At 59.9% G+C, this 57671-nt stretch carries 48 protein-coding genes and 3 pseudogenes (2 of these 51 running past the window's edge); 19 read left to right on the forward strand and 32 right to left on the reverse strand.

Translation table 11 applies throughout. From position 1 onward, the window contains the following. The 3 genes in view from ACNYC6_RS29780 to ACNYC6_RS29790 are tightly spaced (at most 4 nt apart) and all read right to left on the reverse strand, a layout consistent with a single transcriptional unit that may run on beyond the window. Window positions 1-415 carry the beginning of an efflux transporter outer membrane subunit gene (locus ACNYC6_RS29780; RefSeq protein ID WP_419710439.1) on the reverse strand. It extends 1010 nt beyond the left edge of the window, so the window shows 415 of its 1425 coding nt (coding positions 1-415); the start codon lies at window positions 413-415; its stop codon lies off the left edge, out of view. A gap of 4 nt (window positions 416-419) precedes the next feature. Further along, a complete protein-coding gene (locus ACNYC6_RS29785; protein WP_419710440.1) occupies window positions 420-1988 on the reverse strand; it encodes an MDR family MFS transporter in 1569 nt (522 codons plus the stop codon). Next, a complete protein-coding gene (locus tag ACNYC6_RS29790; RefSeq protein ID WP_419710441.1) occupies window positions 1981-3060 on the reverse strand; it encodes an HlyD family secretion protein in 1080 nt (359 codons plus the stop codon). The genes ACNYC6_RS29785 and ACNYC6_RS29790 overlap by 8 nt, the downstream gene beginning before the upstream one ends. Before the next feature lie 107 nt (window positions 3061-3167). On the opposite strand from ACNYC6_RS29790, the gene ACNYC6_RS29795 reads away from it, so the two are divergent. Next, on the forward strand, window positions 3168-3866 hold the full coding sequence (locus ACNYC6_RS29795; protein WP_419710442.1) for a CerR family C-terminal domain-containing protein: 699 nt from the start codon (window positions 3168-3170) through the stop codon (window positions 3864-3866). Between the two features lie 9 nt (window positions 3867-3875). On the opposite strand, the gene ACNYC6_RS29800 is transcribed toward ACNYC6_RS29795, so the two are convergent. From ACNYC6_RS29800 to tauA, 3 genes are read right to left on the reverse strand one after another with little or no spacing between them, the layout of a single operon-like run. Beyond that, window positions 3876-4745 carry an ABC transporter permease subunit gene (locus ACNYC6_RS29800; protein WP_419710443.1) on the reverse strand — a complete coding sequence of 290 codons (870 nt, stop codon included), beginning with the start codon at window positions 4743-4745 and terminating at the stop codon, window positions 3876-3878. Continuing rightward, entirely contained in the window at window positions 4742-5581 is an 840-nt protein-coding gene (locus tag ACNYC6_RS29805) for a taurine ABC transporter ATP-binding protein (RefSeq protein ID WP_419710444.1), read from the reverse strand. The genes ACNYC6_RS29800 and ACNYC6_RS29805 overlap by 4 nt, the downstream gene beginning before the upstream one ends. Before the next feature lie 46 nt (window positions 5582-5627). After that, window positions 5628-6644: a taurine ABC transporter substrate-binding protein gene (gene tauA, locus ACNYC6_RS29810; RefSeq protein ID WP_419710445.1), complete on the reverse strand. Its 1017-nt coding sequence runs from the start codon at window positions 6642-6644 to the stop codon at window positions 5628-5630. Window positions 6645-6827: 183 nt separating this feature from the next. Here tauA and ACNYC6_RS29815 point away from each other — a divergent pair, with 183 nt between their 5' ends. Next, window positions 6828-8321: a PLP-dependent aminotransferase family protein gene (locus tag ACNYC6_RS29815; protein WP_419710446.1), complete on the forward strand. Its 1494-nt coding sequence runs from the start codon at window positions 6828-6830 to the stop codon at window positions 8319-8321. Here the strand turns inward: ACNYC6_RS29815 and ACNYC6_RS29820 are convergent. Further along, window positions 8318-9628 (reverse strand): aminotransferase class III-fold pyridoxal phosphate-dependent enzyme, encoded by a 1311-nt coding sequence (locus tag ACNYC6_RS29820; protein WP_419710447.1) that lies wholly within the window; start codon window positions 9626-9628, stop codon window positions 8318-8320. The genes ACNYC6_RS29815 and ACNYC6_RS29820 overlap by 4 nt on opposite strands. Before the next feature lie 196 nt (window positions 9629-9824). Between ACNYC6_RS29820 and ACNYC6_RS29825 the strand changes: the two genes are divergently transcribed. Together ACNYC6_RS29825 and ACNYC6_RS29830 are read left to right on the forward strand one after the other, a co-directional pair. Beyond that, the gene (locus ACNYC6_RS29825) at window positions 9825-10562 is read left to right on the forward strand and encodes a sulfite exporter TauE/SafE family protein (protein WP_419710448.1); all 738 of its coding nucleotides are present in this window, start codon (window positions 9825-9827) and stop codon (window positions 10560-10562) included. A 16-nt stretch (window positions 10563-10578) separates the two neighbouring features. Then, on the forward strand, window positions 10579-11346 hold the full coding sequence (locus ACNYC6_RS29830) for an SDR family oxidoreductase (protein ID WP_419710449.1): 768 nt from the start codon (window positions 10579-10581) through the stop codon (window positions 11344-11346). Between the two features lie 38 nt (window positions 11347-11384). Here ACNYC6_RS29830 and ACNYC6_RS29835 read toward each other — a convergent pair. Beyond that, window positions 11385-11887, reverse strand: a pseudogene (locus tag ACNYC6_RS29835) (polysaccharide deacetylase family protein); the annotation flags it as partial. Then, window positions 11887-12759, reverse strand: a complete 873-nt coding sequence (locus ACNYC6_RS29840; protein WP_419710450.1) for a GNAT family N-acetyltransferase — start codon at window positions 12757-12759, stop codon at window positions 11887-11889. The gene ACNYC6_RS29840 and the pseudogene ACNYC6_RS29835, both read right to left, overlap by 1 nt. Window positions 12760-14114: 1355 nt before the next feature. On the opposite strand from ACNYC6_RS29840, the gene ACNYC6_RS29845 reads away from it, so the two are divergent. The 5 genes from ACNYC6_RS29845 to ACNYC6_RS29865 all read left to right on the forward strand — a co-directional run bounded on the left by ACNYC6_RS29845 (window position 14115) and on the right by ACNYC6_RS29865 (window position 20727). Beyond that, window positions 14115-15260 (forward strand): tyrosine-type recombinase/integrase, encoded by a 1146-nt coding sequence (locus ACNYC6_RS29845; RefSeq protein WP_419710451.1) that lies wholly within the window; start codon window positions 14115-14117, stop codon window positions 15258-15260. A gap of 392 nt (window positions 15261-15652) precedes the next feature. Continuing rightward, window positions 15653-16306 (forward strand): hypothetical protein, encoded by a 654-nt coding sequence (locus ACNYC6_RS29850; protein ID WP_419710452.1) that lies wholly within the window; start codon window positions 15653-15655, stop codon window positions 16304-16306. Then, a complete protein-coding gene (locus ACNYC6_RS29855) occupies window positions 16296-18299 on the forward strand; it encodes a hypothetical protein (RefSeq protein ID WP_419710453.1) in 2004 nt (667 codons plus the stop codon). Before ACNYC6_RS29850 ends, ACNYC6_RS29855 begins: the two co-directional genes overlap by 11 nt. A gap of 3 nt (window positions 18300-18302) precedes the next feature. Then, window positions 18303-19259: an AAA family ATPase gene (locus tag ACNYC6_RS29860; RefSeq protein ID WP_419710454.1), complete on the forward strand. Its 957-nt coding sequence runs from the start codon at window positions 18303-18305 to the stop codon at window positions 19257-19259. Between the two features lies 1 nt (window position 19260). Continuing rightward, the gene (locus ACNYC6_RS29865; RefSeq protein ID WP_419710455.1) at window positions 19261-20727 is read left to right on the forward strand and encodes a hypothetical protein; all 1467 of its coding nucleotides are present in this window, start codon (window positions 19261-19263) and stop codon (window positions 20725-20727) included. A 7-nt stretch (window positions 20728-20734) separates the two neighbouring features. Here the strand turns inward: ACNYC6_RS29865 and ACNYC6_RS29870 are convergent, their stop codons facing one another. After that, a complete protein-coding gene (locus ACNYC6_RS29870; RefSeq protein ID WP_419710456.1) occupies window positions 20735-21157 on the reverse strand; it encodes a hypothetical protein in 423 nt (140 codons plus the stop codon). Between the two features lie 86 nt (window positions 21158-21243). Here ACNYC6_RS29870 and ACNYC6_RS29875 point away from each other — a divergent pair, with 86 nt between their 5' ends. After that, window positions 21244-21519: a helix-turn-helix domain-containing protein gene (locus tag ACNYC6_RS29875; protein ID WP_419710457.1), complete on the forward strand. Its 276-nt coding sequence runs from the start codon at window positions 21244-21246 to the stop codon at window positions 21517-21519. Between the two features lie 126 nt (window positions 21520-21645). Here the strand turns inward: ACNYC6_RS29875 and ACNYC6_RS29880 are convergent, their stop codons facing one another. Continuing rightward, on the reverse strand, window positions 21646-22788 hold the full coding sequence (locus ACNYC6_RS29880) for a site-specific integrase (RefSeq protein WP_419710458.1): 1143 nt from the start codon (window positions 22786-22788) through the stop codon (window positions 21646-21648). A gap of 78 nt (window positions 22789-22866) precedes the next feature. Here ACNYC6_RS29880 and ACNYC6_RS29885 point away from each other — a divergent pair, with 78 nt between their 5' ends. Then, window positions 22867-23733 (forward strand): DNA-binding protein, encoded by an 867-nt coding sequence (locus tag ACNYC6_RS29885; RefSeq protein ID WP_419710459.1) that lies wholly within the window; start codon window positions 22867-22869, stop codon window positions 23731-23733. A 738-nt stretch (window positions 23734-24471) separates the two neighbouring features. On the opposite strand, the gene ACNYC6_RS29890 is transcribed toward ACNYC6_RS29885, so the two are convergent. The 21 genes and pseudogenes from ACNYC6_RS29890 to ACNYC6_RS29990 form a co-directional block, all read right to left on the reverse strand. Next, window positions 24472-24657, reverse strand: a complete 186-nt coding sequence (locus tag ACNYC6_RS29890) for a hypothetical protein (RefSeq protein ID WP_419713039.1) — start codon at window positions 24655-24657, stop codon at window positions 24472-24474. 341 nt (window positions 24658-24998) lie between these two features. After that, complete coding sequence (locus tag ACNYC6_RS29895) at window positions 24999-27233, reverse strand: hypothetical protein (protein ID WP_419710460.1); 2235 nt, start codon at window positions 27231-27233, stop codon at window positions 24999-25001. A gap of 99 nt (window positions 27234-27332) precedes the next feature. Continuing rightward, window positions 27333-28361 (reverse strand): HAD family hydrolase, encoded by a 1029-nt coding sequence (locus tag ACNYC6_RS29900; protein ID WP_419710461.1) that lies wholly within the window; start codon window positions 28359-28361, stop codon window positions 27333-27335. Continuing rightward, window positions 28358-29800: a hypothetical protein gene (locus tag ACNYC6_RS29905; RefSeq protein ID WP_419710462.1), complete on the reverse strand. Its 1443-nt coding sequence runs from the start codon at window positions 29798-29800 to the stop codon at window positions 28358-28360. The genes ACNYC6_RS29900 and ACNYC6_RS29905 overlap by 4 nt, the downstream gene beginning before the upstream one ends. Next, window positions 29797-31376: pseudogene (locus ACNYC6_RS29910) on the reverse strand (VWA domain-containing protein). The gene ACNYC6_RS29905 and the pseudogene ACNYC6_RS29910 overlap by 4 nt, the downstream one beginning before the upstream one ends. A 1-nt stretch (window position 31377) precedes the next feature. Further along, the gene (locus tag ACNYC6_RS29915; RefSeq protein ID WP_419710463.1) at window positions 31378-32370 is read right to left on the reverse strand and encodes a vWA domain-containing protein; all 993 of its coding nucleotides are present in this window, start codon (window positions 32368-32370) and stop codon (window positions 31378-31380) included. Next, window positions 32357-32938, reverse strand: a pseudogene (locus ACNYC6_RS29920) (DUF4381 domain-containing protein). The gene ACNYC6_RS29915 and the pseudogene ACNYC6_RS29920 overlap by 14 nt, the downstream one beginning before the upstream one ends. Beyond that, window positions 32935-33870: a DUF58 domain-containing protein gene (locus ACNYC6_RS29925; RefSeq protein ID WP_419710464.1), complete on the reverse strand. Its 936-nt coding sequence runs from the start codon at window positions 33868-33870 to the stop codon at window positions 32935-32937. Before ACNYC6_RS29925 ends, ACNYC6_RS29920 begins: the two are co-directional and overlap by 4 nt. Then, window positions 33867-34847 (reverse strand): AAA family ATPase, encoded by a 981-nt coding sequence (locus ACNYC6_RS29930; protein WP_419710465.1) that lies wholly within the window; start codon window positions 34845-34847, stop codon window positions 33867-33869. Before ACNYC6_RS29930 ends, ACNYC6_RS29925 begins: the two co-directional genes overlap by 4 nt. Before the next feature lie 88 nt (window positions 34848-34935). Then, window positions 34936-35883, reverse strand: a complete 948-nt coding sequence (locus ACNYC6_RS29935; RefSeq protein ID WP_419710466.1) for a SphA family protein — start codon at window positions 35881-35883, stop codon at window positions 34936-34938. A 12-nt stretch (window positions 35884-35895) separates the two neighbouring features. After that, window positions 35896-37299, reverse strand: coding sequence for a DUF1254 domain-containing protein (locus ACNYC6_RS29940; RefSeq protein WP_419710467.1), 1404 nt, complete (start codon window positions 37297-37299; stop codon window positions 35896-35898). A 213-nt stretch (window positions 37300-37512) separates the two neighbouring features. Next, window positions 37513-37857 carry a hypothetical protein gene (locus tag ACNYC6_RS29945; protein ID WP_419710468.1) on the reverse strand — a complete coding sequence of 115 codons (345 nt, stop codon included), beginning with the start codon at window positions 37855-37857 and terminating at the stop codon, window positions 37513-37515. Between the two features lie 321 nt (window positions 37858-38178). Continuing rightward, entirely contained in the window at window positions 38179-39765 is a 1587-nt protein-coding gene (locus tag ACNYC6_RS29950; protein ID WP_419710469.1) for an arylsulfatase, read from the reverse strand. Between the two features lie 260 nt (window positions 39766-40025). Further along, complete coding sequence (locus ACNYC6_RS29955) at window positions 40026-40658, reverse strand: SDR family NAD(P)-dependent oxidoreductase (RefSeq protein ID WP_419710470.1); 633 nt, start codon at window positions 40656-40658, stop codon at window positions 40026-40028. Next, window positions 40655-41302, reverse strand: coding sequence for a TetR/AcrR family transcriptional regulator (locus ACNYC6_RS29960; RefSeq protein WP_419710471.1), 648 nt, complete (start codon window positions 41300-41302; stop codon window positions 40655-40657). The genes ACNYC6_RS29955 and ACNYC6_RS29960 overlap by 4 nt, the downstream gene beginning before the upstream one ends. 118 nt (window positions 41303-41420) lie before the next feature. Next, window positions 41421-42245: an SDR family NAD(P)-dependent oxidoreductase gene (locus ACNYC6_RS29965; RefSeq protein WP_419710472.1), complete on the reverse strand. Its 825-nt coding sequence runs from the start codon at window positions 42243-42245 to the stop codon at window positions 41421-41423. A 30-nt stretch (window positions 42246-42275) separates the two neighbouring features. Continuing rightward, window positions 42276-42692 carry a MaoC family dehydratase gene (locus tag ACNYC6_RS29970; RefSeq protein ID WP_419710473.1) on the reverse strand — a complete coding sequence of 139 codons (417 nt, stop codon included), beginning with the start codon at window positions 42690-42692 and terminating at the stop codon, window positions 42276-42278. Between the two features lie 14 nt (window positions 42693-42706). Next, complete coding sequence (locus ACNYC6_RS29975) at window positions 42707-43147, reverse strand: MaoC family dehydratase N-terminal domain-containing protein (protein WP_419710474.1); 441 nt, start codon at window positions 43145-43147, stop codon at window positions 42707-42709. A gap of 29 nt (window positions 43148-43176) precedes the next feature. Further along, window positions 43177-44361 carry a lipid-transfer protein gene (locus ACNYC6_RS29980; protein ID WP_419710475.1) on the reverse strand — a complete coding sequence of 395 codons (1185 nt, stop codon included), beginning with the start codon at window positions 44359-44361 and terminating at the stop codon, window positions 43177-43179. A gap of 27 nt (window positions 44362-44388) precedes the next feature. Next, window positions 44389-45489: an acyl-CoA dehydrogenase family protein gene (locus tag ACNYC6_RS29985; RefSeq protein WP_419713040.1), complete on the reverse strand. Its 1101-nt coding sequence runs from the start codon at window positions 45487-45489 to the stop codon at window positions 44389-44391. A 295-nt stretch (window positions 45490-45784) separates the two neighbouring features. Beyond that, complete coding sequence (locus ACNYC6_RS29990) at window positions 45785-48601, reverse strand: LuxR C-terminal-related transcriptional regulator (protein ID WP_419710476.1); 2817 nt, start codon at window positions 48599-48601, stop codon at window positions 45785-45787. A gap of 196 nt (window positions 48602-48797) precedes the next feature. On the opposite strand from ACNYC6_RS29990, the gene ACNYC6_RS29995 reads away from it, so the two are divergent. The 8 genes from ACNYC6_RS29995 to ACNYC6_RS30030 all read left to right on the forward strand — a co-directional run. Continuing rightward, window positions 48798-49952 (forward strand): CaiB/BaiF CoA transferase family protein, encoded by a 1155-nt coding sequence (locus tag ACNYC6_RS29995; RefSeq protein WP_419710477.1) that lies wholly within the window; start codon window positions 48798-48800, stop codon window positions 49950-49952. Between the two features lie 33 nt (window positions 49953-49985). Next, entirely contained in the window at window positions 49986-50789 is an 804-nt protein-coding gene (locus ACNYC6_RS30000) for an enoyl-CoA hydratase/isomerase family protein (RefSeq protein ID WP_419710478.1), read from the forward strand. Window positions 50790-50849: 60 nt separating this feature from the next. Then, window positions 50850-52406, forward strand: a complete 1557-nt coding sequence (locus ACNYC6_RS30005; protein ID WP_419710479.1) for an acyl-CoA synthetase — start codon at window positions 50850-50852, stop codon at window positions 52404-52406. Further along, window positions 52406-52840 carry a PaaI family thioesterase gene (locus tag ACNYC6_RS30010; RefSeq protein ID WP_419710480.1) on the forward strand — a complete coding sequence of 145 codons (435 nt, stop codon included), beginning with the start codon at window positions 52406-52408 and terminating at the stop codon, window positions 52838-52840. The genes ACNYC6_RS30005 and ACNYC6_RS30010 overlap by 1 nt, the downstream gene beginning before the upstream one ends. Next, window positions 52831-54354, forward strand: a complete 1524-nt coding sequence (locus ACNYC6_RS30015) for an acyl-CoA synthetase (protein ID WP_419710481.1) — start codon at window positions 52831-52833, stop codon at window positions 54352-54354. The genes ACNYC6_RS30010 and ACNYC6_RS30015 overlap by 10 nt, the downstream gene beginning before the upstream one ends. Window positions 54355-54586: 232 nt before the next feature. After that, window positions 54587-55726, forward strand: a complete 1140-nt coding sequence (locus ACNYC6_RS30020) for an acyl-CoA dehydrogenase family protein (RefSeq protein WP_419713041.1) — start codon at window positions 54587-54589, stop codon at window positions 55724-55726. 31 nt (window positions 55727-55757) lie between these two features. Continuing rightward, window positions 55758-56966, forward strand: coding sequence for a lipid-transfer protein (locus ACNYC6_RS30025; RefSeq protein ID WP_419710482.1), 1209 nt, complete (start codon window positions 55758-55760; stop codon window positions 56964-56966). Beyond that, on the forward strand, window positions 56963-57671 hold the 5' portion of the coding sequence (locus ACNYC6_RS30030) for an acyl-CoA dehydrogenase family protein (protein WP_419710483.1). The gene runs 449 nt beyond the window's last position; 709 of the gene's 1158 nt are visible here — the first part of the coding sequence; the start codon lies at window positions 56963-56965; its stop codon lies off the right edge, out of view. The genes ACNYC6_RS30025 and ACNYC6_RS30030 overlap by 4 nt, the downstream gene beginning before the upstream one ends.

The raw sequence follows: 57671 nt of genomic DNA on the forward strand, positions 1-57671 counted from the left end.
GATCGAGCTCCCAACTGGCGTCGAAGGCACCTAGGATGAGATCGGTGTCGGCGCTGTCGCCGGCAGAACCGGCATGCAAAAATGCGGCGCTCGAGCCCACCTTGGGCAGCCCCTGGCCCCGCTGCAAGGCGGCACCGGCACGGGCTTGGCGCAGCTTGGCGAGGGTGACCTGCAAGGTCGGGCTGTCGTGCAGGGCGGTTTCGACCAATGCATCGAGTTGTGTGTCGTTCAGGGTTCGCCACCAGGCGCTGGCCTGGGGCGCCGCGTGCGACAGGTCCGCAGGGGCGCGGGCGAAGCCTTGTTCGAACGCCTTGGGGGCGACGCTGCCGGGGCCTTGATAATCGGGGCCCAGGGTGCAGCCTGCCAGGAGCAGGCAGCCGAGGGTGAGACAGGTAGCGGCGTTGATGGATTTCATGGTGTCAGTGCCCTGCCGTCGGGGTGCCCGGGGTCGGCATTTTCAAAAGAAGCGCCAAGGGGATGCACAGCAACAGCAACACACTGAGCACATGGAAGGTTTCCGAGTAGGTCAAGACCTGCGCCTGTTGGGCGATCTGGTTGGCGAATTGCGCCAGGGCCTGCAGACCGGCGTGGGCCGCGTCGCCGTGCTGGGCGAAAAATCCCTGGGCCGTGTCGGCAAGGTAAGACTGGCCCAGTTGAGAATTAGCCGTCACGGCTTCGCGCAGGCGGTCATCGTGCAACGCGTTGCGCTGTTCGATGAACGTCCCCATCAAGGCCAGGCCCACCGAGCCGCCGAGGTTGCGGGCCATGTTGTACAGACCGGCGGCATCGGCCACCTGTTCGCGTTCGACCGAGCCCATGGACGCTCGATTGAGCGGCATCATCGCCATGATCTGGCCAAGGCCCAGCAGCAATTGCGAGCGAGTGAAGTCGTGGCCGACGCTGGCGGCGGTCAGGCTGCTGGCGAACACGCAACTGATCGCCAGGCAACCCAGGCCGGTGATCACCAGCAGGCGCGCATCGACCCGGCCCAACAGCCGCGGGAGGATGGGGATCATCAGGAACGCCGGCAAGCCGGACATCAGCATTACCGCGCCGGATTGCTGCGCGTTATAACCGGGCACCAGGGCAAGGAACTGCGGCAACAGATAGGCCACGCCGTACAGTCCGCCGCCGATGACAAAGACAATCACGATCACGCTGGCGAAGGCCGGGTTGAGCATCAGCCGCAGGCACACGATCGGCTGCCGGGCCAGCTTCTGTCCGATCAGCAGCATGATCGCGCCCCCTACCGCCAACAGGCTCAGTTCGATGATCAGCAGCGACTCGAACCAGCGTTCGCGGTGACCTTCTTCCAGTACCACGGTCAGCGCACTGAGTCCCAGGGTCAGGCCGACAATGCCCAGCCAGTCAGCCTTGAAAAACGCCGGCCAATGCACCCGGTCCTTGGGCAGGCCCAGGTTGAGCAGCATCAGCAACACTGCGCACGGCCCCAGGTTGACGAAAAAGCACCATCGCCAATCCAGGTTTTCGGTCAGCCAGCCGCCCAGCACCGGGCCCAGCAACGGGCCGAGCAGCACGATCAGGCCGAACAGCGTCATGCCGATGGGCATCTGCCGGGGCGGCAGGCGCGTGGCCACCAGCACTTGCGCGGTAGGGATCATCGCGCCGCCCGTGAACCCTTGGCCCAGACGGCCGATGATCATCTGCGGCAGGCTTTGCGAGAGCCCGCACATGACCGAGAACAGGGTGAATAAAATCGCATTGCCGACCAGGAAGTTGCGCAGCCCGAACACTCGGGTCAACCAGGCGGCGAGGGGGATCATGACGATCTCCGACATCAGGTAGGCCGTCGAGATCCAGGTGCCCTCGGTGCCGGTGGCGCCGATCTGGCCCTGGATCTGCGGCAAGGCGGCGTTGGTGATGGAGATGTCCAGCGTCGCCATCAGGGCGCCAAGGGCTCCGGCGGCCACGGCGATCCAGTCACCGGTGCTGGCTTTGGCGGCGGGTATCGCCGATGGGTTAGCCACGGGTGTCGACTTCGACGGTCACCGACAACCCCGGCAGCAGGCTTTCGCGCCACTGCGGGTCGGCTTGCAGCTGGATGCGCACCGGTACGCGCTGGACGATCTTGGTGAAATTGCCGGTGGCGTTCTGCGCCGGCAACAGGGCGAACTGCGAGCCCGTGCCCGGCGCCAGGCTGTCGACGTTGCCATGCAGCACCACCCCGGGCAGGGCATCGACCTTCACCGACACCGCCTGGCCCGGATGCATGGCGCCGATCTGCGTTTCCTTGAAGTTGGCGGTGATGTACAACTGGTCAAGCGGCACCACGGTCATCAACCGCGTACCGGGTTGTACGTATTGACCCACGCGCACGCTGCGATCGGCCACCCGCCCGGCCAGGCTGCTGCGCACGATGGTGTCCTGCAGGTCCAACTGTGACTGGCGCTGCTTGGCGTCAGCGCCTTGGAATTGCGCACGGGCCTGCTCGATAGCCGCTTGCAACGTCACCAGGCGCCGTTCGGCCACCTGGACCTGAGCAGCACGGGCATTACGGCTGGTGGTCGCCTGCTGCCAGGCATTACGCAACTGCTCCATGCGCTCTTCGGTTTCGGCACCGGTGCGGGTCAGCGGTTCATAGCGTTTGATTTGCGCGGCGGCATAGGCCTGGTTGGCGATTTCGCCTTGCAATTGTGCCTGGGCCTGAACGATGTCGGCGCGTTGCTGCGCCAGTTCAGCCTCGCCCCGGGCAATGTCGGCCTTGTGCGCAGCCAGGCTGGCGGCGGACTGATCCTGGGCGGCCTGAAAGGCGCGGCTGTCGATGCGTACCAGGGGCTGGCCGACGCTGACTTGCTGGTTATCGGTGACGTAGACCTCAGCCACCGAACCGCCCACCCGGGGCACCGCGATCATGCTGTCAGCCTGCACGTAGGCATCATTGGTGCTCTCGATGAAGCGCCCGGTGGTCCACCAGTGCGCGCCCCACAACACCAGGCCGAGCACTGCGGAGGTACCGGCGAGCCATACCCACTGGCGTTTGCGGGTGCGCTGGGGCGGGGTGGCCAGCGCTGTTTCGTCAACAGCCAGTATCGCGGTCATGTGAACCTCAATTTTTATCAGTTGTTATAATTATTACGATCGGTAAAATTATGTCAACCGATATAATTTCAGGCACACTTCCATTCTGTCCTGCTCTGGAGTTGTCCATGTCCAACACCCCCCGACGTCGTCCCACCCATGAAGGTGGCTACTCGTGCGGCGATGAAACCAGCGCCCGAATCATCGAGGCGGCCCTGAGACTGTTCGGCGAAAAAGGCTTCGAAGGCGCGTCCACCCGCGACATTGCCGAGCATGCAGGGGTCAATGCACCGGCGCTCAATTACTATTTCAAGAACAAGGAGGGGGTGTACCTGGCGTGCACCGAGCACATGGTGGCCTGTATCTGGGCGCACCTGGCCGAAACGGTGGAAGGCGCCCAGGCGGTGCTGGATGGCGAAGCCGATGCGCCGGCGCTGATGGAAGCGTTCTGGTCGATCCAGCTGCGCGCCGCCGAATACATGCTGATGTCCACCGAGGCCCACCCGTGGCGCCTGCTGTATGCCCGCGAGCAGGCGGGGCTCGGGCCGACTTCCGGCATGGAACAGGTGACTGAACGCATTGGCAAACCGATCATGGCGGTCAACAGCGCGATCATCGCCCGGCTACTGGGCCGGGCGGTGGTCGACGACGAATGCGCGATCCGCGCCATCACCCTGCATGGCCAGGTGCTGCCGTTCCATCAAACCCGCAGCAGTACCATGGATGCGCTGGGCTGGAAGATCATCGATCGCGAGCGCTTCGACCGCCTGATGAAGATCGTGCGCGAGCAGACCTTCTATCAACTCGGGGCGTTGCGCCCGGACTGATCGCGGGTCTCAGGCCTTGCCCTTCCACGGCACCAGGCGCCGTTCCAGCCAGCGCATGCCCAGGTCGAACAGCAGGGCCATGGCGCCGATCACCAGGATGCCCATGATCACCACATCGGTGGCCATGAATTTGGAGGCGGTCAGCACCATGAAGCCCAGGCCCGCGGTGGCCGCGACCATTTCGGCCGCCACCAGCGTGGTCCAGCCGAAACCGATGGCGATGCGCATGCCGGTCAATACCTCCGGCAACGCCGCCGGCATGATCACGTGACGCAGCACCTGGGCGCGACTGGCGCCCATGGAGTAGGCGGCATGAATCTGCTCGATGGCCACCGACTTGACCCCGGCGCGGGCGCTGAGGGCCAACGGGGCGAACATCGCCAGGTAGATCAGCAGCACCTTGGAGCCCTCGCCGATGCCCATCCAGATCACCACCAATGGCAAATACGCCAGGGGCGGCAATGGCCGGTAGAACTCCACCAGCGGATCGAATATCCCTCGGGCCACCCGGTTCACGCCCATCATGATCCCCACCGGGATCGCCGTGAGCACCGCCAGGACGAACGCACCGAAGACACGCAGCGCACTCCAGCCAATGTGATTGAGCAAGGTCGCGTCGGCGAAACCCTCTTGGGCCACGTCCAGTAATTGCGCCCATACAGCCTGGGGGGAGGGCAGGAACAGCGGCTTGACCCAACCGGCATTGGTCGCGATGTACCAGAGGGCAAACGCCAGCGTCACAGTGACCAGGCTCAAGACCAGGCTCGATCCATTGCCCGGCGCACCGTACTGCTCGCCCGGTCGCGCCGGGGCGGCGCGCCGCAGTTCGTTGAGGGCGCGCAGCACGGCGTTGCGTTGTTTCTCGTCCAACAGGCTCATGCGGCCTCCTCATCACCGTGGATAATGCTCAGCACCTGCTCGCGCAGGGCAATGAAATCGGCACTGGACTTCACCGTTCGGGCGTCCTGGCCGGCGAGAAAGCGCCGTCCGAAATCGATCGGGAACTGGTGAGTGATGCGACCCGGGCGCGGCGACATGATGATCAGCCGGGTGGCCATGAACAGGGCTTCCTCGACGTCATGGGTGATGAAGAACATCATTTTTTGGGTGCGTTGCCAGATCTGCAGGATCAATTCCTGCAAGCGCTCGCGGGTCAGCGCATCCAGTGCGCCGAGCGGTTCGTCCAGCAACAGCATTTGCGGATCGTTGGTCAGTGCCCGAGCGATGCCTACCCGTTGCTGCATGCCGCCGGACAGCTGATACACCTCGTGGCCGGCGAAATCCTCCAGCCCCGTGAGCTGCAGGAAGTGCCGTGCGCGCTCTTCACGTTCGGCCCTGGCCACGCCGCGCAGTTTCAGGCCGAAGGCGACGTTATCGAGCACATTCAACCAGGGCAGCAACGCATGTTTCTGGAACACCACGCCGCGTTCGGGGCCTGGCCCTGTGACTTGATCGCGCAGTTGTGCCACCGCCGAGGTCTGTTGCGGCACCTGGCCGTGGAAATCGCCCAGGGTGATCAGCCCACTACTGGGCTGGATGAAGCCGGCCATCAGGTTGAGCAGGGTGGTCTTGCCGCAGCCCGATGCTCCCAGCGCGACAACGAAATCGCCGCTGGCGATGTCCAGGTTGACCCCGGCCAGGGCCGTCACCCGCTGGCCTTTTTGCTGGCCGGGGTAGTGCACCGACACGTCATGGATTTTCAGGCTCAGGCCCATGGCTTTTTCCTCGTGGAGGGGCGACTTCTGCCGCCCGTTGCAGGGGTTACTGGGCGGCCTGGACGAAGCCAGGGTTGATGGCGACGCTGTAGTCGGGCAGCAACGCCGGGATTTTCTTCTGCTCTTTCAGGAAGGCTGCGGTGGCCGCCAACGCCTTGGCCGCGCCGCCGTCCTTGCCGGCTCCGAGCCAGTTGGCACCGGCCTGTTCGGTGGCCAGCGGGAACTGGTAGAGAGCCAGCACGGGGGGCACTTCGTCCGGCTTGGCACCGGACTGGCGCGCCACGTTGATCACTTGCGGCGAATCGGCGGTCCAGTTGCCGGGCGCCTTCACGTAGTCGGCGGTGCTGGCCTGCAACACCTTGGTCAAGGCGAGCATGCCGGCGCTGTGCTCGGCGGCGAACTTGCGGTCGACCACGATGCCGTCGAAGGTGGCCTTGCCCCATTGGGTCAATTGCCCGGACGTCAACAACACCTGGCCGCTTTGCTTGAGACGACCCAAAGCCGGATCCCAGATGAACGCCGCGTCGATGTCGCCGCGCTCCCAGGCGGCCGGAATGTCCGAAGGCTGCAGGTTGATGACCTTGACCTTGCCACTGAGGCCGAATTGCTCCAGGGCAAACAGGGCATGAAAGTGCGTGGTGGAAACGAAAGGCACGGCCAGGGTTTTACCCGCCAGGTCCTGGGGCGCGACGATGCCGCTGCCATTGCGCACCACCAGGGCTTCGGCGTCATTGATGTTGTCGAGGATCCAGAACAACTGGGCGTCCACGCCACGGCTCACGGCGGCGGCAATCGGGCTGCTGCCGGCCACGCCAATCTGTACGTCACCGGAGGCCATGGCCAGCATCACGTCGCCACCGCTGTCGAAGTTGCGCCACTGGATATCCCAGCCAGTAGCCGCTTCGAACTGCTTCTGGGCAATGGCGTTCTTCCACGGCGCGAACATGCTTTGCACGCCGATCGTCACCGTCTGCGCCTGGGCCGTGGTGGCAAGGCCCAGGGACAGCGCGGCGGCGGGTAACAGCAGGGAGCGGCGGATCCATCGGTACAGGGGCTTGAGCATGGTGTGGCTCCTAAGGGGGAAGGCATTGTTTTTGGCACGCCTAGATCTTAGGGCCGGCCCGTTGCTTGCTTTAGATCCAGTTGCGCCGGGCTTTGGTGCCAGCTATCGCGCCAGGCCTTGATGGGCAAGGCGTGCAGCGCAACGGGTGCGCCATCGGGGTGCGTCATGCAGGGAGTGGGAACCATGTTGGAGCGTTATTTTCGTCCGTTCGAAGCTGGGCGCGGTTTGCAGGAGCAACTTCGCGAGAGCCTGCTCAACGCCATTCTCGATGGCGCGCTGCCGCCCAGCGATGCCATGCCGTCATCGCGCAAGCTGTGCCAGTTGCTCAAGGTGTCGCGCAACACGGTGGTGCTGGTCTACGAACAACTGGTGCAGGACGGTTACCTCACACCCTCGGACCGGCGCGGCTTTTTCATTAATGAAAAATTTTTGCGCCAGCAACTCAACGTCAGCCTGCGGCCGAAATCCCCGGCACTCTTCGAACGGCCCGATCATGCGCCGGACTGGGAGCATCGGTTGCAAACCAGGTCGGCGCAAATGCGCGCCATCGTCAAGCCGCGCAACTGGCGCGAGTATCGTTATCCATTCATCTATGGGCAGATCGAGGACGACGAGCAGACCGCCGCGCGCTGGCGCGATTGCACACGGATCGCCGCCAGTGGTGCGCACATGCGCAGCTGGGTCGATGACCAGGTGATGCTTGACGATCCGCTGCTGGTTGAACAGATCATCCAGCGGGTCTTGCCCAAACGCGGTATCCAGGCTCGGCCCGAGCAATTGCTGGTGACCATCGGCACGCAGAATTCACTGTACATGCTCGCGCGCCTGCTGGGCCGTCCTGGCCTTGTAATGGGCCTGGAAGAACCCGGTTATGTGGATGCACGGAACATTTTCAGCCTCACCGGCTGCACCCTGCGTCCGTTGCGCATCGACCGCCAGGGCCTGGTTGTGGACGCGCAATTGCAGGGGTGCGAAATGCTCTTCTGCACGCCCAGCCATCAATCGCCGACCGGCGTGACGATGCCCCTGTACCGGCGTCTGGAGTTGTTGGCGAGCGCCCGCGAGCATGACTTTCTGATCATCGAGGACGACTACGAAAGCGAGCAGAACTTTCTGGGCAGCAATCATCCTGCGCTCAAAAGTTATGACGACAGTGGCCGAGTGATTTACCTGGGCAGCCTGACCAAGAGCCTATTGCCGGGCGTACGGTTGGGGTTCATTGCCGCCGATGCCGAGCTGATCCACGAACTGCGCGCACTGCGCCGCTACATGTATCGCCATCCACCGTCGAACAACCAGCGCATTCTGGCGCTGTTCCTGGCCATGGGGCATTACGACGCCCACGCCCGACGCCTGCGTGATCGGCTGGCGCGCAAATGGCGGGTGATCAGCCGCGCCCTGGCCGAACATTTGCCTGAGTGTCACGCCAGTGGCATGGCCGGTGGTTCATCGATCTGGGTCAGCGGCCCACCGGCGGTGGACGCCTGGGCGTTACAACGCAGGGTCGCCCGCCACGGCGTGTTGATTGAGCCTGGGGATATTCATTTTCTGGGGGAGGGGCGTACGGGCTGTTACTTCCGCCTGGGCTTCGGTGCGATCGCCGAGGTGTTGATCGAGCCCGGCATCGCAGCGCTGGGCAAGGCCTGGCGCGAGTTGCGCCAGGCCGAACCGACCTAGAGGTTTTCCTGGGCGAGGGTGCCCTTGAGCACGTCGAACATCGCGTCCACATCCTTGCGGCTGGCCACCAGCGCCGGGGCGAAGATGATCGCGTCGCCCGTGGTCTTCACGTGCAGGCCGGCATCGTATAGCGCCCGCTGCACCTGCGCGCCCTTGGCGCCGGGTGCGGCTCCCGGGGTCAGCTGGATGCCGCTGAGCAGGCCGTAGCCGCGCAAGTCACTGACCTGGGGCAGCCCGCGCAGGCCGCTCAGCGATTCCAAGAAGTAAGGCGCCAATTGTCGACCGCGACCGAACAGGTCTTCATCGCGGTAGATGTCCAGTGATGCCAGGGCGGCGGCGCACGCGGCCGGGTGACCGGAGTAGGTGTAGCCGTGGAACAGCTCCGGCCCCTGGCCCTGGCTGGCCCCGACCACGGTGTCGTAGATAGACTCGTCGACGGCCACCGCGCCCATGGGGATCGCTCCGTTGGTCAAGGCCTTGGCCATGGTGATGATGTCGGGCTTGACCGAAAAACTCTGTGCGGCAAAAGCCTCGCCGGTACGACCGAAGCCAGTGATCACTTCGTCGAACACCAGCAGGATGCCGTGGCGGTCGCAAATGTCGCGCAGGCGCTTGAGGTAGCCAGCCGGTGGTACATAGACGCCGATGGAACCGGCGATGGGCTCGACAAAGCACGCCGCGATGCTGTCCGCACCGTGGGTGGCGATGATGCGCTCGAGGTCGCTGGCCAGGTCCGCGCCCTGGGCCGGTTCGCCCAATTGATAGCGCTGCTCTTCCTGCCAGGTGTGGCGCATGTGACTGACGTGGGGCAAGCCGCCAGTGGCGAAGGCCTGGCGGTTGCGCATCATGCCCGACAGGGCCACGCCGCCGAAATTGACCCCGTGGTAGGCCCATTCACGCGAGACGAAACGGGTGCGTTGGGCCTGGCCACGGGCGCGGTGGTAAGCCAGGGCGATCTTCATGGCGCTGTCGACCGACTCGGAACCCGAGTTGGTGAAGAACAGCTTGTTCAAGCCCGCGGGCAGCAGTTCGCTCAGGCGTTCGGCCAGTTCGAAGGACAAGGGGGAGGCGCGCTGGAAATGCGGGGTGAAATCCAGGGTCAGCAATTGCTTGCACACCGCCTCAGCGATTTCGGTACGGCCATGCCCGGCCGCGCAGCAGAACAGCCCCGAACTGCCGTCGAGCAGCTCACGACCCTCGGATGTCCAGTAGCGCACACCTTCGGCGCGGACGAACAGTTGTGGGGCGCGTTGGAACTCCCGGTTGTCGGTGAAGGGCATCCATTGATGGTTGAGGTTCGTTGCCATGGGGTTACTCCTGAGGGCGGGCACGGATCGGCCGGTTGCCCCGCAGCCTAGCCATGCAGGCGTGGCGTACTTAGATCCAGTTTGGCATTTCGATGGAGCCAGAACGCCAGGCACTGGACCCATTAAAAAGCCCATCTGGCTCTAAAGCGTGGACCGATGCCTGACTAGAGTGGCGCCACTGTCAAAGGAGCGCGCCATGAGCCCGGAATTGAATTGGACCTTGAGTGCGTTGTGCGTGCTGGTGGCCGCCGTCGTGCGTGGTCTTACCGGGTTCGGGTTCGCGGCCATCGCAATCGTCGGCCTGGCGATGCTCGGCGCATTGAGCGACGCCGTGCCCCTGGTGTTGTGCCTGGAGGTGGCGTCCAGCCTGATGCTGCTGCGCGACGCCTGGGCCCAGGCCGATTACCCGTTGCTGCGGCGGATCCTGCTCGCGGCGGCGATTGGCGTGCCCTGCGGCATCTGGCTATTGACCGGGCTCGACAGTGAATGGCTGAGCCTTGGGGTGTACGTGCTGGTAGCCACGCTGGCATTGCTGGGGCTGGCGCGGGTGGCCTTGCCCATGGGCCGCGGGCCTTGGGCGGCCTGGCTGGTGGGCGGTAGCAGCGGGGCGTTGATCGCCGCGTTTTCCATCGGCGGGCCACTGGTGGTCGCCTGGCTCAGCCATTGCGGGCTGCGCGCCCGCACGCTGCGAGCCACCTTGATCATGTTCTTTTTCGCCGTGGACCTCGCGGCCCTGGCCGGGCTGGCAGCGGCCCAGGCCATCGGCCCCCAAGTCCCGCGCCAGGCCCTGTCCCTGCTTTTGCCCCTTATGGCAGGGCTGTGGATCGGGCAACGGTTGTTCCTGCACATTCGCGCCGAACACGCGGCGCGATTCACCCAATGGCTATTGCTGGCATTGGCGGGCTTCGGCCTGCTGGGCCGGTCGTGGTCCTGACCTCTGGAGCTTGATCATGCAACCTACTGTTTTCATCACCGGCGCTACTTCCGGATTCGGCGAAGCCTGCGCCCGGCGCTTCGCCCGGGCCGGCTGGTCAATGGTGCTCACCGGCCGTCGTGAAGAACGCTTGCTGAGCCTGGCCAACGAATTGGGCAATCAGAGCAATGTGTTGCCCCTGGTCCTGGACGTGCGTGATCGCGCCGCCATGCAAACGGCCATCGACCAATTGCCGGAGCACTTCACAACCTTGCGCGGGCTAATCAACAACGCCGGGCTCGCCCTAGGCACCGAAGCCGCCCAGGCCTGTTCGCTGGATGATTGGGACACCATGGTCGACACCAACATCAAGGGCCTGCTCTACAGCACCCGACTGTTGCTGCCGCGATTGATCGCTCACGGTGCCGGGGCAAGCATCGTCAACCTAGGCTCCATCGCCGGCAACTGGCCGTACCCCGGCAGCCACGTGTACGGCGCGACCAAGGCCTTCGTTCGGCAGTTTTCGTTGAACCTGCGCTGCGACCTGCAAGGCACCGGCGTGCGGGTTACCAACCTGGAACCGGGCTTGTGCGAGAGCGAATTTTCCCTGGTGCGCTTTGCCGGCGACACCCAGAAGTACAACGCGGTGTACGCCAACGCCCAGCCGCTGCAACCTGCGGACATCGCCGAGACGATCTTCTGGCTGATGAACCAGCCGGCGCATATCAACATCAACAGCCTGGAAGTGATGCCGGTGACCCAGGCCTGGAACAACTTTGCGATTGAGCGTGGCGCGACGGTCTGAATGTCGACCTGCCTGGGGATTCGTACGCGGTCCCCCCTGTTCTGGCTGACCCTGCCTGTGTACCAACCCTCGGGGCGCTTACCGCAGATCTGCTCGATCACGTCGAGGGTCAGGCGGATATGGCGCCGCTCCTGGTCTTCGGGCATGTCGCGATAGTCCAGCCAACGGTAGCCGTGCCCGGCAATCTCATGCCCGGCAGCGCAGAGCGCATGGCCAATCGCCGGGGTGAGTTCCAGGGCCCGGCCGACGGCGAAGGCGGTCAGCGGAGGTTTCGGGCGCCGAACAGCTGCAGAATGCGCCACACACCGGCGCGCGATCCGTATTCGTACATGCCCTCAACGCTCAAGTCCGCTTCCCTCACACGCGGCGGGCGGCCCGGCAGCTCGTGCAGCCAGGCCTCCGGCTGTGCATCGCCATTGACGATGCACGACTCCGCGCCTTCTTCGATGTTGAGGACGAACTGCACCGCGACGCGCGCCTCACCTGGCCATCGCGGGTGAGGCGGGCAGCCACCATAACCGATGAGGTCGCGGGCGGCCATCAGCCCAGCTCGAAGGTCGTGACGCCGAACACACGTTCGTGCGCGATCGCCGGGGGAGGGCCGAGGTACATCCGTGCGCAGCCGAAATCCTCGACCATGTCCTGTTGCTGCACCAGCGTCATCGCGGTGGGGTTATTCTCCGGGGCATCGAGAAACAACGGGGCACCCTGGGAAAAATCTGCCAGGCGCGCATAGAGGGCATTGGCTGCCAGGGCGTCATCGGCGAACAAGGGGCCGATCTTGTAGCCTTCAAGGCAGCGCCTTGCCACGCCATAGCCGCTGAGTTTGCCATCGCGCTGGCAACCCACGGCGAGGGCGTCGGCCTGGGCAATCCACCCCCTCAGGAAGGTGGCGCGCTCAGCCGGGAAGCAGGTGCGGTCGTAATCGACAACTTGATCGAACGGGAAGTTGGCCAACGGCACGATGTCCTGGTCGTCTACCGGCGAGATCACCGGGCATTTGGCGGCATCGGCACGAAAACGCATGTTGCGATGGGAGAAGACGAAACCACCCTTGGCATAGTAGTCCTGCATCGCGAAGGCACCGTCCATGCCGATGCTCGCACCTGGTCGCAGGCGGGCGAGGAGCCGGTCGCGGCGTGCGTGCCAGAGGGTATTGCCCAGACCTTGACCGCGATATTCAGGCCGGACGATGAAAAACCCCATGAACCCGAATTCGCCATGGTAGGAGGTGATGGCGCCGCCGCCGATCAATTCGCCGCCCAGGGACGCCGCGATGAAGGCAGCAGGGTCCGCCGCCCAGAACAGCTCGGCATCGTGAAGGCCGGGATTCCAACCCTCACGGGCTGCCCAATCGACGAGCTCGTCCAGTTCGGGACGGGTCATGTTGCGTATGAGCAGCTGATTCGACACTGCGAAGTTCTCCTCAATTGCTAACTGAGTAGGTTGAACGCTAGCAGATGGGATAAAGCAGGGATGGAACCAGCATTGAAACTATCGAAATATAGGCATTTTATCGGATTTAGATAAACTCCATCGGGGGTAGGGGAGCGGGATGAAATGTTGCAACAACAGAGCATATTAATAACTAAACTAAATAGCCGTTTAGTCGAGTTGGATTATGTTCTCCATAGAAAGACTTTTAAGGTGCCTCAGGCGGTTGGAAATACATAGACTATCCTCAATAGTACAAATCACTCGTCAGACATGACGTCCTGACGAGCTCCAACCCAATCTAACAGGGTGCCAATCAATGGAAAAGCCTGTTGAAATTTGCACGTTTGAGCTCGACGTTATATTGGTAGATAAGGCGGGAAAACGCCTACCGAACCCGATGATTACGGTCGCTGTTGACCGTGAAACGCAAGTGATAATAGGGGTATGCATTTCGACTGGTAAACCCCAGAGTTCGAACAGCATAGCGGAGCTTTGAATTCCCCGGTGCGCCAGGAGAATCAAGGGCTAACACGCAGGTTCAGCATTACTCTGTAAACTTTTTTTTTGACTTGTTATCTACGGTGATTAACAAGTCAAAATTGTGGTTAACAACGGTATCGGACGAGCATTGTACTGAGCTTTTCCTCCAACCAGATTCTGGCGAGCCACCAGGGTATTTGGTGGCAGAAAAGCTCCACAGGCTTCAAACGCAAGGCGTGCACCGCCAAACCTGCAGCATCTGCAAGTAAATCAACCGGCGTTTGTGATTTCCACGTGTGGCAGCCCTTGAAATCTGCGCATCAACTCCACGCTGAACGCCGCAGATTTCACACAGCGACGTGTTTGCACGTGGACCTGTAGCGTAAGCAATGCCGTAAACGAACAAGCTGTTACCAAAAAGACCCTTTATATCAAGCGAACAGACGAACTCGCATAGGGTGCACGATCACGCGAATGTAGGGCGATTCGCCGCTATTTCTTCCGAGATCTGCGGGGCTCCGACGACAGGCATGCTTTCGTGAGGTCGCGAAGAGTGCTCAGAAGTAATTGAGTAAAACTACTAAGATAAAAAATCGTATATAAAGCAGAGACATGAGTCTCTATTCTATAGTGTGCATGAAGTTCATTCAAGCAGTTACCTTCTGAAATACTGAAACAAATAATGGAATGAGAGGTTGATGGAAGTAAATGCGTAAACGGGCGTCAGATGTTTTTTTAAGGAATTCCATCTGTCTTAGATAGTAATTTTATAACAGGACCCTTGCCATATCATAAGGTCATGACATGAAATAACGCTTTAATAAATCATGGTATGGCTACTAGAGGCCTTGATGATGATTAGTCATGTCTACAGTGAAGAGTTTCTGCGAGCCGCAGGAATCTCACCAGATGTCATGGACTCAAGCAACGCTGAGGGTTGGGCGGGGGACTTCAAGCTTCTCGATGAATGGATAAGTCAAGGTACGAAAAATAGCCTAACACGTAGAGTAATGAAAAAAGAGATTGAGCGACTTTTACTCTGGGCAATTTCAGTACAACGAAAAAAGCTTCTCGAGCTAGCCCCGGCAGACATTGCCAGCTACGCAAAATTTCTAGAGCGACCGACGCCTGTTTCAATCTGGATATCAAAAACAAAATATCCGAAATGCAATGACGGCTGGCGTCCTTTTGCTGGCCCATTAAATGAGGCGTCACACAGATATGCGTTAGTCCAAGTTGGCAGCTTTTTTAAATGGGCCGTCCGGAACGGACTGCTTGAGCTTGATCCGACGGAAGCCTTAGAGACCCCAAGAATTAATAAGCCCGTGCTCAGGCGTGCTCTGGACCAAGAAGCACTTGGTGCGCTATTTGAAGTGATAGATGGTCAGAAAAAAAAGAAAAAAAGATTAAGAGATACCATACTGTTTTCGATAATTTTGCAAGCCGGGTTATTGGTTTCGGAGGTTGTGGCTGTAAACGTTGATGATGTTAATCGTGACGAAAATGGCGTCTGCTGGATAACTGTCAGGGGTAATAGCGGTGACTTGCGGAGGCTTGCAATCACAGCTGAGCTATTTCTGCTGATAGACTTTTACAAAACTGTGTTTCGCATCCAGGTAGCGTGGACGGACGATGCTGCGACACCATTGGTGTTGCCAGCAACCGGAAAATTGCGACGTCTACATCCGTCGACGATACTAGCAATAATTAAAAATGTTGCAGAGGGGGCAATAAGGCTTTTGCGAGAAAGAGGGCGGCATGATGTCGCGGCGACACTGCATGGCGCTAACGGATATATGTTAAGGCACTCATGCTTCGCCAATATTTCCACTACGAGCACTGTTCAAGAGTTAAAAGAAATTGCAGGGTATCTGGCGTTAGACGTGGCGGCCCAGTATTTTTATTGTGATGATGAAGAGTTTCATAGGAAAATAGTGGCGTCACTTCCCTCAATATTAAAATATTCAATTAAAGATGCTGGTGACGATTTTTCTTGATCGATGTGTGTCGGTGCATATGGTATTAATCGGCTTTCAAAACGCGTTTTTATAAACAAATTTTCTTTTTCGCAAAGGTCAAAAAATACTGCCTGTATTGTAAGTGCAACTCTCAGTATTTTTAAGCTCCTGGTAAAGAGAGCTGATGCACTGTGAAGTTTCCGCGATGAGTTTTCTGAGTACGCCATCCGGTTGAAATTTAAATGAAAATTACGGCCCTACGGCAATTGTATACGAAAACATGGGTGTGCTGGCCGCCGTCGTTACATTTATATCTGCATGTTATATTTTTTACAGTCATACGCTTTATCAGCAAATAGTATATTTGCATTCACAAATTTTGCGCTAGATTATTTTAAAACCAAGGTCGCCGAATTTTGTGGTAGTGCATCATGGCGAAAACAGTAAAAAGTACCGCAAAGACCAACCTTTATAAAAAGTATGGAGGTAAAGGGGGGCGCGCAAATAACGTATGGTTGGTTTATAGCGAAAAAATGCATCGAGATTTTGCGTTAAATTCTGATGTGCGACTTTTTCATTGGATCTGCTGGCTTGAAACTAACACGGAGGTACGTAGTTATGAGTATTTTGATAAAAATGCGCCAGCCGAACCGGACGGTCAATTGATTACAGCAGATGGCTCTGTTAAGGGCTTTTGGATTACAAAAAAAACCGCTCCTAAACTCTCTATCGATGATATTGATCACGATAAATTAGAGTCTAATCGTATATTGGTTACATCTGATGAGATTCTATCAAAGGCCCCTGAGGCTATGCGGCTTTTAAGCTCACTATCTTTTTGTGCTGGCGTACGTGGGAATGAATTAGCAGCGTTAGAAAACAAGCTTATCCTGGTTGAGCGCCAAATGATAAGAGGAACGGTGAAACAACTATTGGTGGCTCTCAGTGGTGTCGAGGAGTCGCTGGTTGCAGGCGTTGTTGTTCGGCACATGATTCGCGGTGTAATTGACGTAGATTTGTCAAGGGACTCCTTTGGCCGGCAAACACGATGGCATTTATCAGGAGCCTTCCCGCGTGAATATTAAACTGAGCAGAGGTGGAGCAATCCAGAACAAAGCCTGCGACGAATTTAAATTTTGGCAGAAGCCCAACGTCTCGCATATGAATAATCGTGACAAGGAGATCTACATCTTAAGGTACCAGGCTCTTGAGATGTATTCCGCTGGAGGTAGGTTAAGAGATATTAAGGAGTTGACGGGAATCGCTCCTCCACAGGTTGTATCTTTAGCTAAAAGATGTCTTGAGATTTCACCAGACGGTAGTCCATGGGGGTGTCGCGCCCTATTGCCGAGAATACGACTGGCGCCGTATACGCGAATCGCTCCGCCATCAAATTGCACCGCTGGAGGTAGAGGGGGGTATGCAGGATCGTTTGGTTGGACTCTTGACAAATATGAAGACTTGCCAGAATTGTTACGCAAGAAAATTTTTAAAATTGAAGGTCGCGGGACGGTTTACGAACATAAAATTAGTGCTAAAACTCTCCATTCTGTCTTTCTTAAAACCTTACGAGAGTTGGGAGCGCCAATAGATCAATGGCCATTTACCGCCGAGTTAATGGGCGCAAGAACCATCAGCAAGTATTTAAACTTAATAATGGATGACAATTTTGATCAGGCAGTACAAGTTAATGAAGAATCTTCGGCGCGTGCGCACCTTAAGGTTGGAAAAGGTGTGTGCACAAATCTTCGCTCTAACGAGCCCTATGATGTAGTCGAGGTTGATGCCTACCACACCGACTGTCACTCATCCGTTGAGTTTATGACTCCTGAGGGGTTGCTCAAAGCTGTTCGCATTGAACGCATATGGCTGATAGCGTTGATTGATGTTGCTTCGGGTGCTGTCATAAGTTACATCCTTGTGTTCAAGCCTGAGGTTAATGCCGAAGATGTGGTCAATCTATTCAGGCTTGCCTTGCTGCCAAATCGTGAGCGGCCATTGCCGGTAGTCGACGGACTAATTTATCCAGAAGGCTCAGGTTTTCCCAATGAAGTTATTGATGAATGCAAAGGAGCATTATGGTCAACGATTAAGTTTGACGGTGCGCTGGCTAACCTTGCTGAAAAGATCACTGATATATCACGTAAAGAACTTGGTTATTCCTGGAATGTTGGGCCTTCGCAACACTTTGAAAGACGAGCCTCTATTGAGCGATTATATGCTGACTTCGCAAATGGCATATTTTCGCGAATGCCGTCTACAACGGGTCATGGCCCAGGCAAAGGTCGAGCGGACAAAGCTGAGCAAATTGCGGTTACCAAGCGAATCATCGCAGATGAAATTAGGCATGTGCTTGATGTGGAGATCGCTATGCATAATGCTCGCCCTACCGAGGGCCTCTACATGTCGCCTTTAGAGTATATTCGGCAAAAAATCACAGCCAACAATAATCATCTGATTTTGCGCAAGCTCCCGAATGCGGATGTGCAGAATTCTTCTGAAATTTTGGTTAGAAAGCAACGTGTATACGTCAGAGGAGGGCGTAAAACTGGTCGTGCGCCGCACATTCAATTTGCAAGGGTTAAATACACAAGCGATCAGTTGAGGCAGGCAGCTCATTTAGTCGGAAAACAAATCATTATCGAAATTTTTGAGGATGACATTCGATATCTAAACGCATTCACGTTACAGGGTGAGTCTTTAGGAAAGTTGGTTGCTATGGGGCATTGGGCGGATTTGAAACACAGCCTGACTACCCGACAAGCAATCAATAAACTGGTATCTCAACGGGTGGTCATCATCGCCACCGGACAGAACCCCGTGCAGGTGTATATGGAGCATTTGACCACAAAAAACAAAGCAGCAATGAAAAAGTCTAAATCCCCCCTCAGTCCTCGGCAGGCGACCGAGGCGAAACGGCTCTCCGATGAAACTGGTCTGAGCTTAAATATCCATGACGCAATAGAGGGTGCAGAATACCCATCAGTTTTATCAATCGACCCTGAATCAATAAGCCACTCCAGCTTTGCACCCATGCCTGACCTTAACAAGTTGCTCGGTAAAAACAAGATGAGGTGATGTATGTTAGTGCTCGATGATAAATCTCGTTCGGAGCTATTTCGAACCCATCCGGTCAAACGAAATCAGTATACCATTCTGACCCCCATGATCAAAGCGTCTTATGCCATGTTCCGGGAGAAAGTGTTTTTCAGGCACTCCGGCGCCTTTATGTTTGCCTCCCCTCGAATGGGTAAAACCCGATGTGCTTATGCTATCAGGGACTTACTTACCAGTGAGTTTCCCGATTCGTATGTTTTGTATCATACAATGGATAGCGAGCGAACTACTTATTTGGTCGGCGACTTGCTGAAGTCAGCAAAATTGGCCGTGGCCAACCGGGAGAGTCGCGCGATACAATTGGAACGCTATATTGAGCATATTGCTGCCGAGTGCGAACTCAAAGGCGGAGATCAGTTTGTTCTGATTGTTGATGAGATGCAGCTGATGTTGTTGCAGTCGTATAACGATCTTTTGGTGATTCATAATCGGCTTGATGCAAAAGGGATTAGCATGACGACTTTAGGCTTCGGTCAGCCGCAAATCCTCGAAACTCGAAATCTTTTAATTACTTTGGAGGCCTACAACCTGGTTGCCCGGTTCCTAAGTGAGCCCGTGCGCTTTGAAGGGTGCCTGTCGGCCAATGTATTTCAGGCCATTCTGTATGACTTTGACGAGGTCACAGAGTTTCCGCCGAATTCAGGGTGCTCCTATACTGAATTTTTTCTTCCGGTCGCGTTCTCCAACAACTATCGTCTTGCGGCTCAGCATGGCGACATTTGGAATGCTTTGATCCAGTTGGTCGGTGAGAGCGTGCTGCCACGAATACCATTTTCGTATATTATTCGCCTAATCAATCATCTCTTGATTGCCAATAGGGCGAAAGACTCTTCAGATTTTAGATTGTCGGCTGAGATGATCGACGTATCCATGAGAGCAACAGTTTTGACGGACTTTTTTGAGTCCATGAAAAAAAGTTAACATGTATAGAAAAGATCTGAAGGTCACGCTAGGTTGCAACAGCCCCTTGGCGTTCACCTCATCCTGGCTGCTATTTATCAAGGCGGCGGCAATCAACTACTTGCCGCCTAACGTTCTGGTTAATTTGATGAGGCAGCCCAGCGCAAATTCAAGGGTCAATCCTTATTATTGGACTTCGACATTTGTCGATATTGCATATTTGGCAAAATGCACCGGGTTGACGGAGCAAGTTCTGTCTACCCTGTTCGTGGACCGCTATTCAGTATGCACTTTAAACGTTGAGCGGATAATCATCCGTCACTGCCCTGTGTGCATTGCACAGGGCTATCACTCTGTGTTTTTCCAGTTCGCCCTGTTCGATACGTGTCCATGGCATGGTCGCAAACTGTATCCTTGTCCTTCATGTACCCATGCCATCTCGCAGACTCAAGGCATGCGTTTTACTTTGCATGAAGACTACTACGAAGCAAGTTTGAATTGCGGTCATTTTTATTTTAATTCAAAAGCGTCTACTCGATTTGATTTGAATACGGAGCAGCAGAATCAGGACTATTTAGAGAGATCTAAGTTATGTGCTGAGTGGTTGGAGCGCTGCACTGATTCAATCTCGCCCTTTGCACATATACTTGGCCGGCTTTCGGATGACAAGCATCTCGACGAGAAGCTTATTAAGATCATGTACCCTGGCTACTGCGGAGTACTAGGCACTGGGTTGGAGTGTCCGTGGCCAACCGTGCTCGACGCGCTTAGTCATCCTTGTGTGGATTTCTCGATAATGCGCTTGGACTCTGACGTTAGAGGCAATACACAAGGTATCGAGCTTAAGCTGCTGCTGAAAAGCATCCGGCGTTACCTGTTCAAACGCTTTGTTCGCCCGCACAAGAAATGCTATTCATTTCTCGCCTCCCTCACCCAAAGGGATTGGCATTGTCTGGATGCGACTTCGGCATGCAGCGTTTCGTCGGCCTTCATTGTCTGGGAGCGCTCGATTTCACATATGGATGGAGGAGGCTGGATCGATGCGCCAAACAGGGTCTCCACGGGTTGGGCGGCGGCGCCGGAACAAATTCATCAAGTTGCCTCATTGTGGCTACTGCATTTCTATACCATCTGGAGTGGCATTGAACGAAATTGTCAATGCTGCAAGTCTCACCATGATCGGTTCTCGGTCGAACTCGCTTCTTCCGAACCGCCGTTACACCTGGGCGAGGACAGTGTTGTGATTTACAACACCCGGGGTCAGCACACTGACGTGTTACTGGCATTGCACTGCTCTGAATCGTGGTTGAGAGATGCTGCTTCGGTGCGGTGTGCGACACGGAGACAATACAGCGATATGGTCAATCACCGATCGCGAGAAACAGTGCAGTTCTGGGCCTACGTGGTGAGGCCGGAAGTGTGGATGCGTTATTGGGTCGGAGATCAGCCAAGGACCAGCGCTTGGCGCCGCCCCGTTAGCGCTGGCTAGTTGGTTGTCAGGCCATTTCTGTAGGACCATAGATGCGCGTTGGCAGACTTAGGTGGGACGCGGGCAATTCATGCTGTCCGTGTTCCGTGGTCAGGCGAAATTGCTTTTTCGCGGAGCATTCATCAAGGACGGTATCGATTGCCAAGACATGCTCCATACGCCACAACTGTGAGCCGTTCAGTTTGGGAGGGGTCATTACCATCACGGACGTGATCGCCTCAACCGTGGGAAGGTCACCAAGCATCCGTGCGAGTTGCTCGACATCGGAGATCAGCAGCGTGCGCCCAAAATAATATCCGTCTTCGTCCATCCGAACACACACGTGGAAGCACGGACTTTCTAGGTCGCGCTCAACCACGGCCCACCGTTTGATTTTCAGGTCAAACGGCACGGGAGGGTGGAGTTCCGCAGCTGGTTGGGTAAAAAACATGGCGATGCCCTCTCAAAACGAACCCTATAGATTGTAGCTCTAAAGTGTTCAAAAAGGCTTCATCGTTCCTTTTGTGAGTGATGCAAATGGAACTGAAATACGCCTTTGGAGCAGCCTTAAAGACGCGTCGACAGCAACGCAAGCTGACGCAAGAGGATTTTTCCGACGTGAGCAGCCGGACTTACCTCAGCACTCTGGAGCGGGGTCAGAAATGTCCCACGCTCGAGAAGGTAGTGGAACTGGCCTCGGTCCTGCAGATTCACCCGCTGACCTTGATCGCTGAAAGCTTTCTGGTGCTTGAGCCAGGTCAGACACTTGAGACATTGTTGGCTGTTGTCCAGCGCGAAGCTCAACAGATCTAAGCTTTTCCACGTGTCGATCGGGACTTCACCTTGCCATCGGCAGGGGTGTCGGCTACTGGCTAGGCTGTTCCGATAGCGTGCTCGCGATGAAACTCGATCCAGCCATATCACCGAATGCAAGTAGCCTCATTGCTCGCTCGGATCGGTTTCGCTGGCTTGCGGCGAGCCGCCTTGAGTGAATGACTCAGCATCCCCCAGCAGCGAGGTGGCGCGACTGCTGAGCAGCGCCCCTGCCTGAAAGTAGCCCATTACCGTGGTCACGCTGCGGTGCTCGGTCATGGCCATCACTTCGCCCAGCGGCACGCCCTGGCGCCCGGCTTCGGTGACAAACCCCGAGCGCAAGCTATGGGCCGCCCAATCACCGTCCAGTCCCGCGAGCTTGGCGCGACGCTGGATGATGCGCGCCACCTGGTCGCTCGACAGTCCATCTGCGCTGACCTTGCCGCCTTTATACAGGCGGCGAAACAGCGGACCGCTGTCGGCGGGGGCGGCCGCCAGCCAGGCGGCGAGCGCTGCGGCGGCCGGGCCACGCAGCGGCTTTTCCCGGCGTACACCGCCGGTGTCGGTCTTGGTCGCGCCCAGGGCGTACAACCAGGTGCCGGCATCCAGTTGGCGCACATCGCTCACCTGCAGGCCGACCACCTCCGAACGGCGCCGACCGCCACCGCTCCAGGCCAGCAGGAGCAGGGCGCGGTCACGCACGCCGCGCACGCCGTCGTCGCAGGTGGCGAGCAGCGCCTGCAACGGCTCGAGCACGATCGCGGTTTTCTTGCGCACGTTCACGCCCTGGCGTGACTGCGCCTTGCGCGCGTCGCGCAGCAGGGTCTTCAGCGCCGATGCTTCGGTCGGGCTGTCCCACTCGTTGAGCCGGTGCCATTTGCCGAGCACCGCCAGACGGTGACTGACCGTGTTGAGCGCCAACGGCCCCAGCCGGCTCTTGACCCGGGCGGCGACCAGCGCGGCGTCGATTGACGGCGGTAGCAGGTGGACCCAGCTGCCGTCGGCCAACGGCCGGGCCAGGTGATCGAGGACGAACTGCACGGCCACGGTGACGGGGAGTGGCGCGTCGCCCAGCGCCTGGCCGTAACGCAACTGCAACCAGGCCGACCAATAGGCGAGGGCGCTGCGGTAGCTGCGCACGGTGTTGGCCGCGGTGCCGGCGGCGATAAACGCCGCGGCGGCTGCCTGGGCGTTAAGCGCCAGAAAATGCGGGTCCAACGGGGTTTCGTCGACCAGAGGCAATTGATCTGTAATATTAAATACGTTCAACGTATGATAATTCCATTAGCCAGAAAATAACGTCGGATAATCTATCATTATCAGACCTAATATAACCGGAGGTAAGCCATGGCAGTAGGGGTGCCGGAACACGAGGTGTTTGCCGCCGCGGATGCGGTATTGGCGCGTGGCGAACGGCCAACCGTGGAGCGCGTGCGCCTGGAACTGGGTCGAGGTAGCCCGGCGCGGGTCGGCGGTCTGCTCGATCAATGGTGGGCGCGCCTGGCCGAACGCCTGAATGGCGAGACGCGTCTGCCGGCCCTGCCCGCTGAGGTATCGCAGGCTTTTGTCGCGGTGTGGCAGCAGGCGATCCACCTGGCTCATGGCGTGGTCGAAATGGCTCTAATTGAGCAGCGTGAAGTGCTGGATGCCGAACGCGAACGGGTGGCGGCGGTCGAGGACCAGGCGCGTCAGGATGCGGCGCAATTTCGTCAGCAGGCGGCGGAGGCCTTGGCTGGGCGTCAGGTGGTCGAGTCGCGCCTGGCAGATTTGGAACTGCTGCTGTCCCAGCGCCAGTTGCAGATCGAGGATCTGCAGCTGCAGCGTGAAAGTTGGCTGCGCGAGCGCCGTGAAGCTCAGCAGCACAGCCAGACATTACAGCAGGATCTGCAGGCGCTGCGGCTCAAGGCCGAGCAGGAGCGCGTAGCGCAGGAGAGCTACGTGCGTGGAGTTGAGGATCGCGCGCACCGCGAGATAGACCGCGCCCGGGAGGAGGGCAAGGCTTCGGTGACTCAGCTTAAGGAGGTCGGGCGACACGTGGAACGGTTACAACGGCGGTTGGAGTCGATCCAGACCGAGCTGAGTCAAACCCAGCAACATGCCGCGGCACAGCAGGCCCGTGCTGATACGCTGGAGCAACAACTGACGCAGTTACGCCAGGTTCCCGCCGTCAAGCGTAAACCAAAATCCGGCAAATCCGTTGCTTCGACCAGTTGAATCCACAGCCATCAGCGGCCATTCCACACTCCGGCTTGCAGCCTGCGATCCCGATGCAGCAATCAGCTTCAGTCCATGAGCGACTGAATTGCCTTAATGGCCTCATGCCTTATTGGATAGGCATACGGATTATGCCCGTTGAGCCGCGCCGACTGGATCGAGCTTATGATCGCCGCAGCCCGTTTTCCGCTTCGTAGCGATCCGGCGAAGAGCCAGTTCTGCGGCTAAGAGCCCTCTGAACCGAGGGCTGAGGGATGATCGGGGGTGAATCTAGGTGATCCAGGAGGTGACAGCAGGATTGACATAGCGATTATGGATTGAGTATTGTTCATTTGCGCCTAGGCGTGAACCACAGGGTGGTTACAGGGATCTTCGGATCGCACCCCTCTTCTGATGAAAGTCAGATGGCCCAGTGCCAGGTGACAGCGAGCTGCCCCGTCGAACGCATGCAATCGACGGCTGAGAATCCCGCCTAGAGCGGGATTCGTCGTTTCTGGCCCTTTAACTACCCGGAAGTAAATATCGAAATTTCTGGCATGTAAATGTCCAAAACCGTGTAACCCCTTCCGGTTTTGGATATTTACTTCCAACGCGTCGCTGTGTGAAAACTGCATAAGCGTCCGGCAGACACACCGACCCTTCCTAGATGCTTGGAGGCCTGACAGTTTTGTAATTATGTCACTGCCCATGCCATGGCACACCGACTTTCCTGATCGAGTCTATGCTTGCACTCCTCGCTCAATATCCCCGCCAGCCTCTAATCACCGTCTCTTCTGTTGCGCGCTTTATTGCCGCTTTTACGGGAACGAAAGCCGGCAAGGTTGCAGGTGATTGATCCCGGTAGGTCGGTAGCCACTTGCGGATAACGTTGGCGTTGATACTGTGATGGATGGCTACGCTGGAAATCGTCGCTCCGGGTTGCAGGCATTCTTGGACGACCTAGGCTTTGAACGGTTTAGGGTAAGAGCTTCGTTGGCGAAAAATCCTGGCGATAAGGGCAATTGCGTCCGCAAAAAAATACGCGGACACCATCGCCCTTAATGCTGGAGTTCGGTAGGTGACTTGGCCGGACGCTTACGACCTTTCCAGTAATCCACGAGCTTGAGTGCCATGCCAATTCTCCGGGGTGAGGTGCCGCTCGCTGGCGAAATCATCGAAGGATGGCGTGTCGATGAACCCTTCATGGGCGAAGGAAGACGGCACGCATAGGAGATCGGCCGACCATAGGAGTGGCGGCCACGATACCGGGCCGGCTCTCTGGATCCTCAGACGTCCCGAAAGCTTCTCGGCGGTGTCGCGTCGATCCCGATCACTCGAATAAATCGCCTGCGATCCTGCCCTTCTAATTCAAGAGTCCGGGCCTGAAGTAATTTAATGAGCTCACTGAATGTCATTCGATCGGAAGCTGTAGGGTAATGCCATTTTCGATCTTGCTCCTGCAGCACTATGACTAGGAAGCCTGTCGTTGCATTACGGTTGCGCATGTACTGCCCCACCAACTGGTGATCGAGTGCTTCCAAATACTGGGGCACGGTCCAGCGCATGGACATCTTGAGTTCGATGGAGGCGTAGTCTGAACCTTTCCGACAAAGCACATCCCGTCGCGTGGCCTCTGCTGTCTCGGACTCCCGCGTGACGGTATAACGAGACCCCGCGAGGTGATTCATTTCACTCCCAAGCAAGGCCTGAAAATCGGCTTCCAACGCGAGGCCTTCCTTGTCGGTACTGATACGAGAAAAGTTCACGGCGTTGAAGAACCGACGAAGACTGAACTCACCATTTTCAATGCTGTACTTCATGGCCAGAAGGTCTTCCTGGACCGCCAGCGCCAGCGAAAGTGTGCCGGCGACTGGCGGCCTGAAGTCGTCATCGAACTTGTCAAAATCCCGTTGCAATATTGGCGAACGACTGAAGCGTGCTTCCTGCATGTCGAATAAAACACTGCTCAGGTACTGTGCTTGCTCGTCGCCCGCAACCTCGCGAATTGCCTCGAGGGCTTCATAGGCTCTTGTCGACCCTGCTGCAGCAATGGCGGGTATGAGCGCATCACGCAGTTGCTCGGCAGCATCCTGATTACCTGGCGTATACACACTTCCTTCAGGATGCTCGATGTCGTTCTCAGGTCGGACGATACCGAAGGTCCATCTATAAAGGGCGGCCAGTGTGTCAACCCCATCGTCACTCTGTTTGGCGAGCCCGATCACTTTCGACCCATAGTCCTTTCCGAGGTAGGCCGCCAGTTCGAAAACAAAACTCTGTGCTTGGGGACTGGCGTCAACCAGCCACCGCTCAAGATGGGATTTGAAGGAATCTGGGTGGGTAGTAAGCCAGAAAGCCCCCCACATGACACTTTGCGCCTGTGTTTCCAGTTGAGCGGGCTGAATGACGCTCTCGCCTGATTCAGTAAGCATGGCCGTGCTGAATGTCGCCTGGAGTCGGCTCGACGCCTGCGCCTCAAACACGTCTTGAGTTGTTGTGCCTGGAACATTGCTTACCAGACTGAGGAGCGACTCGGTCGTGTGATTTCTGCACCGTGGCTGTTTAAGAAGAAAGGACCAGGCCGCCGGCGCCAACGCTTTCTGAATGCTCTCCGGCGCGTTGTTTAATTCATCAAGCAATTCTTCTGCGTGTTCGAAGGAGGTTGGCCCCCGATCCGCGCGCGCGATCAGATGCTGTAACTCGACAATCGCCACAGCCTGGTGTGCGTCGACCAATGGCCAGAACCATTTAGGAAATCCGTTGATTTCAAAGCAAGCGTATTGAATGGCCTGTCCTACCTGGCTCGCCGACAAGGTCGGCAAATCGGTGCCGTCGCGAAGCTCATGGCTTAGGCCCAGCAAGCCAGCCACGGTGATGTGGTACGTGGACCTTGGTTCATCCTCTTTAAACATCGGCAGTTGATCGCGCCAAAGCGTGGACAGCCCGGCCTTGAATGCGGCTGCCAGGTCAGCGCCAGCGACCGCCGCCACTGGCTCGATGCTGACGTCGCCATAGCGGGACGACGTGTTTGCCTGCAAAAGCCAGCCAACCAACCAAGCAATTGCCTGACGCCCAGAGCCGTTACCTATCAGGTCAATTTCCCTGGGCAGAGTTGCCAGTGATGCTGCGTCCATGGTCATGCGATTCTGACGATTCTCCTTGGCCGTTGCCCGGGGCTTCCTGCCAGTGGCAATGGCTGCCTGAAATGCCAGAATCGCGGATCGCAGCGGGTCCGACATGAGCGTCGTGGCGTCCTCTAAGGCGGGCTCACAGATAAAGCCAAAGCCAAAAATGGCGTCCCTGAGCACTTCAGTATCTGGGGCAGTCAGCTGTAGGATTTTCCGAAGGAGTTCCAGGCGTACCGCCGGGTTCTGGCCAAGCGCTGTGCGCAGAGCTGAAAAATCACTCGAACCATAAAAGCATTCGCGGAAAAACCGGCGAATGATGAGACAAAGGAGAACCACGCGTGATTCATTGCGGTTCCCTGATCGAGTGATTAGTGAGGCCAGCACATCGATCACAAAACTGATCCGCCGATCGGAGAAGCCCGAATAGACTTTCCTTCTTACTTACGTCGCTAGGTGCGACAAACGTTTATTGCGGTCCTGCGTTACGCTTTTTTATTGCACTTGCTCGGGTGTGGCGGCATCGGAAGGGTAGATCCGGCGCCATTCGGCAGCCATGTCGACGACCGTCCAGCCACGTTTGTTGGCTTCGTCCAGGGCCTTGTTCAGACGGCCGATCTGCGACTGACGGTCATAGGCCCATTCGCGCTTGGCGTCGGTGTGATGCACCAGGCCCATGAAGCGTTTGCCCGTTCCGGCGGCGGTCCATTGCAGCATTTGCAGGTCGCCGTCGGAGTTGCCGAAGGCCAGGATCGGCCGCTTGCCGATGACGGCGTCGATGCTTTCCGGTTTGCCCGGACCATCGTCGTTATGCGCCAGTTTTGGCGTACGCAGGATCGACGCCTGGCCATCCTTGTACTGAAACACTGTGACGAAGGTGGTGCCGATCACCTGCTCGGGCGGGATGCCATAGACCTTCTCGGCGAAGGCGCGCATGAAACCGGTGTCGCCACCGGAGACGATGTAGGTCTTGAAGTCTTCGCTGCGCAGGTAGTCGAGCATTTCCAGCATCGGCTGGAAGATCATTTCTGTGTAAGGCCTGCCGGTTTTCGGATGGCGAGCCTGGCTGAGCCAGGTCTTGGCGTAGTCGTCGAAGGCCTCGGTGGTCATGCCGGTGTGGGTCGCACCGAAGATCTTCATCATGCCGTCCAGGCCAGTGGCCGCCAGCGCCTGGTGATCGTTTTCCAGCACCGCCTTGAACGGCTGGGTGGTTTTCCACTCCGGGTGTTGTGGCGCAGTGCGCTTGACCTCTTCCAGGGAAAACAGCAGCTCGAAGTACATCGGCTGCTCGCTCCACAAAGTGCCGTCGTTATCAAACACGGCAATGCGGTCCTCGGGTTTGACGAAGTCCTTGCTGCCTTGATCGGTCACCGACTGCACGAACTCGATGATGTGCTTTTTCGCCGGGCCGTCGTTCCAGGAGGGCAGTGGTTCGGCGGCTTGTGCCAGCAGTGGCAGGCTCAACGCCAGGGCCAGCAGCAGCTTTAGCCCGTGGAAATGGCGGTGCGATATCGGGTTCGTCATGGGAATTCCTTCTCGTGCCCGGGGTTGAGTGGTCGCAATGCGGGAGCGAGTGATTCTTTGTTGTGTTCGGCCTGACTATGCAGCGTAGTCAAGAATTCCTTGAGTTGGTGCAGCGCCTGATCTTTGGTGGGTTCGCGGCCATAGCACGCACGCAGGAAGGCTTGCAGGCGCGGGCCGAAACCCGTCAGCTTCAGGCCCGTTCGGCTGCGTCGGGTCCACAGGTACAGGGCGCTCAACTGTGGCGGTTTGCCTTCAAGCTGTGCCGGGATTTGCTGCCAGGCGTAGTCGGCGGAGGCCAGCCAGGCGCTGTGCCGCGCCTGACGCCGGGCCCTGGCCCCGAGGTAGGCGCGATGGACGTAGGGGCGGGCAATCCAGGCAAGTAACGCCACACTCGACAGCAGCGCCAACAGGCCCAAGGCAAAGCCCGAAAGGCGCAGGCGATGGGGCTGGCCGAGTTGCTTGAGGTCTTCGCTGATCGAAAACACCGGCCGATAGGCACTGTTGGCGGCGGCGTCGAAGCTCACGGCGGGCACTTGCGCGGTGCGGGTCTGCTGGCTGCTGACGTCCCACCATTTCAGCTCGATGGCCGGCAATGTGTGATGGCCTTCGGTGTCGATGCGGTAGGTCACGCTGTCGATGCGCTGGCCGCCGGTGAAGTGGCCGCGACCGTCGTCCAGGGTGCTGATCTGCGGGTTCTTGGCGTACCGGCTGAGGCCGTTGACATCCCCCAGCGACGGCGTCGGCAATGACATGGCCAGGGCGCCGTCCGCCTGCAGCATCAGCTGTCGGGTGAGGCTGTCGCCGACTTTCAGCGGAGTCGCGGAATTGATGATTTGCTGGGTGAAATGCATCCCCTGCGCGACCAGCACCGGTTCGCCGGGCGCGAAACCCGGTGGTTGCGCCGCCGTGAAGTGCAGTGGTTTGCTTTGGGCGCTCAGCTCGACGCTGGCCTGGCCCGGGGTGGCGCGCACGCTCAGGGCGGGAATGTCGAAGCCCTGCGCCATATTCGGTGTGATCAGGTAGCTGTAGCGCATGCCGTTGAATGACTTGCCGTCGAGCGTCTGGTTCAGGTGCTCGGCGTGGCCGTCCGGCGGCATCACCAGCGCGCCGGGCAGCTTGAGGTCGGGCAGGGTGGGGGCATTGGTGAACCAGGTGTCGGTGAGGATATCGAGGTGCAATTCGACCAGGCTGCCGACCATGGCGGTGTCGGCCGGTTGCAGGCTGGTCTGGACGCGCAGTTCGGGTTCGGCGGCGAGGGCGGTTGCGCTGATCAGGCACAGGAGCAAGGTGCCGAGTATTGTGTTGCCTGGGCAGGAGCCTTCGCGAGCAAGCCCGCTCCCACACGATGCACGCCGTTCATGACGTTTGGGTACGCCACCTATCCCTGTGGGAGCTGGCTTGCCGGCGATGGGAGCGACTGGGTTTTGCAGACAGATCATGGCTTGCCTCCCGCCTGATCCTGCAAACTGAATTTCTGCTTCAAGAACTTCGCTGGCGATGTCGTGAGGTTCTGCGACCACTGCTCATCCGAGGCAGCTTGATCGGTTTGCACTTTTCTGCTCTGGCCCTTGCCGGGCGCCTTGTCCATCTTGATGGCGTCCGGTTTGACTTTTGGGGCGTTTTTTTCGGCGCTTTCGGTGTCTTTCTGCAAGGCGTTGGCCAGGGCCAGGTTGGCCGTGGCTTCAGGGAACTGCGGCTGCAATGTCAGCGCCTGGGTGTAGGCGGCGATGGCCTCGTCGAATTTGAAACGGCGCACATAAATGTTGCCCAGGTAGAAATACGCCTGGGGTGTTTCCAGGCGGGCGAAGCTGGCCAGGGCCAGGTCGAAATCGGCGGCGTTGTAGGCAGCGACGCCTTTCCAGTAAGGGTCAACGAAATGCGCTGCGGCTTGTGGGAAGTGCCCGTGCTCGAACGCCCAGCGGCCTTGTTGGTCCGGGGTGAAAAACGCGTCGATGAGTGCGTTGGCCTGTGCCGGTGCCGGTTGTAAGCCAATGCCGATGGCCAGTAAAAATCCGGCCATCCAGTTCAGGCTCCAGCCCTTGCGCACGCTGAAGAACGCGATCAACAGCAAGGGCCAGCACAGCCAGTATCCGGCGTCCTTCCAGTGCAGTTCGCGCTGTTCGTCGCTGGCACTCTGGAAATGCTGCTGGGCGTGTAGTTCGATCCAGTCCAGATCGTCGTTATTGAGGGTCAGGCTGCCCAGTGGTGCATCCAGCGTAGAGGCGAGCTGCTTGAGGGCGGCCTGATCGAAGCTACCCAGCGCCGGGCGGCCATTGCTGTCGGTGCGCGCCTGGCTATCGGCAGTGTGGATGATGCCCCGTCCTCGCTGCCCACGGCCAGGATCAGCACTTGCAACGCGCTGTCGTCCAGTTGCTTGTTCAGGCCGGCCAGCGCCGACGTGTCGGCACCGTCGGTGATCAACAAGAGCGTCCCCGGCGTTTTTTCAGCACTCAGCAAACGCTTAGCCTGATCGATCACCGCCCCGACATTTTTTCCCGGTTTGCCGATCAGGTCGGTGCCCAATGCCTGGATAAAGGTGTCGAGCAGGGCCGGGTCGTCGGTGGGCGGCAACACCATGTGCGCGCTGCCGGCGTAGGCGATCAGTGCGTTGCGGGCGCCGGCGCGACGCTGGATCAGGTCATGCAATTTGTGTTTGGCCGCTTCCAGGCGCGTCGGTTGCACATCGTTGGCGTCCATGGACGGCGAGAGGTCAATGGCGATGATCAACGGCGCCCGGTTTTGCAGAAAGTCAGGGCGATCCTGCTCCCAGGTCGGCCCGGCGGCGGCCAGAGCGCCGAGTGCCAACAGCGCGCAAACCAGATGCACCGGGCGTAGCCACTGTTGATCCTGCGGGGTAATCAAGAGGTGCGGCAGCAAATGCTCGGCGATGTTGCTGCGTAAACGCCGCTGCAAGTCGCGGCTGCGGCGCCAGAGCCACGGCAGCACGGCGGCGAAAGGCAGCAGCAACAGCCACAGTGGGCGCAGGAAATGAAAGTCGCTGAGGTTGATGTCCATCTCAAACCTCCTGCCGTTGACGGGCAATGGACACGCGTGGCCACAGCAGGGCGCCCAGGTGATAGAGCGCAAGCAGGGCGATCGCCGCGCCGAGTGGCCACCAGAACAGGTCGCGTTTGGGTTGATGGCTAAGGGTTTTCACCTGATGCGGCGTGAGGGTATCGAGGTCGCTGTAGACCTGGTCCAGCGCGTTGCGGTCCTCGGCGCGGAAGAACTTGCCACCGGTGGCGGCGGCGACCTGCTGCAAGCCCTGCAGGTTGACCTTGGCTTCACCGGAGGCGTCAGGATCGCCGATACCGATGGTGTGAATCACCACGCCTTTGGCTGCGGCCATGGCCGTCGCGTGGTCCGGGGTGATGGCGCTCCTGGTGTCGTTGCCGTCGGTGAGCAGGATCAGCACTTTCTCTTGTTCACGGGCCTGGTCGAGCAGTTTCAGGCTCAGGCCGATGGCATCGCCAATCGCTGTGTTGGGGCCGGCCATGCCGATGCCGGTGTCTTCCAGCAGCAACGACAGGCTGGCGTGATCGAGGGTCAAGGGTGCCTGCGGGTAAGCGCCGCTGCCGAACACGATCAGGCCGAGGCGATCCTCTTTGCGCTTGTCGATGAAGCCATGCACCACCGCTTTGACGGCGTCCAGGCGATTGATTTTCTGGCCATTGGCGGCGGTGAAATCGGTAGTTTCCATGGACTGGGAAATGTCGATGGCCAGCATCAGATCGCGCACCGGCTGCTGACGCTCGATGGGTTTTTCCACGTACACCGGCCGGGCCGCCGCCAACAGCAACAGCGCCCACACCAGCAGGTTCAACAGCAATTGCCAGCGATTGCTGCGGGTGCCGGCCTGACTGGGCGCCTGGCCGACGGCACGGCTCATGGCGCTGAAAAACGGCACGCGCACGGCACTGCGCGCCTCACGGTAGTCAGGCAGGTAGCGATAACTGAACCACGGTAATGGCAACAGTAGTAACAGCCAGGGGTAATCAAGCTGCCACATGATGATGCTCCACCCAGTGTCTGCAGGTGTCGAACAACTGCTGGCGTTGCGCGTTTGGCAGGGCGCGCAAAGCCGCATCGGGGGCATAGGCGAGCAGCGACAGTTGCTGGCTGAAATCAGCGGGCAACGGTTGCTTGCAGTGGCGCTGCAAAAAGGCCTGCCAATCATTTTTTCCAAGTGCTGCCGGTGACTGTGGGAGCCAGCTTGCTCGCGATAGCGGAGTGTCAGGCGCCTTCAGTGTTAACTGTCGGGACACCATCGCGAGCAAGCTCGCTCCCACAGGTTGTGCGGCAGGCATGGAGAGGGCGGTGCGTTTTAGAAGTTGTGGAAGCTCACGCAACGCGTTCAGATCATCACTGCGCTTTTGTAATTGCGCCAAGCGCAGCAGCGCCTCGCGCCGATAACGATCACGCCGCCATTGCCAGTAACGTCACGCGGCGACGATCAATACGGTCATCACCAGCAAACCGAGCAACACCCACCACCCCCAGGTTTGCGGCGCGTAGCTGAACGGTGCCGGCAGTGGGATCTCCTTAAGTTGATCGATGCTGGGGATTTCGGGATTCATCGCCGCGCTCCAGCCAGTTTGCCCAGCTCGGCGCGCAATTGTTGCTGTGCCTCGGTGGCGGTGCTGAACATCATCAAAGGCACCCGACTGCGCCGTAGCAGCGTTGCAACGTCCTTGAGCCGGCCACTGAGAAAGTCGCCCAAAGGCTGGTGCACCTGACGGCGCTCCACCGCCAGCTCCACCTGCAACTGGCCTTGGGTGATCAGCAAGCGGCCGTTTTTCGGCAGGTTCAGGGCCAACGGATCGTAGACTTGCATGGCGATCACATCGTTGTGCGTCGCCAACTGGCGCATCAGCTGCAAGGTCCGTTCTCCAGCACCGGCAAAGTCGCTGACGATACAGATCAGGTGATCGTGACCGGCCAGTGCCAGGCACTGCTGCAAGACTTTGTCGAGCTGGTCTTCGCTCTCGGCATCCGGATTGGTCGCATTCAGTGCCTGGTTCTGCTGGACGATGCGGCTGCACAGGGCTTCGATGCGCTTGCGGCTGCGCAATGGCGCGATGCTGTCGATGCGCTGATCGTTGAACACCAGCCCGCCGACCCGATCCCCGGAGTTGAACACCATCCACGCCGCCAGGGCGCCGAGTTCGGCGGCGACGGCGGATTTGTAGCTGCGTTGCGAGCCGAAAAACATCGACATGCGCTGGTCCACAAGAATCAGCGCCGGACGGTCGCGCTCTTCGGTGAAGGTGCGTACCACCGGTTTGCCGGTGCGCAGCGACGCACGCCAGTCGAGGTGGCGCAAATCGTCCCCTGGCTGGTAACGGCGCAATTCATCGAAGTTCAAGCCACGGCCACGCAGGCGCGACGCATGGTTGCCGGCCAGGATGCTGCCCTGGGGCTGACGCGCGAGAAAACTCAGGTCACGGGCCTTGAACTCCAGCGCCATCAAATGCGCCAGAGAGACGTAGACCAGACCGTCCGCGTTCATGCGGGAATCGCCACTTTATCGAGCAACCGGTCGAGTACCTGATCGGCCGTGACGCCGTCGGCCACCGCGTCGTAGCTCAGTTGCAGGCGATGTCGCAGCACCGGATGCACCACGGCGCGCACGTTGTCCGGTGAGACGAAGTCCTGGCCCTGCATCCAGGCATCGGCGCGGGCGCAGCGGTCCAGGCCAATACCGCCGCGAGGACTGGCGCCGATGTTGATCCAGCGCCCGAGGTCGGCGTCGTAATCGGCCGGATGGCGGGTGGCATTGATGATGTCGATCAGGTAGCGGTCGATGGCCGGGGAGACGTGCACCGCGCTGACTTCCTGACGTGCAGCGAAGATCACGTCCTGGGCCAGGGCGAAGCCCTGCACCGGGGCGGTCTTGGCGCCGAGGGCCTGTTCTTCTTCGCGCAACAGGCGCAGCACCTGGCTCTCGTTTTCCGCACTGGGGTAATCCAGCAGGACTTTCATCAGAAAGCGGTCCATCTGCGCTTCTGGCAGCGGGTAGGTGCCTTCCTGTTCGATGGGGTTCTGTGTCGCGACAACGATGAACAGTTCCGGCAGCGTATGGCTGTTGCCGGCCACGGTGATTTGCCGTTCTTCCATGGCTTCGAGCAACGCCGCCTGGACCTTGGCCGGGGCGCGGTTGATTTCGTCGGCCAGGATCAGGTTGCCGAACAGCGGGCCCGGTTGAAAGCGGATCTCGTTTTTGCCCTCGACCTGGTGCAGCACTTCGGCGCCGGTGATGTCCGACGGCAGCAAATCCGGGGTGAACTGGATACGACTCATCTTCGCGTCAAGGTGTTTGGCCAGCGCCTTGACCGTGCGGGTCTTGGCCAGCCCCGGCAGGCTTTCCAGCAGCAAGTGCCCATTGGCCAGCAAGCCCAGGAGGATCTGCCGAATCACCTGGTCCTGGCCCAGCACCGCTTCGGCGATGCTGGCTTGCAGGGCATTGAGATCATTGAGTGCGGTCACGGGTTGCTCCTCGCTCAAAACATAAAGGTCGGAATGACCGGGATGAAGGACGGGCGGAAATTCCAGCGGCTGTTGATCGCACTACCTCTTAGAAAAACGCGAGGGTCAGGTTGATGTTGAAACCATTGCCTTCTGGCCGGTTCTTGGTGTCGAACTCGGGCACCCAGCGGGCGCTGACGCTGGCCTGGGCATCGGCAAACTTGCCGTTCCAGCCCACGGAAGGGCCGGCACCCACCGAACGTCCGCGAAAGCCCGTGGTAGAGCCACTGCCTGAGTCATCGGTGATCTGCTGGATATAACCGGCGACCAGACCGGCGTTCCAGCCGTTGCCGAAACCGTGGGTCCACAAGGCGTCGAGGGTGAAGATGTCGCCGTTTTTGTAATCGGTGGCGTTGTTTTCGGTATAGAACTCCAGCCCGCCGGACAGGGTGAACTCGCCGCTCTTGCCGTCCAAGTGGGTGAACGCCACGGTGGGCATGAAGGTGTAGTTGTTCTGCCCGGGGTTGGCCAGGCGGTTGTCGTTGTAGGCACCGGTCGGCACGTAGATCGGCAGGGACAAGGAAAGGTGGTTGACCTCGTCGAAGTGGTAGCCGGCGGCAATCGGTGTCACCAGCATGTCGGCGAACTGGGTGCCGGTGTCTTCATTGCCCAGCGTGCGGCCACGGGGGCCGGTGATGTTCGCGGTGACGTCGGTGTATTGCACCGGCACGCCAATGGCCGAGGCGTAGTTCCAGCTTCCCTTGCCGGTGTCCCAGACACGGGTGAAGTTGGCCATGGTGTAGGACACCTTCATGTGCACCCCGGTACTCAAGGCACCGACAATCGGCACTTGGGCGTTGCCCTTGAGATCGCCGTCGTACCAGATGCTGGTCAGGGACATTACCCAGCCCGGTGCTGGCGGTATAACCCCCGCATTGGAAATCACCTGCTGACCGGTGATCGGCCTGCCAACGCCGCCCTCGGCTGCCTGCACCAGCGGGCTACCGCCAAACATGCACAGCGCCAACAAAGGGCGCACTACTAAAGGCCTGATCATCACTGACTCCGCTTATTTGTCTTTTTTGTCTACAGGGGTCAGCAACGGCATATTCCATTGGCCGTTGGTGACTTCCGGTTTGGGCAGGTACAGGCGCAGCACGCCGTAAAACGGACCGTTCGGTGCCGGCAGCCAGTTGCTTTGCAGGGCCTTGGCCGGTGCCTTGTTTTGTACGTAAAGGGTCAGTCCTCCATCGTTGTCGAGCTTGAGGTCGGGCAGCATGCGCGAGTTGATCAGGTAGCGATTGAGCGGGTTGGCCACCAGCAATTTGTTCTTGCCGTCGTACATCGTCAGCGACCAGAACGCGTCGGCCGGTGGCAGGGCGTCTTTGTCGAAGTGCAGGGTGTAATCGTGTTTCGAGGCATCGACCGGTTGCCCATCCTTGTCGACGAAATAGCCGATGTAATTCGCTTCTTCGGCGGAATTGCCGAAAATCCCCATGTTGGCGCCGGCATAGCGGTACAGGTAATTGCCCTTGAGGTGATCGCGGGTGCCGAAAAAATCGCCGCTGGTGAGTTCGTGGTTATCTACTTTGGTTTTCTTGAACTCGGCGAATTCTGCCTTGGCGTCGCTGATGCCGTCCTCCAGGGCCTTGCGCTGGTCCGCGGTGAGTGTGCTGACGTTGAACGGCTTGCCAGCTTCGATGCCGATTTTCGCGAATCGCCCCGGCAGGTCCTTTTCCACGTCCTGGGACGGGGTGAACGACAGCATGAAATTCAGGTAGCGAAACAGGTCCGGGGTGTCGCTCATGGTCGGTGTGGGTTTCGGCCAGTCGATCTTCGGCGCGGCCGGTGGAGCCTTTTGCTTGTCGTAATGGCTCAGGGTTTCGACCTTGTAACCCTTCTGGATTTGCTTGACCTTGGCCAGGTCCTTGTCATCGAACAACTGCGTGCGATACAGCGCATAGGCGATGTTGCTTTCGCTACGCAGCAGGCGGTCGATGTTCAGTGGTTGTTGTCCCTGCCAGTTGGGCCCGGCGATCATGTAGTGGCCGCCATTGTTGCCGGGGCTGCGGGTGCCCAGGTAGGCGAAGTTCTGCGTGTAGGCGTCGATCAATTGCACTGAGTAGTAACGGTGCTCTTCGATGGGCGGCAAGGTCAGCACCAGGGGCTCGGCGCGCAGGTCCATCCAGACGAAGGAGTAGGGGGTGTCGGCATTCGGCGTGACGAACGCGGTGTCCTTGGCGGTAAACGCCTTGGCGGTGTTGCCGATCTGGTTGAACGGTGCCTTGAAGTTCGGGCTCTTCTTGTCCACGGCCTGGGTGTACAGCGTCTTGTACATCTCCACCACGGGGAAACCATACAGGTAGGCTTCCTTGGCAATGCCCCGGGCTTCTTCCAGGGTGGCGGTGAAGTCGGCCGAGGCGTTTGCACTCAGTGCCAGCGTGAGCGCTGTAAGCAGCAGGCGATTATTCATGACACTTCCTTATCAGATATCTCGGCGTCATCGCACGACCGTGACGTCATTGGTTTTACCGAGCTTGTAGCTAAGGGCCCTGGCTGGTGGTGGGCAGGCTCAAGCCGCATTGGGGGGCCGACCAATGAGTGGACTTTTCAAGGTGCAGGGGTACTTGGGCGATCCGTGCGTCAAGGTCCTGAGCACCCACGCCACAGCTGACAAACATCGTCATCAAGCTGAAGCCGGCTGCGCGAATGGCACCGTGCATATGAACTCCTTGCCTCCACGGTCCATGCGGTTCGTAGAGGCGCTTAGGGTATTAGGCCCGGGTTTACCGGTTTTTCTACCACCTAAATCGAGGGAGTGCATGCTGGTGATTTTCAGGTAGCACAGGTCGCCGCCATGCGGATCTGAACGGGAGTTGGTGGGGAGGGTGGCAGCGGCATGCGGCGTGGGGGAGTAGACGTTGTGCAGACTGCCGCCCGGCGCCGGGTTCAGCAGGTGGTTAAGGGAGTAAAGACCAGGCGCAGGCAAAGTCGCCAAAAGACAGACGTGCATCCCCTTTTTATTCGCCATGATTCCCCGGTTCCTTGGTGGCTCATATAGACAACTCGGCACTTGGCGGCCGTTACGACGTAGTCTCTTTGCTATCTAGCCTGTAGGACACGTCTTGTTGACGCTAGCAGTTCACCACCGTTTAGCCAGTCGAAGGAATTAATTCTTTAGTTTTGTCTACAAGATCTCACTTTTTCCTGTACTAAAAAGTTAATACGATTCAGTAGGTTGGACGTGAGGGCAGATGCCTGAACAACGAATTCCGATGTTCTAGAACTCTTTAGGTGGGTCTCTGTACCATAAAATGCCGCCGCCTACTCGAAAGTCGGCGGCGGCCTCATCTCATTGCTTGGTCTGCGCCTTGTTTTTCTCTTCGATCTTCGCGTCTACCGCCGCGCGGATCTGGTCGATGCTGAAACTGGCCGGTTTCTGGCTCGGTGGATACTCGACGAAGGTTTGCAGGAACCTAGCCGCCTTGGCCACACCCGCTGCCAGCAGGTAAGAGTTCTTCACGGTCCAGTCGTAATACTGATCCGAGACCATGTCGGCCCGTTCATAGGGGTCCATCCGCAAGTTGAACAGCTTGGGCACGCGCAACGGCACGAACGGGCTGCTCCATACCATGAAGCCCCCGGGCTCGCGTTGCTCGGCGAACACCACTTTCCAGTTGTCGTAGCGCATCGACACCAGCACGCCGTCATCGTTGAAGTAGTAGAACTCCTTGCGCTCGCCTTTGGGTTGTTGGCCAGTCAGGTAGGGTAGTTGGTTGTAGCCGTCTAGGTGCACCTTGAAGCTGGTTCCGCCAGACGTCGGTGCCCATCCTTTGAGCAGCTTGTCCTTCACATCGGTTTCGCCAGCCGCGGCGAGCAGGGTAGGGAACCAGTCCATGCCCGAGAACATCTCGTTGGACACTTCACCGGCCTTGATCTTGCCTGGCCAACGGACAATCGCCGGCACGCGGTAGGCGCCTTCCCAGTTGGAGTTCTTCTCGTTGCGGAACGGCGTGGTCGCCGCGTCCGGCCAGGAGAATTGGTTCGGGCCGTTGTCGGTGGTGTAGACGACGATGGTGTTGTCGGCGATTTTCAGGTCATCGAGGGTTTTCAGCAGTTTGCCGACGTCGCCGTCGTGTTCGAGCATGCCATCGGCATAGTCGTTGCCGGGCATGCCGCTCTGGCCCTTCATCGAATCGCGTACGTGGGTGAACAGGTGCATGCGCGTGGTGTTCATCCAGACGAAGAACGGCTTGTCCGCCTTGGCCTGTTTCTCCATGAACGCCTGGGCCGCTGCAGTGGTTTCGTCGTCGATGGTTTCCATGCGCTTGGTGGTCAGCGCACCGGTGTCTTCGATTTTGCCGTCGGCGAAGCTGTGGATCACCCCGCGTGGGGTGCGGGATTTGACGAAGTCCGGGTCATCCTTGGGCCAGTACGGGCGCTCGGGTTCTTCCTCGGCGTTGAGGTGATAGAGATTGCCGAAGAACTCGTCGAAGCCATGGTTGGTCGGCAGGAACTCGTCCTTGTCGCCCAGGTGGTTCTTGCCGAACTGGCCGGTGGCGTAGCCTTGTGACTTGAGCGCCTGGGCGATGGTGATGTCGCGCTTCTGAATACCGATCGGCGCGCCCGGTACACCGACTTTGGTCAGACCGGTGCGCAGCGGTGACTGCCCGGTGATGAACGACGAGCGCCCGGCGGTGCAGCTGTTCTCCGCGTAATAGTCGGTGAACAGCATGCCTTCGTGGGCAATGCGGTCGATGTTGGGGGTCTTATAGCCAACCACGCCCATGGAATAGGCGCTGATGTTAGTCTGGCCGATGTCATCACCGAAGATCACCAGAATGTTGGGTTTTTCCGCGGCGCCGGCCGTTGCCGACAGCGCCATGACCGTAGTCGCCATCAGGGCGAGTTTCGGCAGCCACTTTTTTATGCGAGTCATCTGACTGGCTCCTTGTTGACGGGCGTCGCGCAGGGCGACCAGCAGCCATGTTCAAGCGTCATCCGGGACGACACGCCACCCGAATCAGGTGGTCGCAGGCGCTGACCAGCGAAGGCGTCAGCCCATTCAGCATCAATGTCGGTAGAGCCGACGCCATCGCGAGCAGGCTCGCTCCTACAGTGGCCATTGGTCGAACCGGAACTCCAGATACATACCTGATCCCCTGTAGGCGCGGGTGTTACTGGAAACCGGGCAGGCCGTCAGAGGCCTGCATTGTCGATGTGCAGCACGGCACCGGTGACGCTGGCGCCGGCGCCACTGGCCAGCAACAGCAACGGACCATTCAGTTCTTGCAGGCCGGCACTCTTGCTTCGACCGGCAGCGATGACGTTGACGCGAATGCGGTGTGGCGTCAGCGACTGGGCCATGGCGCGGCTCATCCGAATGAGGCTGCTATGGGTGCGCAGGCATGGGTTCGGCTCGCTGATGGGACGCGGGGGCGGCTCGATATTGACGATGCTGCCACCGCGTTCGGCCCTGATCATATGCAGGCTGGTGCAATGAACGACGTGATTGTTCAGGGCTATGTGCTCGCGTTCGGCGCTGTTGTTGATCAACACATCGACGCTGCCGAAACGCTCCTGCACGGCATCCAGCGCGGCTTCGATACTGGGTCGGCGGGCGCTGTCGAGGCTGACGATCAACACTTCGCCACCTTCCCAGCGCAGGTCGGCCGCCAATTGCTCCAGTTGCGACGGATGCTGTGCGCCGAGGGCCACCCGGGCACCGGCAAGGCTGATCAGACGGGAGAAATGCGCACCCAGTCGGGTGGTGGCATCGGCCACCAGAACGGTCTTTCCAGCCATGGAAAATGGTTGCATGAGATCGCTCATGGGCGTACCTCCATCGGCACGGCGCGCCGGGTCAATACGGCGCGTGGCACAGAGAACCGCGGTGATGGAATGGGCGTGGCACCGAGCATTTTCAGCACCAGTTCCGAGTAATGTCGGATAACGTCATCGATGCCCCAGCGACCGTTGTCCTGGTACCAGACGCAGGCGTGGGTGAGCATGTTGAACAGGGTGCGCGCCATCAGTTTCGGTTCGGCGCAACTGAGCGAACCTTCCTTGACGCCTTGTTCCAGCAGTTCCTGCAACGCTTTCAAGTACAGGCGTCGGGCCTGGCGGACCTGCTCCAGATCCTCTTCGGCGAGGCTTCTGAATTCCAGGTTGCCGAGCATGGCCTCGTCCTGGTGTTCGAGGTGATAGCGCACGTGGCAGGCGATAAAGGCGAGCAGTTTTACATCGGCGGTCACAGCCTTTTTCGGCCGGCGACGCGTCCACTCCCGGGACAATCCCTGGAAGTACTCGAGGATCAGCTCCAGCAGCAGTTCGTTTTTGCCTTTGTAGTACAGATACAGCGTCGAGGCGTTGATGCCTGCTTCAGTGGCGAGCTGACGCAGGCTCATCGAGCCGTAGCCGTTACGCGAGATCAGTTTGATGGCGGCCAGGCGGATGTTGTTTTCAGTCATGTTCATGGTGTGATCCTGCGGCCTGTAGGAGCGAGCTTGCTTATGAAAAACGTCCGCACAATGCGGTCAGACGGCCTGCGTCATCGTTGGCGTCCATCGCGAGCAAGCTCGCTCCCACGGTTTGTTATTGCAGATTGCCGGCGACAGCGATGGTCTGGGCGGTGATGTAGTTCGACTCCGGCGAGCAGAACAGATACACCGCGTCCGCCGCTTCCTGCACGGTGCCCGGACGACCCAGCGGGTTGCGCTGGGCGAACGACTTGGCTGCTTCCGGGCTGATGCCGACACGAATGTCACGGCCTTCGATGTTCACCGTGGCGCCTGCGTGGGCGTCGGCCTTGGTCATGCGGGTTTCGATGAAACCGAAGGCCACGGCGTTGACGTTGACCTTGAAACGACCCCATTCACGTGCCAGCGCACGGGTCATGCCGATCACACCGGCCTTGGCCGACGAGTAGTTCATTTGCCCGGCGTTGCCGTTCAGGGCCGAAACCGAAGAAATGTTCACCACTTTGCGGAACACCTCGCGCTCTGCCGCCGCATCGGCCAGGGCCTGGGCCTTGATGATCGGGTAGGCGGCACGCAGGATGCGGAAGGGTGCCGTCATGTGGCAGTCGAGAATCGCGTACCACTGCTCGTCGCTCATCTTCTGGATCACGTCGTCCCAGGTGTAGCCGGCGTTGTTGACGATGACGTCAATGCTGCCGAAGTTGTCCATCGCGGTCTTGATGTAGCGGTCGCCGAAATCCGGAGCGCTGACGTTGCCGTGGCAGACAGCGGCTTCGCCACCCAGCTTGCGGATCATTTCAGCGGTCTCGTGGGCCGGGTCGGCGTCCAGGTCGTTGATCACGATGCGTGCGCCTTCGCTCGCCAGTTTCAGGGCGATCTGCTGACCGATGCCACGACCGGAACCGGTGACCAGTGCGACTTTGCCTTCGAGTTTTGCCATGGGGTGTTACTCCTCAGTTATCAGTTTTGTTTACAGAGCGATCACGGCGTCACCAATGATCTTGGTCTCGCCGTATTGATTGGTGGTACGCACTTCGACCTTGATGCGTTGCTCGCCGTCGACTTCGTAACGATCGACGACAGCGCCGGTGCAGGTGATCTGATGGCCCAGGTGGGTGATGCCGAGAAAGCGCACGCCGAACTCGCGCAATTGGCGTTGATCGACCCACTGGGTCAGCAAGCGGCCGAGGTAGGCCATCGAGAGCATGCCGTGGGCAAACACGTCGGGCATGCCCGCCCGGCGGGCGTAATCGGTGTCGATGTGGATGGCGTTGTGATCACCCGAAGCACCGGCGAACAGGGCCAGGGTGGTGCGGTTGATCGGCGGCAGGGCCAAGGGTGGCAGGGTGTCGCCGATGTTGATTTTTTCCAGGCTTATCGCGTTCATCTGTGTTCTCCGCTTCAGCTGTTGCGCTGCACAAGCACGCTGCGCAGATCGGCAACGTGCTCACCGTGCTGATTGGTGACTCGGGTTTCGCGCACCACGAATTCCAGGGCGCCGCCTTTCTTGTCGTAGATGTCGGCGATGCGCACATCGAAGCGCAACGTGTCGCCGGAATAGGCCATGCGGTGATAACGGAAGGATTCTTCTCCGTGCAAAATGCGCGCGGTGACGATGCCCAGTTCGTCGCGCCAGGCGTTCGACGGAATCTGGAACTCCAGCGAGAACAGAAAGGTCGGCGGTAGCGGCAGGTTGGGATGTCCGGCATCGCGCGCGGCCTGCTCGTCAAAGTAAATCGGGTTGGTTTCACCAGTGGCCTTGGCGAAGAAGCGCAGTTGTCCGGCTTCGGCGGTCACGAGGAAAGTGGGCAGTTGTCTGCCGATGTGTTTCTTGTCGATCATCGAAATGGCTCCTTTGCTGAGCGGGCGCGTCAGTTTTTCTGGTACACGGTGACCACGCAGGCGCCGCCCAGGCCGAGGTTGTGCTGCACCGCGATGCGTGCGTTCTGCACCTGGCGTTGTTCGGCGGTGCCGCGCAATTGGTGGGTCAGCTCATAGCACTGGGCCAGGCCGGTAGCGCCCAGAGGGTGGCCCTTGGAGAGCAGGCCGCCGGACGGGTTGGTCACCCATTCGCCGCCATAGGTGTTGTCGCCGTCGTTGACCAATTGCTCGCCACCGCCCTCGGCGCACAGGCCCAGGCCTTCGTAGGTCAGCAGTTCGTTCTGCGCGAAGCAGTCGTGCAGCTCGATGACGTCGATGTCCCGGGGCCCGATGCCGGCCTGGTTGTAGGCGATATCCGCGGCCATGCGCGTCATGTCGAAACCGACCACGCGGATCATGTCCTTGGCGTCATAGGTACTTGGCAGGTCTGTGGTCAGCGCCTGGCCGGCCATCAGCACGTCGGTGCGCAGGCCATGCTTCTTCGCGAACGCTTCGGAGACCACGATGGTGGCGGCCGCGCCGCAGGTCGGCGGGCAGGCCATCAGGCGGGTCAGCACGCCTTCCCAGAGCATCGGCGCAGCCAGCACTTCTTCGGTACTGACCACATTGCGGAACACGGCCAACGGGTTATTGGCCGCGTGACGACTGGCCTTGGCGCGGATCTTGGCGAAGGTCTCAAGCTTTGTGCCGTACTTTTGCATGTGCGCGTAACCGGCACCGGCAAACTGGCGGATGGCGGTAGGCAGGTCCGGCATGCCGACCAGTTCGTTGGTCAGCTTGAGCGCCCGCTCCGTAGCGGGGGCACGGTCGGTCCAGGCGGACTTCAGCGCGCCCGGGTTCATTTGTTCGAAACCAAAGGCCAGCGCGCAATCCACCGCGCCGCTTTGTACGGCCTGGCGCGCCAGGAACAGGGCACTGGAACCGGTGGCGCAGTTGTTGTTGACGTTGATCAGCGGGATGCCGGTCATACCCACGCGGTACAGGGCTTTCTGGCCGCAGGTCGAATCGCCGTAGACGTAACCGGCGTAGGCCTGCTGGATGTCATTGAAATCCACACCCGAATCGGCCAGGGCCTGGCGGATCGCTTGTTCGCCCATGACGTCATAGGGCTCGTTGGTCCCCGGTTTCTTGAACTGGATCATGCCGACGCCAGCAACGAATACCTTAATGCTCATCGTGTGTTTCCTTTTTGTTTTTGAGGGTCAGAGCTTGCGCGCGATCATTTCGCGCATGACTTCACTGGTGCCGCCGTAGATGCGATTGACGCGCGAGTCGACGAACGCGCGGGCGATCGGGTACTCCATCATGTAGCCGTAGCCACCGTGCAGCTGGACCATGTCGTCGATGCATTTCCACAGGGTTTCGGTGGTGTAGAGCTTGGCGATCGCCGCTTCTTCCAGGGTCAGGCGGCGGCGCATGTGCTCGCCTAGGTAGTAGTCGACCATCACCCGCATGGCGGTGGCCTGGGCCTTGATGTCGGCGAGCTTGAATTTGCTGTTCTGGAAGTCCCAGACGGTCTGGTTGAAGGCCTTGCGGTCCTTCACGTATTCAAGGGTCTGTTCCAGCAGGCGCTCCAGCTTGGCGGCGGCGGACACCGCGATCGAGAAGCGCTCCTGGGGCAGTTCGACCATCAGGTAGGTAAAGCCCAGGCCTTCTTCGCCAAGGCGGTTGCCGACTGGCACGCGGACGTTGTCGAAGAACAGCTCGGCCGTGTCCTGCGCATGCTGGCCCACCTTGTCCAGCTTGCGACCATGTTTGAAACCGGCGCGACTGGCTTCCACGGCGATCAGGCTGATGCCCTTGGCGCCGGCGGCCGGATCGGTCTTGCACACGACGATGACCAGATCGGCGGTCAGACCGTTGCTGATGAAGGTCTTGCTGCCGTTGATCACATATTCGTCGCCATCACGCACGGCGGTGGTGCGCACGGCCTTGAGGTCGCTGCCGGTGCCGGGTTCGGTCATGGCGATGGCCAGGATGATCTCGCCAGAGCAGATGCCCGGCAGCCACTTCTGTTTCTGTTCTTGGTTGCCGCAGCGATTGATGTACGGCGCAATGACGTCGGAGTGCATGCCGAAGTAGGCGCCACTCACGCCAGCCCGGGCGAACTCCTCGTTGAACACCGCGCTGTGACCGAAGTCGCCGCCGCCACCACCGTATTCAGTGGGCAGGGTGATGCCGAGCAAGCCTTCACGACCGGCCTTGAGCCAGGTCTCGCGGTCGACCTGGCCGGCTTTGTCCCAGGCTGCCTGGCGCGGCACGCATTCGCGCTCGAAAAAACGGCGCACGGTGGTGCGAAACATTTCATGGTCGTCGCGGAAAACGGTTCGGGCGATATGCACGCAAGACTCCTCAATGATCACGGGCCGGCTTGCTTGGGCCTGGCGCTGATGCAAGGCGCGACGTGCGCCTTTGAACTGAGGGTTACGATAGGGTGGGGGGCTGGTGTGAACGCCACCCGAGGCGGGTGGCGAGACAAAAATCAATCAACTGTGGGAGCGAGCCTGCTCGCGATGGCGGTTTGTCAGTCAACTTTGATGTTATATGTGCCGTCCTCCTCGCGAGCAAGCCCGCTCCCACAGGGTCTTTACAGGTCTGTTATTGCGGGGCGGGATCACCCTGCGATTCCAGGTCACGCACCCGCGCCACCGCTTCGTCGCGACTGTTGACCCCGAGCTTGCTGTAGATATGACTCAGGTGCCATTTCACGGTTTCCGGGGACAGTCCCAGGGCGCGGGCGATTTTCTTGTTGGGCAGGGCCTGGGCCAGCAGGCGCACGACTTCGATTTCCCGCTCACTCAACGGCTCCATGCCGGCGGCGAGCGGTTTACCTGCCGAGACCGGGGAGGGTTTGCCGGTCGGCGCGGTGGGCACCGTCACCTGGGCCGCTTGCAGGCGCTCGACGTAGAACGCCAGCACCGGGTCCAGGGTTTCTTGGCTCGTGATCTCAGAGATCAGTTTCAGTGCGTCCGGGTGGGCGTCGAGCAGGCTGCGCAACAAGCCGAAGCGTTGCCCGCGGCGCAGCGCCTCCATGACGTGAACCCGTGCGGCATCGGGATTGCCGCGCTGGGACTCGATGACGCCACTGAGCACCAGCAGCCGTACTGAACCGAGCTGGCGGCGATGCAACTCGCAGGTTTCGATCAACTGTTCGATCCGCTTCAAGGCGCCGTCCAGGTCGCCTTGTTCAATCTGCCAGCGTGCCCGCGCGTTCTCGGCCAGGATATGGATTTCCTTGAGGGCGCTTTGTCCTGCATCGGGATGGCGCGCATCGATCGCTTCCAGGCGCGCCAGTTTGGCGTGGGCCTGCCCATGCTCACCGAGAATCATCAGCCAGCGCACCTGCCAGGTCAGGCAGTAGGCTTGCAGTCGCTCCAGGCCGAGTTTGACGGCGTACTCGTCGAGCCGTTCGACATAGGCCAGGGCTTCCTGATGATTGCCTGCCAGCCATTGCACATTCCACAGCACCTGCATCACGCGCAGTACCGAGTCGGGAATCGAGATGCGCTCCAGGATATCGATCCAGCCCGAAAGCAGTTTGAATGCCGCATCGACGTCATTGGTTTCGTACAGCACCTCGCCCAGCAGCGCGGCGGAGAGGTAAGTCGCGTCGGCACCGGCCTTGCCGCACTGGGCGGCTTCATGCATCACATCCCGATAGACCCGTTCCGCCTGCTTCATCTGGCCTTCCAGGGCGTGGCTCAAGCCAATCATGCAGCGACCTTGCAGACTGCCGGCGGTGGTTCCCAGAAGGTGTTCGCCATTGATCAGCAGCAGGGGCCGGTCAAGTTGTATCTGGCGCGCCTTTTCGTATTCGCCCCGGTGCATGTAGAGCCAGGAAAGGATGTTGGCGCACGAGCCGATGGCGACACTGTTGCTGCCTTGGGGTGGATTGAGCAATTGCGGCAGTACTGTCATCGCCGCGTCGGTGTCATCGCGCTGCAGCGCCAGGGAGGCACGCAGTATCGCGATCATGAACCGATCATGGACATCACTCTCGGGCACGTCGTTGAACAGTTGATCGAGGCTGTTGGCGCACGCTGTGAAATCCCGGGCATAAAGTTGCATCCGCGCCTTGAGGATGCGCAGCTTCACCCGCGCCTGCACTTGTTCGACCGGCAGCAGCCGAACCAACTCGATCAACATGCGCAAGTCGCCGTGGGCATACAGCGCTTCGGCGTTTTGTTGCACCAGGTCGGCAGCGGCATCAGGGTCGCCCGCCATCACGGCATGGTGCACGGCTTCATCCAGATGCTGGTGGTCACGGAACCAGGCCCAGGCCCGCGCGTGCACCGCCTGTTGTTCGGCCTTGCTGCGCGAATCGAAGTACTTGAGCAATGTTTCACGCAGCAACGGATGCAGGCGGTACCAGGTTTCGCGCTGGGCGCTGTCCACCGGGATCAGGAACAGGTTGTCCCGTTCCAGGCGGGCAAGCAGGGCATTGGCTTCGCGGACCGCTTCCGGGTTGCCGCTGAGGGCGGCGCATAACGAGGCGCAGAAGCGGTTGCAGACGGCCATGAGCAGCATCAAGTCCAGATCCGTCGGCGACAGATGGGACAGCACTTCGATTTCGAAAAACTTCGCGAAGGCCTGATCGTCCCGCACCTGTGTCTGGTCGGATGCGGCGACGAACGGGCGATTTTTCTTGCGGCTGACCGCCAGCAATTGCAGGCCGGCAACCCAGCCGTCGGTCAGCTCATGCATCAGCTTGGCGTCGCGGGCGCTGATGTCGCCCAGTTGAGCCTTGAGAAAGCGTTCGGACTCGCTGGGCGTGAAGCGCAAGTCGCGCAGATTCAGTTCCAGCACCAGTTCCTGGCTGCGCAACCGCGCCAGGGACAAAGGCACGACACTGCGTGACACCAGTGCCAGGTGCAGATTGGCCGGTGCGTAGTCGATCAGCCATTGCAGGGCCTGATGAATCCCGACGTCGGTCAGATGGTGCAGGTCGTCGAGCACCAGCACCAGTTCGCGGCCACGGTTGGCAATACTGCGCACCAATGTGATGACGGTACGTTCTACCGCCTCGCTGTCGATACCACGACCTTCCAGCTGGGTGGCTTCGTGTACCAGATCCGGGTCGACCTGACCGAGGCTGGCCAGCAAGTAGTCCAGGAAGCGAGTCAGTTCGTTGTCATCGGCAGACAGCGTCAGCCAGGCCACGTCGAAGCCCAGCGGCAACAGCGCCTGGCGCCAGGCAATCAGGGTCGAAGTCTTGCCGCAACCCGCCGGCCCCTTGAGCACGATGCAGCGCTGGCGACGCGCCTTGAGCATTTGCTCCTGCAGCGATTCGCGGGAAATCAGGCGCCCGGCGCTGCGTGGCGGGATCAGTTTGGTACTGACGATCGGCGACTGAGTCGGATTCAAGACCAGGCTGGAAGGCGTGTCCGAGGCGGTGGACTTGCGGGGTTTATCCATGGGGCTGTCCGAATCTTTTTTGTTTTGGGAAGGCACTGAACCCAGAGGAGTGTAACGCACCGCCAGCCAGTCATGGCCCTGTGTTTGGTATTCGCCACCCGATGCGGGTGGTGGTCGGCGAACAGGGGATTGATTAACTGGACATCACAAAATGGGGTGCTGCAAGGCGCTCCGTCAGAATAATGGAGCGACGGCAATGGGTGTACTGAGCGGCATTCGAGTGGTGGAATTTGCGGCAATCGGCCCGGCACCTTTTGGCACGATGCTGCTGGCGGACATGGGGGCCGACGTGGTGCGGATCGACCGTCCGGTGGCAGCGAGCGACCTGGGTCCGAAGCTTGAAGGCAAGCGCGCCGACATTACAGGGCGCAATCGGCGTTCGGTCACTCTGGACCTGAAATGTCCGCAAAGCGTCGCCGCAGCACTGGAATTGATCGAACGAGCCGATGTGCTGATCGAAGGCTTTCGCCCCAGCACCATGGAACGTCTGGGTCTGGGCCCGGAAGTGGCGCTGGCGCGCAATCCGCGACTGGTTTATGCGCGCATGACCGGTTGGGGCCAGACCGGGCCGATGGCTGACCGTGCCGGCCATGACCTGAACTACATCGCCTTGTCTGGCGTGCTATCGGCCATTGGCCCGGCCGGTGGTCGGCCGGTGCCGCCACTGAACTTGGTGGGCGACTACGGCGGTGGCGGCATGCTGATGGCGATGGGCGTGCTGGCGGCGCTTGTGAATGTGCAACGCGGCGGGGCCGGGCAAGTGGTCGACGCGGCCATGACCGAGGGCGCGGCACAGTTGGGTTCGGTGGTCTGGGGCCTGTTGGCCGGTGGTCACTGGACCGAACAGCGCGGCAGCAACCTGCTCGATGGCGGTGCGCCGTGGTACGACACCTATGAAACCCGCGACGGCCAGCACATGTCGATCGGTCCGATCGAATCGCGTTTCTACGCCCAAATGCTGGAAATCCTCGGGCTGGCAGGCGCCGACCTGCCGCGTCAGCACGACCGGGCTGGCTGGCCGCGCTTGCGTGAGGCCTTTACGGCGGCCTTCCTCAGCCGCACTCGGGCAGAGTGGGCAGAAGCGTTTATCGACAGCGATGCCTGCGTAGTGCCGGTATTGGGCCTTGTTGAAGCTGCGCAACATCCCCACAGCGTGGCTCGCGGCAGTTTTATCGAGGTCGATGGCGTCGTCCAGCCAGTCCCGGCCCCGCGTTTTCTCGGCACGCCCTCGGCGCAGCCGCGAACGGCGCCGCAACGTGGCGAGCACGGTTACGAGGCGCTGCGCGACTGGGGTTTCGACAGCGTCGCCATCGAGCGTCTGCATTCGCTGGGCCTGGGCTTCAAGGCCTGACCTCCCTCCCATAAAAAACATAGAGGTTAGTCCATGGCCATTCAGTTCAAGATCATCGATCACGTGGCAGTCATTACCCTCGATGCGCAAGCGTCGAACAATGCACTGTCCATCAGCGACCTGATGCACCTGCGCAAGACGCTGGTGGCTTGCCAGGATGACGAGCAGGTGCGGGTCATCGTGCTGACGGGCGCCGGTGAACGAGCGTTCTGCTGTGGTGCGAGCCCGCGCGAGCCGTCGCGCGGGTTGTCCGGTTTTGTTGCCGGAGCGCTGAAAAGCCGCGAAACCGAGGCTGAGGAGGGCGGCTATGCGCGGTTGTTCGACCTCAGCGACCTGGAGATCTGGAAGCCGGTCATCGCCGCCATCAATGGTGTTTGTCTGGCCGGCGGTTTTGAACTGGCGCTGCAATGTGACCTGCGCATTGCCGCCGAAAGCGCCGCGTTCGGCTTGCCCGAAGTACGCGACGCGACCATTCCGGCAGCGGGTGGCGTGCAATACCTGCTGCGCGCGGTGCCCGCCGCCCACGCCATGAAAATGGCACTGACCGGTGAGCCGATCAATGCCCAGGAAGCCTTGCGCATCGGGCTGATCATCGACCTCCTGCCACCGGAACGGTTGATGTCCGCCGCCCTGAGCCTGGCCGAACGAATTGCCGCCAATGGCCCCCTGGCGGTGCAGTCGATCAAGCAGTTGGCGGTGCAAACCGCACACCTGACGCCCCGTGATTTCGTGATTCAAACCCACTTGCACTGGGGGTTGCTGCGCGACAGCCAGGACCACGCCGAAGGGCGCGTGGCCATGGCCGAGCAACGCACGCCCAACTACATCGGTGCGTGACGCACCGCCCAGTGACTGAATGCGTTCTGACCTGACAACAATAATTCACAGGAAACCATCATGTATCTGACCCAAGGACTGCACCGTGTTTTACAGCAGCGCCCCCATGCCCTGGCGACGGTCTTCCGCGACCGGCGCCACACCTATGCGCAACTGGCCGACCGCGTAGCCCGCCTGGCCGGCGCTTTGCAGCAACTGGGCATGCAGAGCGGCGACCGCGTGGGCCTGCTCGGTCTGAACTCCGATCGTTTTCTCGAGTACTACCTGGCCACCTGGTGGGGCGGTGGCGTGGTCAACCCGGTCAATATTCGCTGGAGCGTGGCGGAAATCGTCTATTCGCTGGACGACTGCGACACACGCATCCTGATGATCGACGACACCTTCCTGCCAATGGCCGAAACCATTGCCGGCACCGCCAGGGTGCGGCCACTGTTGATCCACATCGGCGAAGGCCCGACGCCCGAGGGCATGCTGTCCTACGAGCAACTGATTCGTGAAACCGAACCTGTCGATGATGCCTTTCGTGGCGGTGAGGACCTGGCCAGCATCCTGTACACCGGTGGCACCACGGGCCGGCCAAAAGGCGTGATGCAGTCGCACATGAACCTGTGGTCCGCCGCCGTGGCCCGCGCCGCCGATGTCCCGGTGCCAACCGATGCGCTGACCTTGCACATCGCTCCGATGTTCCACCTGGCCGCGCTGTCGCGGGTGATCCTGATCTCGTTGCTGGGTTTGCCGAGCATCTTCGTCCCGTCGTTCGACCCGCTGAACGTGATGCAAACCATCGAACGCGAGCGCATTACCGACATCCTGATCGTTCCGACCATGATCCAGGCCTTGATCATGCATCCGGAGTTCGCCAACTACGACCTCAGCAGCCTGTGCAGCCTGACCTATGGCGCCTCGCCGATTGCCGTGCCCCTGCTGGAACTTGCCCTGAAAGCCCTGCCGAATGTCGAGTTCACCCAAGGCTATGGCATGACCGAGGCCGCGCCGCCCATCTCCGCCAACGGCCCGGAAAACCATGGCCCCGAAGGCATCGCCAATGGCCGGTTGCGCTCGGCCGGGCGCCCAGGACTGGGTGTGACGGTGCGCATCGTCGATGAAAACGACAACGAAGTCCCACGCGGTACGGTTGGTGAAGTGGTGGTGCGTGGCCCGAACATCATGCTCGGCTACTGGAACAAACCCGAAGAAACGGCCCAAGCCCTGCGCGGCGGCTGGATGCACACGGGCGACGGCGCCTACATGGACGACGACGGTTACATCTACATTGTCGACCGCTTCAAGGACATGATCGTCAGCGGTGGCGAAAACATTTATTCGGGAGAAGTCGAAAGTGCGATTTCCAGTCACCCGGCCGTCGCTTCGTGCGCGGTGATCGGCATTCCCTGCGCGCATTGGGGTGAGGCGGTACACGCGGTGATCGTGCTCAAACCTGATCGCCAAGCGGCTGGCGCCGAGATCATCGAGCATTGCCGTCGGCAGATCGCCGGCTACAAGACACCGAAGTCGGTCGAGTTCCGCGCCGCGCTGCCGCTGTCCGGTGCCGGCAAGGTGCTCAAACGCGACCTGCGCGAACCGTTTTGGGCCGGCAAGGACCGGAGTGTCAGCTGATGGCGCTGGACAATGGAGGGGCAACGATTCCTGAGGGGTTCACAGCGCTGGAAGGCCTCTCGGGCTTCCTGCGCAATTGCGGTGACTTCTTCCTACATGATGAACGGCCGATCATGGCCGTGCGTCTGCAGCCGCATCACCTCAACTACGTGCGCATCGCCCATGGCGGTTTCCTCGCCACGGTTGCGGACAGCGCCTTCGGCGTCGTTTTACGGCGCCATTTGCGGCCGCCATCGGTTGCACTGACAGTCAACCTAAACGTCGATTACATCGGACCAGTGCGCGAAGGCGAATGGCTGGAGGCGCATGTGGAAGTGCTCAAGACCGGTGGCACCTTCATCAACGCCAGCTGCCTGCTGAAGGTCGGCGAGCGCCTGGTGTTGCGGGCCAACGGTGTCTTCACCACCTGGAAAGGCAAGACACAATGTACATGACCCAGTGTCTGCAACGCACCCTGCAGCAAAACCCGGAGCACCTGGCGACGATTTTCGGCGATCGCCGCCAGACCTATCGACAGTTTGGTGAACGTGTCGCTCGCCTGGCGGGCGCCTTGCAGAACCTCGGCATGGCGGCGGGTGACCGGGTCGGCATGCTGGCGCTCAACTCCGACCGTTATCTTGAGTATATCATGGGCGTGTGGTGGGGCGGCGGGGTGCTCAACCCGGTCAACATTCGCTGGAGCGTGGCGGAGATTGTCTATTCGCTGGACGATTGCGCCACCGGCTTCCTGATTGTCGACGAGCACTTCGCGGCGATGGCCGAAGGTATCCGCAAGAGCGCCCGTCAGGCGCCACGGTTTATCTACGCCGGGGACGGTGAAGTGCCGCCGGGCATGCTCGGTTATGAGCAGTTGCTAGCCCAGGCAACGCCGGTCGAAGATGCCGGGCGCGGCGGGGAAGACCTCGCCTGCATCATGTACACCGGCGGCACCACCGGGTTTCCCAAGGGGGTCATGCAGTCCCATCTGAACCTGTGGTCGGCGTGCATGCCACGCATGGTCGACATGCCGCCGATACGCGGTGGCCGGTTGTTGCACGTCGCACCGTTGTTCCACGTCGCCGGCATGGCCCGCGCGTTGATCCAGTTCATGGCCGGTGAAACCCATGTGCTGCTGTCGGGTTTCGACGCGGCTGAGGTGCTGCAAGTGATCGAGCGGGAGCGGATCACCGAGACGCTGCTGGTGCCGACCATGATCCTCGCGCTGCTGGCCCTTCCGGACTTCGATCGCCATGACCTGGGTAGCCTGAAACGCTTGACCTACGGCGCGTCGCCCAGCGCTGGCGAAATGGTGGAACAGGTGTTGGCCCGGCTTCCGGATCTCGAGCTTTCTCATTCCTACGGACTGACCGAAGCCTGCCCGGTGGTGTCGAGCAATCTGCCGTGCAATCACACGCCGCAAGCGCGCCAGAGCGGTTTGTCCCGTTCCGTCGGGCGGGGCGGCTTGGGGGTCAACGTGAGGATTGTCGACCCGCAAGGCCAGGAAGTTCCGCGAGGCACCGTGGGCGAGATCATCGTGCGCGGGCCGAACATCATGCAGGGCTATTGGAACAAGCCTGAAGAAACCGCCCGGGCATTGCGTGATGGCTGGTTGTACACCGGTGATGCCGCGTACATGGACGAGCAGGGGTACCTGTTCATCGTCGACCGCCTCAAGGACATGATCGTCAGCGGTGGCGAGAATGTTTACTCGGCGGAAGTCGAAAATGTCCTCGCCCGACACCCGGCCGTGGCGCAGGCGGCGGTGATCGGAGTTCTCCATGAGCAATGGGGCGAGGCGGTGCACGCGGTGGTGGTGCGCAAGCCCGGCGCCCAGGTCGATGCCGAGCAATTGCGCTTATATTGCCGGGAGTTCATCGCCGGCTACAAATGCCCGAAATCCATCGAGTTCCGCGAAGCGTTACCGCTGTCAGCTGCCGGCAAAGTCCTCAAGCGCGAACTGCGCAAATAACCCATTCCACACCACTTCCCCCCGGTAGGAGCTGGCTTGCCAGCGAAGGCGTCCTCACATTCACCGCTGCACTCAAGGGCATCTTCGCCGGCAAGCCGGCTCCTACAAGGGCTGTGTTTCAAACCATCTATTTTCGCTACCCGATCCGGGTGGCTTCACCACCCGCCCGCGTCAATACAGTGGACTCACGAACCAGGCGCAAGCCATGCCTGGCCACCCACTGGAGATCCCGATGCACATCAACCGTACTGTCTACCGTGAAGACCACGAAATGCTGCGTGAATCCGCGCGGCGTTTCTTCGAGCGTGAATGCCTGCCCAAGCAGGCGCAGTGGGACGCCGCTGGCCAGGTTGACCGGGAAACCTGGCTCAAGGCCGGTCGCCATAACCTGCTGTGCCTCACCGTACCGACCGAGTATGGCGGCGGTGGCGGTGACTTCGGGCATTCGGCGGTGTTGATCGAAGAGCTGTACCGCGCCGGCGTTTCGGGCTGGAGCCTAGGCGTACACTCCGACATCGTCGCGCCGTACATCGTGCGTCTGGGCACCGAAGAGCAAAAGCACAAATGGTTGCCGAAAATCTGCACCGGCGAAACCGTACTGGCCGTCGCGATGACCGAGCCTGGCACCGGTTCGGACCTCAAGGCGATCCGCACCACGGCTGTGCGTGACGGTGACGAGTGGGTGATCAACGGCAGCAAGACCTTCATCAGCAACGGCCTGACCTGCGACATGGTGGTGGTTGTCTGCAAGACCGACCCGAGTGCCGGTGCCAAGGGCTGCAGCCTGATCATGGTCGAGTGCGACCGTGAGGGTTTCCGCCGCGGACGCAAGTTGGAAAAGGTCGGCCAGCACGCCGCCGACACCGCCGAGCTGTTCTTCGACGATGTGCGCGTGCCGGTGGGCAACCTGCTCGGTGAAGAAAACAAAGGCTTCATGCACCTGATGGAAGAGCTGCCGCAGGAGCGCCTGGTGATCGCGCTGTACTGCGCCGCCAAACTCGAACGCCTGCTGGAGCAGACCGTCGAGTACGTGAAAGACCGCAAGGCGTTCAACCAGACCGTCTGGGACTTCCAGAATACCAAATTCAAGCTGGCCGACATCAAGGCCCAGGCCACGGCCGTGCGCCTGACCATCGACCACTACATCGGCGAGCACATGCGTCGTCGCCTGACGGTTCAGGAGTCGGCCATCGCCAAGCTCTACGCCACCGAAACCCTGTGCAAGTGCATCGACGACATGGTCCAGCTGCACGGCGGCTACGGCTACATGATGGAGTACCCGATCGCCCGCGCCTTCGTCGACATGCGCGTGACCCGCGTCTTCGGTGGCACCAGCGAAGTGCTGCGCGAACTGATCGCGCGCCAGTTGTGATCCTTTCCCCCTCATTTTTTCAGGTGACAGCATGAGCGAAAAAGTACTGGTAGCCGGTGTCGGCATGATCCCGTTCCGCAAGCCGAGCGAGAGCCCGACCTACGTGCAGATGGGCGCCGAAGCGGTGCGTCGCGCCCTGGCCGATGCGGGTATCGATTACAAGCTGGTGCAAGAGGCGTACGCCGGTTATGTCTATGGCGATTCCACGTGCGGCCAGACCGTGTTGTACGAAGTGGGCATGACCGGGATTCCGGTGGTCAACGTCAACAACAACTGCTCCACCGGTTCCACCGCGCTGTACCTGGCGCGCAAGGCCATCGAATCCGGTTCGGTCGACTGCGTCCTGGCGGTGGGTTTTGAACAAATGCAGGCCGGTGCGCTGAAATCCCATTGGGATGACCGTCCACCTACCCGCGAGCGTTTCCTGCCGATCCTGCGTGGGCTCACCGCCGATATGGACGGCATGGCCCAGGCTATCCGTACCTTTGGTGGTGCCGGGCGCGAGTACATCCAGAAATACGGCATGAAAATGGAAACCTTCGCCGCCGTGCGCGCCAAGGCCAGCCGTCATGCAGCTAACAACCCACTCGCCTTGTTTCGCAAGGTGCTCAGCGTCGAAGACGTGATGAACGACCCGGTGATTCTGCCGGGCGTCATGACCCGCCTGATGGCTTGCCCGCCAACCTGCGGTGGTGCCGCGGCGATCCTGGTTTCCGAGCGTTTTGCCAAAAAGCATGGCCTGCGCCGTGACGTGGAAATCGTTGCCCAGGCAATGACCACCGACACCCCTGAGTCCTTCAACTTCGAAAAGCCATCGATGCTCGATTGGGTCGGCACGCACATGACCCACGCGGCCGTCGGCCAGGTCTACGAGAAGGCCGGTGTCGGCCCGCAAGACATTGACGTCTGCGAACTGCACGACTGTTTCGCCCAGAACGAAGTGATCTGCTACGAGTCGCTGGGCTTCTGCCCTGAAGGCGGCGCGGAAAAATTCGTCATGGACGGTGACAACACCTACGGCGGGCAAATCGTCATCAACCCGTCCGGTGGCCTGCTGTCGAAGGGGCATCCGCTGGGTGCTACCGGTCTGGCGCAGTGCTATGAGCTGACCCAGCAACTGCGGGGCAACGCCGATCAGCGCCAGGTCGAAGGCGCACGCCTGGCGATGGCGCACAATCTGGGCCTGGGCGGCGCGTGTGTGGTGACGCTCTACGGCAAAGTCGACGGAGGTGGCCAGTGAGCAACCTGCTCGACGCCTTTCGTTTGACCACGCTACCGGAATACGCGGAAGCCTTTCGCAGCGAGGTCAAAACCTTTCTGGCAGCGCATCTGCCACGGGTTGCGGCCGATGTGCGGGCGCGCAGCTGGACCGGATTCGACGCCGCATTCAGCCGCGAACTGGCCCGGCGTGGCTGGGTCGGCCTGACCTTGCCGCAAGCCTATGGCGGTGCCGGGCTGGATGCGTTCAGCCGCTTTGTACTGGTCGAGGAATTGCTCTCGGCCGGTGCCCCGGTCGCCGCGCACTGGATCGCGGATCGCCAGAGCGGGCCGCTGATCCTGAAATTTGGCAGCGATGCACAGAAAGATTTCTACCTGCCGCGTATCTGCGCAGGCCAGGCGTTCTTCTGTATTGGCATGAGCGAGCCCAATTCGGGCTCCGACCTGGCCAGCGTGCGCAGTCGTGCCACCCGTTGCGAAGGTGGATGGCGCCTGAGCGGGCGCAAGATCTGGACCACCAACGCACACCATGCCAACTACATGATCGCCCTGGTGCGTACCAGCGGTGCGCCCGAAGACCGCCAGAACGGACTGTCGCAATTCATCATCGATCTCAAGCAGCCAGGTATCAGCATTCGCCCGATTGTCGACCTCGCCGGTGATGCGCATTTCTCCGAGGTGGCATTCGACGATGTGCTGCTCAGCGAAGACGCCTTGGTGGGCGAGG

The organism is Pseudomonas sp. NFX224 (assembly GCF_048565165.1).
GTDB lineage: Bacteria > Pseudomonadota > Gammaproteobacteria > Pseudomonadales > Pseudomonadaceae > Aquipseudomonas.

Coding starts and splice junctions, on each gene's coding strand:
- ACNYC6_RS29790 (WP_419710441.1), bottom strand. CDS start 3,060: ATGACCGCGATACTGGCTGTTGACGAAACAGCGCTGGCCACCCCGCCC.
- ACNYC6_RS29795 (WP_419710442.1), top strand. CDS start 3,168: ATGTCCAACACCCCCCGACGTCGTCCCACCCATGAAGGTGGCTACTCG.
- ACNYC6_RS29800 (WP_419710443.1), bottom strand. CDS start 4,745: ATGAGCCTGTTGGACGAGAAACAACGCAACGCCGTGCTGCGCGCCCTC.
- ACNYC6_RS29805 (WP_419710444.1), bottom strand. CDS start 5,581: ATGGGCCTGAGCCTGAAAATCCATGACGTGTCGGTGCACTACCCCGGC.
- tauA (WP_419710445.1), bottom strand. CDS start 6,644: ATGCTCAAGCCCCTGTACCGATGGATCCGCCGCTCCCTGCTGTTACCC.
- ACNYC6_RS29815 (WP_419710446.1), top strand. CDS start 6,828: ATGTTGGAGCGTTATTTTCGTCCGTTCGAAGCTGGGCGCGGTTTGCAG.
- ACNYC6_RS29820 (WP_419710447.1), bottom strand. CDS start 9,628: ATGGCAACGAACCTCAACCATCAATGGATGCCCTTCACCGACAACCGG.
- ACNYC6_RS29825 (WP_419710448.1), top strand. CDS start 9,825: ATGAGCCCGGAATTGAATTGGACCTTGAGTGCGTTGTGCGTGCTGGTG.
- ACNYC6_RS29830 (WP_419710449.1), top strand. CDS start 10,579: ATGCAACCTACTGTTTTCATCACCGGCGCTACTTCCGGATTCGGCGAA.
- ACNYC6_RS29845 (WP_419710451.1), top strand. CDS start 14,115: ATGATGATTAGTCATGTCTACAGTGAAGAGTTTCTGCGAGCCGCAGGA.
- ACNYC6_RS29850 (WP_419710452.1), top strand. CDS start 15,653: ATGGCGAAAACAGTAAAAAGTACCGCAAAGACCAACCTTTATAAAAAG.
- ACNYC6_RS29860 (WP_419710454.1), top strand. CDS start 18,303: ATGTTAGTGCTCGATGATAAATCTCGTTCGGAGCTATTTCGAACCCAT.
- ACNYC6_RS29865 (WP_419710455.1), top strand. CDS start 19,261: ATGTATAGAAAAGATCTGAAGGTCACGCTAGGTTGCAACAGCCCCTTG.
- ACNYC6_RS29870 (WP_419710456.1), bottom strand. CDS start 21,157: ATGTTTTTTACCCAACCAGCTGCGGAACTCCACCCTCCCGTGCCGTTT.
- ACNYC6_RS29875 (WP_419710457.1), top strand. CDS start 21,244: ATGGAACTGAAATACGCCTTTGGAGCAGCCTTAAAGACGCGTCGACAG.
- ACNYC6_RS29885 (WP_419710459.1), top strand. CDS start 22,867: ATGGCAGTAGGGGTGCCGGAACACGAGGTGTTTGCCGCCGCGGATGCG.
- ACNYC6_RS29900 (WP_419710461.1), bottom strand. CDS start 28,361: ATGACGAACCCGATATCGCACCGCCATTTCCACGGGCTAAAGCTGCTG.
- ACNYC6_RS29905 (WP_419710462.1), bottom strand. CDS start 29,800: ATGATCTGTCTGCAAAACCCAGTCGCTCCCATCGCCGGCAAGCCAGCT.
- ACNYC6_RS29915 (WP_419710463.1), bottom strand. CDS start 32,370: ATGTGGCAGCTTGATTACCCCTGGCTGTTACTACTGTTGCCATTACCG.
- ACNYC6_RS29925 (WP_419710464.1), bottom strand. CDS start 33,870: ATGAACGCGGACGGTCTGGTCTACGTCTCTCTGGCGCATTTGATGGCG.
- ACNYC6_RS29935 (WP_419710466.1), bottom strand. CDS start 35,883: ATGATCAGGCCTTTAGTAGTGCGCCCTTTGTTGGCGCTGTGCATGTTT.
- ACNYC6_RS29940 (WP_419710467.1), bottom strand. CDS start 37,299: ATGAATAATCGCCTGCTGCTTACAGCGCTCACGCTGGCACTGAGTGCA.
- ACNYC6_RS29945 (WP_419710468.1), bottom strand. CDS start 37,857: ATGGCGAATAAAAAGGGGATGCACGTCTGTCTTTTGGCGACTTTGCCT.
- ACNYC6_RS29950 (WP_419710469.1), bottom strand. CDS start 39,765: ATGACTCGCATAAAAAAGTGGCTGCCGAAACTCGCCCTGATGGCGACT.
- ACNYC6_RS29955 (WP_419710470.1), bottom strand. CDS start 40,658: ATGAGCGATCTCATGCAACCATTTTCCATGGCTGGAAAGACCGTTCTG.
- ACNYC6_RS29960 (WP_419710471.1), bottom strand. CDS start 41,302: ATGAACATGACTGAAAACAACATCCGCCTGGCCGCCATCAAACTGATC.
- ACNYC6_RS29965 (WP_419710472.1), bottom strand. CDS start 42,245: ATGGCAAAACTCGAAGGCAAAGTCGCACTGGTCACCGGTTCCGGTCGT.
- ACNYC6_RS29970 (WP_419710473.1), bottom strand. CDS start 42,692: ATGAACGCGATAAGCCTGGAAAAAATCAACATCGGCGACACCCTGCCA.
- ACNYC6_RS29975 (WP_419710474.1), bottom strand. CDS start 43,147: ATGATCGACAAGAAACACATCGGCAGACAACTGCCCACTTTCCTCGTG.
- ACNYC6_RS29980 (WP_419710475.1), bottom strand. CDS start 44,361: ATGAGCATTAAGGTATTCGTTGCTGGCGTCGGCATGATCCAGTTCAAG.
- ACNYC6_RS29985 (WP_419713040.1), bottom strand. CDS start 45,489: ATGTTTCGCACCACCGTGCGCCGTTTTTTCGAGCGCGAATGCGTGCCG.
- ACNYC6_RS29990 (WP_419710476.1), bottom strand. CDS start 48,601: ATGGATAAACCCCGCAAGTCCACCGCCTCGGACACGCCTTCCAGCCTG.
- ACNYC6_RS29995 (WP_419710477.1), top strand. CDS start 48,798: ATGGGTGTACTGAGCGGCATTCGAGTGGTGGAATTTGCGGCAATCGGC.
- ACNYC6_RS30000 (WP_419710478.1), top strand. CDS start 49,986: ATGGCCATTCAGTTCAAGATCATCGATCACGTGGCAGTCATTACCCTC.
- ACNYC6_RS30005 (WP_419710479.1), top strand. CDS start 50,850: ATGTATCTGACCCAAGGACTGCACCGTGTTTTACAGCAGCGCCCCCAT.
- ACNYC6_RS30010 (WP_419710480.1), top strand. CDS start 52,406: ATGGCGCTGGACAATGGAGGGGCAACGATTCCTGAGGGGTTCACAGCG.
- ACNYC6_RS30015 (WP_419710481.1), top strand. CDS start 52,831: ATGTACATGACCCAGTGTCTGCAACGCACCCTGCAGCAAAACCCGGAG.
- ACNYC6_RS30020 (WP_419713041.1), top strand. CDS start 54,587: ATGCACATCAACCGTACTGTCTACCGTGAAGACCACGAAATGCTGCGT.
- ACNYC6_RS30025 (WP_419710482.1), top strand. CDS start 55,758: ATGAGCGAAAAAGTACTGGTAGCCGGTGTCGGCATGATCCCGTTCCGC.